Origin of the sequence: Pseudarthrobacter naphthalenicus (genome assembly GCF_029076445.1) — a bacterium.
In the GTDB taxonomy this organism is placed as follows: Bacteria; Actinomycetota; Actinomycetes; order Actinomycetales; family Micrococcaceae; genus Arthrobacter; species Arthrobacter naphthalenicus.
On record NZ_JARESG010000009.1, the window covers coordinates 114074 to 171744 of the forward strand.

Annotated in this window: 51 protein-coding genes and 2 tRNA genes (1 of these 53 cut by a window edge); 31 read left to right on the forward strand and 22 right to left on the reverse strand. The window is 65.5% G+C overall.

Translation table 11 applies throughout. The features are described from left to right. Nucleotides 1-46: 46 nt before the first annotated feature. The 4 genes from PY310_RS10955 to PY310_RS10970 all read right to left on the reverse strand — a co-directional run bounded on the left by PY310_RS10955 (nt 47) and on the right by PY310_RS10970 (nt 3333). On the reverse strand, nt 47-487 hold the full coding sequence (locus PY310_RS10955; protein ID WP_342755741.1) for a serine hydrolase: 441 nt from the start codon (nt 485-487) through the stop codon (nt 47-49). A 48-nt stretch (nt 488-535) separates the two neighbouring features. After that, the gene (locus tag PY310_RS10960) at nt 536-925 is read right to left on the reverse strand and encodes a serine hydrolase (protein WP_275214408.1); all 390 of its coding nucleotides are present in this window, start codon (nt 923-925) and stop codon (nt 536-538) included. Nucleotides 926-997: 72 nt separating this feature from the next. Beyond that, on the reverse strand, nt 998-1825 hold the full coding sequence (locus tag PY310_RS10965; protein WP_275214409.1) for an alpha/beta fold hydrolase: 828 nt from the start codon (nt 1823-1825) through the stop codon (nt 998-1000). Between the two features lie 128 nt (nt 1826-1953). After that, nucleotides 1954-3333, reverse strand: a complete 1380-nt coding sequence (locus PY310_RS10970) for an amino acid permease (RefSeq protein WP_275214410.1) — start codon at nt 3331-3333, stop codon at nt 1954-1956. A gap of 191 nt (nt 3334-3524) precedes the next feature. Here PY310_RS10970 and PY310_RS10975 point away from each other — a divergent pair, with 191 nt between their 5' ends. The 5 genes from PY310_RS10975 to PY310_RS10995 are packed head-to-tail and all read left to right on the forward strand — an operon-like array spanning nt 3525 to nt 9480. Next, on the forward strand, nt 3525-4235 hold the full coding sequence (locus PY310_RS10975) for an NUDIX hydrolase (protein WP_275214411.1): 711 nt from the start codon (nt 3525-3527) through the stop codon (nt 4233-4235). After that, complete coding sequence (gene nadA / locus PY310_RS10980; protein ID WP_275214412.1) at nt 4232-5575, forward strand: quinolinate synthase NadA; 1344 nt, start codon at nt 4232-4234, stop codon at nt 5573-5575. Before PY310_RS10975 ends, nadA begins: the two co-directional genes overlap by 4 nt. Nucleotides 5576-5610: 35 nt before the next feature. Then, a complete protein-coding gene (locus tag PY310_RS10985) occupies nt 5611-7446 on the forward strand; it encodes an L-aspartate oxidase (RefSeq protein ID WP_275214413.1) in 1836 nt (611 codons plus the stop codon). Then, nucleotides 7443-8315 carry a carboxylating nicotinate-nucleotide diphosphorylase gene (nadC, locus tag PY310_RS10990; RefSeq protein WP_275214414.1) on the forward strand — a complete coding sequence of 291 codons (873 nt, stop codon included), beginning with the start codon at nt 7443-7445 and terminating at the stop codon, nt 8313-8315. The genes PY310_RS10985 and nadC overlap by 4 nt, the downstream gene beginning before the upstream one ends. Before the next feature lie 7 nt (nt 8316-8322). Continuing rightward, nucleotides 8323-9480: a cysteine desulfurase family protein gene (locus tag PY310_RS10995; protein ID WP_275214415.1), complete on the forward strand. Its 1158-nt coding sequence runs from the start codon at nt 8323-8325 to the stop codon at nt 9478-9480. An 87-nt stretch (nt 9481-9567) separates the two neighbouring features. On the opposite strand, the gene PY310_RS11000 is transcribed toward PY310_RS10995, so the two are convergent. The 3 genes from PY310_RS11000 to PY310_RS11010 form a co-directional block, all read right to left on the reverse strand. After that, nucleotides 9568-10059, reverse strand: a complete 492-nt coding sequence (locus PY310_RS11000) for a GtrA family protein (RefSeq protein WP_275214416.1) — start codon at nt 10057-10059, stop codon at nt 9568-9570. A gap of 17 nt (nt 10060-10076) precedes the next feature. Continuing rightward, a complete protein-coding gene (locus PY310_RS11005) occupies nt 10077-10925 on the reverse strand; it encodes a fumarylacetoacetate hydrolase family protein (RefSeq protein ID WP_275214417.1) in 849 nt (282 codons plus the stop codon). A 105-nt stretch (nt 10926-11030) separates the two neighbouring features. After that, nucleotides 11031-11693, reverse strand: a complete 663-nt coding sequence (locus tag PY310_RS11010; protein ID WP_275214418.1) for a DUF1684 domain-containing protein — start codon at nt 11691-11693, stop codon at nt 11031-11033. A 96-nt stretch (nt 11694-11789) separates the two neighbouring features. Here PY310_RS11010 and PY310_RS11015 point away from each other — a divergent pair, with 96 nt between their 5' ends. Together PY310_RS11015 and PY310_RS11020 are read left to right on the forward strand one after the other, a co-directional pair. After that, nucleotides 11790-12617, forward strand: a complete 828-nt coding sequence (locus PY310_RS11015) for a hypothetical protein (protein ID WP_275214419.1) — start codon at nt 11790-11792, stop codon at nt 12615-12617. 70 nt (nt 12618-12687) lie between these two features. Then, a complete protein-coding gene (locus PY310_RS11020; RefSeq protein ID WP_275214420.1) occupies nt 12688-13494 on the forward strand; it encodes a transglutaminase-like domain-containing protein in 807 nt (268 codons plus the stop codon). A gap of 22 nt (nt 13495-13516) precedes the next feature. Here the strand turns inward: PY310_RS11020 and PY310_RS11025 are convergent, their stop codons facing one another. From PY310_RS11025 to bcp, 8 genes are all read right to left on the reverse strand, one after another. Further along, nucleotides 13517-13987 carry a MarR family winged helix-turn-helix transcriptional regulator gene (locus tag PY310_RS11025; protein ID WP_275214421.1) on the reverse strand — a complete coding sequence of 157 codons (471 nt, stop codon included), beginning with the start codon at nt 13985-13987 and terminating at the stop codon, nt 13517-13519. Beyond that, the gene (locus tag PY310_RS11030; protein WP_275214422.1) at nt 13987-15096 is read right to left on the reverse strand and encodes an LLM class flavin-dependent oxidoreductase; all 1110 of its coding nucleotides are present in this window, start codon (nt 15094-15096) and stop codon (nt 13987-13989) included. Before PY310_RS11030 ends, PY310_RS11025 begins: the two co-directional genes overlap by 1 nt. Before the next feature lie 112 nt (nt 15097-15208). Then, nucleotides 15209-18430, reverse strand: coding sequence for an efflux RND transporter permease subunit (locus tag PY310_RS11035; protein ID WP_275214423.1), 3222 nt, complete (start codon nt 18428-18430; stop codon nt 15209-15211). A gap of 65 nt (nt 18431-18495) precedes the next feature. After that, nucleotides 18496-19998 carry a malate:quinone oxidoreductase gene (locus PY310_RS11040; protein ID WP_275214424.1) on the reverse strand — a complete coding sequence of 501 codons (1503 nt, stop codon included), beginning with the start codon at nt 19996-19998 and terminating at the stop codon, nt 18496-18498. Between the two features lie 79 nt (nt 19999-20077). Continuing rightward, the gene (locus PY310_RS11045) at nt 20078-21751 is read right to left on the reverse strand and encodes an ABC transporter substrate-binding protein (protein ID WP_419095472.1); all 1674 of its coding nucleotides are present in this window, start codon (nt 21749-21751) and stop codon (nt 20078-20080) included. A gap of 187 nt (nt 21752-21938) precedes the next feature. Further along, nucleotides 21939-22631, reverse strand: coding sequence for a fasciclin domain-containing protein (locus PY310_RS11050; RefSeq protein ID WP_275214425.1), 693 nt, complete (start codon nt 22629-22631; stop codon nt 21939-21941). 242 nt (nt 22632-22873) lie between these two features. Beyond that, nucleotides 22874-22955: transfer RNA gene (locus PY310_RS11055), tRNA-Leu, on the reverse strand. Nucleotides 22956-23103: 148 nt separating this feature from the next. Continuing rightward, nucleotides 23104-23577, reverse strand: a complete 474-nt coding sequence (bcp, locus tag PY310_RS11060) for a thioredoxin-dependent thiol peroxidase (protein WP_275214426.1) — start codon at nt 23575-23577, stop codon at nt 23104-23106. A gap of 95 nt (nt 23578-23672) precedes the next feature. Here bcp and PY310_RS11065 point away from each other — a divergent pair, with 95 nt between their 5' ends. The 3 genes from PY310_RS11065 (at nt 23673) to PY310_RS11075 (ending at nt 25059) form a co-directional block, all read left to right on the forward strand. Continuing rightward, on the forward strand, nt 23673-24128 hold the full coding sequence (locus tag PY310_RS11065; RefSeq protein WP_275214469.1) for a MarR family winged helix-turn-helix transcriptional regulator: 456 nt from the start codon (nt 23673-23675) through the stop codon (nt 24126-24128). Between the two features lie 103 nt (nt 24129-24231). Beyond that, nucleotides 24232-24561, forward strand: coding sequence for a HipA N-terminal domain-containing protein (locus PY310_RS11070; RefSeq protein ID WP_275214427.1), 330 nt, complete (start codon nt 24232-24234; stop codon nt 24559-24561). An 18-nt stretch (nt 24562-24579) separates the two neighbouring features. Beyond that, nucleotides 24580-25059, forward strand: a complete 480-nt coding sequence (locus PY310_RS11075) for a HipA domain-containing protein (protein WP_275214470.1) — start codon at nt 24580-24582, stop codon at nt 25057-25059. Here PY310_RS11075 and PY310_RS11080 read toward each other — a convergent pair. The 3 genes from PY310_RS11080 to PY310_RS11090 form a co-directional block, all read right to left on the reverse strand. Beyond that, nucleotides 25022-25097, reverse strand: a tRNA-Lys gene (locus PY310_RS11080). The two genes, PY310_RS11075 and PY310_RS11080, sit on opposite strands and share 38 nt — an antisense overlap. Before the next feature lie 115 nt (nt 25098-25212). After that, nucleotides 25213-26307, reverse strand: coding sequence for a PQQ-dependent sugar dehydrogenase (locus PY310_RS11085; RefSeq protein ID WP_419095473.1), 1095 nt, complete (start codon nt 26305-26307; stop codon nt 25213-25215). A gap of 55 nt (nt 26308-26362) precedes the next feature. After that, nucleotides 26363-27574 (reverse strand): sunset domain-containing protein, encoded by a 1212-nt coding sequence (locus PY310_RS11090; protein ID WP_275214429.1) that lies wholly within the window; start codon nt 27572-27574, stop codon nt 26363-26365. Between the two features lie 278 nt (nt 27575-27852). Here PY310_RS11090 and ilvD point away from each other — a divergent pair, with 278 nt between their 5' ends. From ilvD to PY310_RS11150, 12 genes are all read left to right on the forward strand, one after another. Continuing rightward, complete coding sequence (gene ilvD, locus PY310_RS11095; RefSeq protein WP_275214430.1) at nt 27853-29574, forward strand: dihydroxy-acid dehydratase; 1722 nt, start codon at nt 27853-27855, stop codon at nt 29572-29574. 378 nt (nt 29575-29952) lie between these two features. Next, nucleotides 29953-31860 carry an acetolactate synthase large subunit gene (locus tag PY310_RS11100; protein WP_275214431.1) on the forward strand — a complete coding sequence of 636 codons (1908 nt, stop codon included), beginning with the start codon at nt 29953-29955 and terminating at the stop codon, nt 31858-31860. Between the two features lie 2 nt (nt 31861-31862). Continuing rightward, nucleotides 31863-32375, forward strand: a complete 513-nt coding sequence (ilvN, locus tag PY310_RS11105; RefSeq protein ID WP_275214432.1) for an acetolactate synthase small subunit — start codon at nt 31863-31865, stop codon at nt 32373-32375. A gap of 105 nt (nt 32376-32480) precedes the next feature. Further along, complete coding sequence (gene ilvC, locus PY310_RS11110; RefSeq protein WP_320535902.1) at nt 32481-33506, forward strand: ketol-acid reductoisomerase; 1026 nt, start codon at nt 32481-32483, stop codon at nt 33504-33506. 125 nt (nt 33507-33631) lie between these two features. Beyond that, nucleotides 33632-35221: a phosphoglycerate dehydrogenase gene (gene serA, locus PY310_RS11115; RefSeq protein ID WP_275214434.1), complete on the forward strand. Its 1590-nt coding sequence runs from the start codon at nt 33632-33634 to the stop codon at nt 35219-35221. A gap of 203 nt (nt 35222-35424) precedes the next feature. Beyond that, entirely contained in the window at nt 35425-38220 is a 2796-nt protein-coding gene (locus tag PY310_RS11120) for an ABC transporter permease (RefSeq protein ID WP_275214435.1), read from the forward strand. Beyond that, on the forward strand, nt 38217-38972 hold the full coding sequence (locus PY310_RS11125; protein ID WP_275214436.1) for an ABC transporter ATP-binding protein: 756 nt from the start codon (nt 38217-38219) through the stop codon (nt 38970-38972). Before PY310_RS11120 ends, PY310_RS11125 begins: the two co-directional genes overlap by 4 nt. 33 nt (nt 38973-39005) lie before the next feature. Then, nucleotides 39006-40565, forward strand: coding sequence for a methionine--tRNA ligase (gene metG, locus PY310_RS11130; protein ID WP_275214437.1), 1560 nt, complete (start codon nt 39006-39008; stop codon nt 40563-40565). Nucleotides 40566-40828: 263 nt separating this feature from the next. Further along, nucleotides 40829-41683 carry a hypothetical protein gene (locus PY310_RS11135; RefSeq protein ID WP_275214438.1) on the forward strand — a complete coding sequence of 285 codons (855 nt, stop codon included), beginning with the start codon at nt 40829-40831 and terminating at the stop codon, nt 41681-41683. 18 nt (nt 41684-41701) lie between these two features. Continuing rightward, on the forward strand, nt 41702-42598 hold the full coding sequence (locus PY310_RS11140) for a class F sortase (RefSeq protein WP_342755742.1): 897 nt from the start codon (nt 41702-41704) through the stop codon (nt 42596-42598). A gap of 76 nt (nt 42599-42674) precedes the next feature. Then, complete coding sequence (locus tag PY310_RS11145) at nt 42675-43724, forward strand: 3-isopropylmalate dehydrogenase (protein WP_275214439.1); 1050 nt, start codon at nt 42675-42677, stop codon at nt 43722-43724. Between the two features lie 111 nt (nt 43725-43835). Further along, on the forward strand, nt 43836-44948 hold the full coding sequence (locus tag PY310_RS11150) for a branched-chain amino acid aminotransferase (protein WP_275214440.1): 1113 nt from the start codon (nt 43836-43838) through the stop codon (nt 44946-44948). Nucleotides 44949-45062: 114 nt separating this feature from the next. Here PY310_RS11150 and PY310_RS11155 read toward each other — a convergent pair whose 3' ends face one another. Continuing rightward, nucleotides 45063-45662: a hypothetical protein gene (locus PY310_RS11155; RefSeq protein ID WP_275214441.1), complete on the reverse strand. Its 600-nt coding sequence runs from the start codon at nt 45660-45662 to the stop codon at nt 45063-45065. Between PY310_RS11155 and PY310_RS11160 the strand changes: the two genes are divergently transcribed. From PY310_RS11160 to PY310_RS11200, 9 genes are all read left to right on the forward strand, one after another. Further along, nucleotides 45661-45816 (forward strand): hypothetical protein, encoded by a 156-nt coding sequence (locus PY310_RS11160; RefSeq protein ID WP_275214442.1) that lies wholly within the window; start codon nt 45661-45663, stop codon nt 45814-45816. The genes PY310_RS11155 and PY310_RS11160 overlap by 2 nt on opposite strands. Further along, nucleotides 45813-46607, forward strand: coding sequence for an MBL fold metallo-hydrolase (locus PY310_RS11165; RefSeq protein ID WP_275214443.1), 795 nt, complete (start codon nt 45813-45815; stop codon nt 46605-46607). The genes PY310_RS11160 and PY310_RS11165 overlap by 4 nt, the downstream gene beginning before the upstream one ends. Nucleotides 46608-46662: 55 nt before the next feature. Beyond that, nucleotides 46663-47439 carry a fumarylacetoacetate hydrolase family protein gene (locus tag PY310_RS11170; RefSeq protein ID WP_275214444.1) on the forward strand — a complete coding sequence of 259 codons (777 nt, stop codon included), beginning with the start codon at nt 46663-46665 and terminating at the stop codon, nt 47437-47439. Nucleotides 47440-47456: 17 nt separating this feature from the next. After that, on the forward strand, nt 47457-47717 hold the full coding sequence (locus PY310_RS11175) for a hypothetical protein (protein ID WP_275214445.1): 261 nt from the start codon (nt 47457-47459) through the stop codon (nt 47715-47717). A gap of 13 nt (nt 47718-47730) precedes the next feature. Then, nucleotides 47731-49245, forward strand: a complete 1515-nt coding sequence (gene gltX, locus PY310_RS11180; RefSeq protein WP_275214446.1) for a glutamate--tRNA ligase — start codon at nt 47731-47733, stop codon at nt 49243-49245. Nucleotides 49246-49250: 5 nt separating this feature from the next. Further along, nucleotides 49251-49982 carry an HAD family hydrolase gene (locus PY310_RS11185; protein WP_275214447.1) on the forward strand — a complete coding sequence of 244 codons (732 nt, stop codon included), beginning with the start codon at nt 49251-49253 and terminating at the stop codon, nt 49980-49982. Nucleotides 49983-50802: 820 nt separating this feature from the next. Continuing rightward, nucleotides 50803-51846, forward strand: coding sequence for a glycosyltransferase family protein (locus PY310_RS11190; RefSeq protein WP_275214448.1), 1044 nt, complete (start codon nt 50803-50805; stop codon nt 51844-51846). Beyond that, nucleotides 51843-54494, forward strand: a complete 2652-nt coding sequence (locus PY310_RS11195) for a rhamnan synthesis F family protein (RefSeq protein WP_275214449.1) — start codon at nt 51843-51845, stop codon at nt 54492-54494. The genes PY310_RS11190 and PY310_RS11195 overlap by 4 nt, the downstream gene beginning before the upstream one ends. 149 nt (nt 54495-54643) lie before the next feature. Further along, nucleotides 54644-55912, forward strand: a complete 1269-nt coding sequence (locus PY310_RS11200) for a DapH/DapD/GlmU-related protein (protein WP_275214450.1) — start codon at nt 54644-54646, stop codon at nt 55910-55912. Nucleotides 55913-55942: 30 nt separating this feature from the next. Here PY310_RS11200 and PY310_RS11205 read toward each other — a convergent pair whose 3' ends face one another. The 3 genes in view from PY310_RS11205 to kdsA are tightly spaced (each overlapping or abutting the next) and all read right to left on the reverse strand, a layout consistent with a single transcriptional unit that may run on beyond the window. Further along, nucleotides 55943-56917 carry a KpsF/GutQ family sugar-phosphate isomerase gene (locus PY310_RS11205; RefSeq protein ID WP_275214451.1) on the reverse strand — a complete coding sequence of 325 codons (975 nt, stop codon included), beginning with the start codon at nt 56915-56917 and terminating at the stop codon, nt 55943-55945. Then, nucleotides 56904-57434 (reverse strand): KdsC family phosphatase, encoded by a 531-nt coding sequence (locus PY310_RS11210; RefSeq protein ID WP_275214452.1) that lies wholly within the window; start codon nt 57432-57434, stop codon nt 56904-56906. Before PY310_RS11210 ends, PY310_RS11205 begins: the two co-directional genes overlap by 14 nt. After that, nucleotides 57431-57671 carry the final stretch of a 3-deoxy-8-phosphooctulonate synthase gene (gene kdsA, locus PY310_RS11215; RefSeq protein ID WP_275214453.1) on the reverse strand. It continues 611 nt past the right edge of the window, so 241 of the gene's 852 nt are visible here — the last part of the coding sequence; its start codon lies off the right edge, out of view; it ends in the stop codon at nt 57431-57433. The genes PY310_RS11210 and kdsA overlap by 4 nt, the downstream gene beginning before the upstream one ends.

A 57671-nucleotide genomic window follows, 5' to 3' on the forward strand; every position in this document is an offset into this window, starting at 1 on the left:
CCTTCTGCGGCCGCGGCGGGAACGGCTGTCCCGCGTTGGTCCGGACTCAGAAGAGGGCGGCGGTCACGGCCGTGGTGATGTCGTGGATCAGTGCCGTCCGCTGTGGAACGTCATCCAAGCCCCCGCCTTTGGTGTAAACCACCAGCACGAAGCTCGCTGCGGATGTCGAGAGGATGGCGGCATCATGAAGTTCGCCGTCGAGGAGCCCGTACTTATGGAACACGGTCACACCGGACGGGACGGCTGCCGGAATGAGGTCCTCAACGTTGGTGTCCTGCATGTAGGACAACAGCTGTTCCGTGTGTTCGGCGTTCAGGAGCCGGCCTTCGGAGAGTTCCGCCAGAAGGTGGGCCATGTCCGAGGTGGAGAGCGTGTTTACTTCAGGGTCGTACGCGATATCGAGGGAGGCCGCATAGGCTGAAAGCCCGGCCAGCCCCACGGCCTGCATGAGCAGGCTCCAGGAATCATTATTGCTGTCCTGGATCATGGACCGGAGCTGGAATCCCGAGGTGTAGGCGCCCAGTTCATCGTCAAGCTAGGCCGAGCCATCCTCGACCAGACGGTAGTACGCCGCAGCGGTCAGGACCTTGGCCGTACTCGCTGCCTCGAACGGTTCCTCCACGCCGTACTGATGCAGCTGGCCGCCAGCGGTATCCATCAGCGCCACCCCAACCTGGTACTGGCTGTTGGCGGCGATGATGGTTTCGATGGCGCTGCCGAGGCTGGCGTCAATGACGCCGGCACCTGCCCCGGCATCAGCTCCGACCGAAGCCCGCATTGCCCGGCCCGGCGACGGCACCGCATGTGCCAGGGTGTAGACGCCGGCGATCAGGGCAACGGCGAGGAACGCGGCGACGGCCAGGAGCAGGGAGCGGCGCCTGGCAGCCGGGGCGCCGCGGGGGCGCAGCTTGTGTGGATCGTGCATGTGCCGATCCAAACAGGGCAACCTATGCGGGAGCTAAGAAACACCTGTCAGGCGGTCATACCCCAAGAACGTTCAGACCCCCAGGAAGGAGATGGCTCCCTGTTTGAAGACCCGGCTGGTAATGGCGTTGGTGTGGTTCCGGCCGGGCAGCACCAGCTGTTCGGTCATGGCGCCCGCCCGGAGGCCGAGTTCGGCAAGCTGGGCCATGGTGGCGGCCCGCTCGTCCTTGTCGCCGGCCACCAGGAGCATGGGCATGTGGGGCACGGCTTCGGCCGGGTCGAAGGGTTCAGCCTTGATGGCCTCCACCAGGGAAAGTAACGCGAAAATGTTGTTGCTGGGCAGGAGCATGGCCATCTTCAGCAGCCCGGCCGTGGATTCGTCCGCGATGGGCGTGCCGTCGGCCAGGTAGCGCTGCGCCGCAATCAGGTCGAACGAGGCCAGGGGATCGGCGATGTTCGGTCCGCCCAGGACCATCCGATGAACCAGTTCCGGCTGCGTGGCGCCAAATTCCCAGGCCAGCCGCGAGCCCAGCGAATAGCCCACGACGTCAACCCCGCTGGCGGGGTCACCTTCGTGCACGGGCCGCACACCGGCGTCGAACACTATCTGCAGCAGGTCCGCGCGGATCCGGCTCGGCGAGTAGGAATCCAGGTCCTCCGGGGCGCCGCTGCGGCCGTGGCCCGGCAGATCCACGGTAATCACGCGCCGGCCGGCGTCCCGGAAGGCCGCGATCCAGCCGGTGTCCTCCCAGTTCAGCTTGCTGGAGGAAGAAAACCCGTGGAGCAGCAGGACGGGCCGGAGCCCGGCATCGGCGTCCGGATCATGCACCTCAACGTAAAGCTGGGGGTCGGTGCCCTCCACGGTGTGCGAATGCATTTCGCCGGTGTGCCTGCCGCTCATAATGTCAGTCCTCGTCAAATACGGCGCTCAGGCTGACCCGGCGCTTCGGTGCGTCATCCTCGCACCACTTTACCTGCCTGCGGAACGTGCTCTTCAACAGCGGATTTCCGCGTCAGCGCCCGCCCAACCTACTCGGGCCGGCGGGCGCGGGCGGCAACCCGGGCACCCACCCAGCAGGCGGCGGCGAGGCAGGTGACCAGGGCGAAGGTGCTCAGCAGTTGGATCCGGCTGCTTTCGGCGCTGAACCCGACGGCGAAGATCACCGCGAGCAATACCAGACCAAGCACTGTCAGGCCCGGGAAGCCCTTCATGCGCAGGGGCAGCCGGGTCCCGTCCCGGTCGGCCCGGCGCCGCAGAATCAGCTGTGAGACCAGGGCCGTGCCCCAGACCACCAGGCAGGTGGATCCGACAAGCTGGAAGAGGGCCGGCAGGATCCGGTCCGGGATCAGCAACTCCAGGACTGTGGCGAAGAAGCCGAAGGCCACCGACACGCCCACCGCAATCACCGGCACGCTGGTGCCGTTGAGGCGGGCCAGGAAGCCGGGCGCCTCGCCGCGCTCCGCAAGCGAGTACACCATGCGGGAGGCGCCGTAGAGGTTCGCGTTCAGTGCGGAGAGAAGCGCGACGACGGCCACCAGGGTGATTGCCGTGCCCGCGCCGGGGATCCGGGCGGCGTCCAGCACGCCCGCGAAGGGGGATGCCAGCCCGCTTGAGGTGACCGGAAGGACGGCGGCAATAACAAAGACGGAGCCGATGTAGAAGATGAGGATGCGCCACAGGACGGTCCGCACCGCCCGGCCCACACTGTGCTCCGGATCTTCGGTTTCCGCGGCCGCGACGGCCACGATTTCGGTTCCGCCGAAGGCGAAGATCACGACGAACAGCGCCGTCGCGATGCCGCCCAGCCCGGCAGGGGCAAAGTCGGAGGTGATGTTTGCCAGTCCCGGTGACGCGACGTCGGGGAGGATGCCCAGCAGGAGCGCTGCCCCGACGGCGAGGAACAGGACGATGGCGAGCACTTTGAGGATGGCGAACCAGAACTCGAATTCGCCGAAGTTCCGGACTCCCGTGAGGTTGATGGCGGTGAAGACCACCATAAAGATCAGCGCCAGGGCCCAGACCGGGATGACAGGCCAGACGGTAAAGAGCAGCCCTGCCGCACCGAGGGCCTCGGCGGCGATGACCACCACCAGCTGGAGCCACCACAGCCAGCCGACGGTGGCGCCTGCCGTTTTGCCCAGGGCCTTTTCGGCGTAGACGGAAAACGCCCCGCTGCTGGGGTTTGCCGCCGCCATCTCGCCCAGGGCCCACATGACCAGGATGATCAGGGTTCCAGCCACCAGATAGGACACCAGCACGGCGGGTCCGGCCGCATGGACGCCGGCCCCGGATCCCAGGAACAGCCCTGCGCCGATGGCGCTGCCGAGGCCCATCATGGTGAGCTGCCGGGGTTTCATCGAGTGACCGAGGTGGGATACCGGCCGCGCTGCTGTGGACTTCGATGTCATGCGTGTAAACCTTCTTGGGGATAGGGGTCCCCTCAAAAAGGGACCTCTTGAACTTACCCCCTTGGCCCGCGGTCCGGCGAAACATTTGGAATCAGCGGAAAGTGGTCGTAAAATCAGTTCTAGTCAAAATGACTTTAACTCGATCACGGGCCGCCGGCCCGGTGCGCGCAGGAGACGGAGGGTGAGCCGGTATGTACCTGAGTTCGGCCAACGTCTCCGAACGTGCCACGGCGGCCCCGCTGCTTGCCATCTCCACCGTCATCTTCGCCCTGCGCCCGAGCGAGTCCTCGGGCCGGCCCACGCTGTGGATTCCGCTGGTCCGCCGGATCCGTGAGCCGTACAAGGGTCTGTGGGCCCTCCCCGGCGGACCCCTGGCGCACAACGAATCGCTCCAGGATGCGGCGTCGCGGAACCTGCAGGAGACCACTGGCCTGGCCCCGAGCTACGTGGAGCAGCTCTACGCATTCGGCGGCCTGCACCGCTCGCCTTCTCAGCGCGTGGTGTCGATCGTCTACTGGGCGTTGGTGCAGCCCACCGAAGCCGCCCTCGCCGACGAATCGGAGAACGTGAAGTGGTTCCGCGCGGACAAGGTAGGCGAGCTCGCGTTCGACCACAACGCCATTGTGGACTACGCGCTCCGGCGGCTGCGGAACAAGCTGGCCTACGGCTCGGTGGCCTACCACTTCCTGGGCGAATACTTCACCCTTGCCCAGGTTCGCGAAGTTTACGAAGCCGTCCTCGACACCCGGCTGGACCCGGCGAATTTCCGCCGCCAGCTCAAATCCACGCCGGAGATCGAAGAGACCGGCGAATACCTCCAGGGCGGCAAACACCGGCCGCCACGCCTCTACCGCTTCACCGGCCGCCCCGGCCTCGACCCCGATAACAGGAGCACACCATGAGCAGCGTCAACACAGCCATCCAGCTGATCACGCGCGAGCAGGCCGACGCCGCAGCAGGTGCCGCCCGCCGCACCGCCGCAGGCATAGGCACAGGTACAGCCACGGCTACCTGCAGCCCTGCCTTGGCCAAGGGCCCATGGGAATACGACCTTGCCGAGGCGCTCGCCGGTGCTCCGGCCTACGGCCCCGGTGCGTCCAGCGCGGACGTTGCCCCCGCCGCAGCCCCCCGGCAGGGCCAACTGCCGGAGGAGTACAAACTGGCCAGTGACGCCGAGCTTGACGTCCGTATTCGCGCCGCCAAGGAAAAGCTCGGCGACCGTGCAGTGGTCCTGGGCCACTTCTACCAGCGCGACGAGGTCATCCAATACGCAGACTTCGTGGGTGACTCCTTCCAGCTCGCGAACGCCGCGCTCACCAGGCCCGACGCGGAGGCCATCATCTTCTGCGGCGTGCACTTCATGGCCGAGACTGCGGACATCCTTTCCACGCCGGAGCAGGCCGTCATCCTCCCCAACCTCGCCGCCGGGTGTTCCATGGCGGACATGGCGGACACGGACTCCGTGGAGGAGTGCTGGGAACAGCTGGAGGAGATCTTCGGTACCGAGGCCGACGCCGAGGGGCGGGTTCCGGTCATTCCGGTCACCTACATGAATTCCTCCGCAGCCCTGAAGGCTTTCTGCGGCCGCAACGGCGGGATCGTCTGCACCTCCTCCAACGCGAAGCTGGTTTTGGAATGGGCCTTCGAACGGGGTCAGCGGGTCCTGTTCTTCCCTGACCAGCACCTGGGCCGCAACACGGCCAAGGCCATGGGCGTGCCGCTGGAGCAGATGCCCATGTGGAACCCGCGCAAGGAACTCGGCGGCAACGACGAACAGGCCCTGCTGAACTCCCGCGTCATCCTGTGGCACGGCTTCTGCTCGGTCCACAAGCGCTTCAACGTGGGCCAGATCGAGAAGGCACGCGCAGAGTTCCCGGGCGTGAACGTGATTGTGCACCCCGAGTGCCCCATGGAGGTGGTGGACGCCGCCGATTCGGCCGGTTCCACCGACTTCATTAAGAAGGCCATCGCCGCGGCCACCGAACCCACCACGTTCGCGATCGGCACGGAGATCAACATGGTCAACCGCCTCGCCGCCGAATATCCGCAGCACACCATTTTCTGCCTGGACCCCGTGATCTGCCCCTGCTCCACGATGTACCGGATCCACCCGGGCTACCTCGCCTGGGTGCTGGAGGAGTTCGTGGAAGGGCGAATCGTCAACCGCATCACCGTTGACGATGCCGTCCAGGACAACGCCAAAATTGCGCTCGAGCGTATGCTCGCCGCCCGCCCCCTGTAGTCCGCCGCATCACCGGAAACCGAATCGAGCCTGCCATGACAGCAGAGAAACAGACCCCGCGGCCGCGCCCCCGGCGGCTGATCGTCGTGGGGAGCGGCATCGCCGGACTGTACGCCGCGCTGCTTGCCGCAGAGGCCGGCGCGGACGTGGTGCTCCTGACCAAGGCGGCGCTCGCGGACAGCAACACCTTTTACGCCCAGGGCGGCATCTCCGCCGTCCTGGACGAGCCGGCGCCCGGGGATACCGTGGCCGCGCACATCGCGGACACGCTCAAGGCCGGGTCCGGCCACTGCAATGAAGCGGCCGTCCGCGTACTCTGCACCGAGGCCCGCTTCGACATTGCCGGGCTGCAGCGTTTCGGCGTGCGTTTTGACCTGGACGACGACGGCGACCCCGCGCTGGGCCTCGAAGCGGCCCATTCCGCGCCGCGCATCCTGCACGCCGGCGGTGACGCCACCGGGGCGCGCGTGGCCCGGGCGCTGATCCGCTCCGTCCTGGCGGCCGGGACCGCGGGGAGAATCCAGGTCATCGGGGGCGCGCAGGTGACGTCGCTGCTGCAGGGGGCGGGCCGTATGCGGGGAGCCAACTTCCTCCATGACGGGAAGGAACTGGCAGTCCATGGCGACGCCGTCCTCCTGGCCACCGGCGGAGCGGGCCGGCTGTTCGCCCAGACCACCAATCCCGCCGTGGCCACCGCCGACGGACTGGCGCTTGCCTGGCGTGCCGGGGCCGCCGTGGCGGACCTCGAGTTCTTTCAGTTCCACCCCACATGCATGGTCCCGCCCGCCGTCGGCGGAACGGACAGCCACGGAGCAGGAACCACCAGCGACCCCCTCCTGATCTCCGAAGCCGTCCGCGGCGAAGGCGCCATCCTGGTCGACGCCAACGGCGAACGGTTTATGCCCGCGTACCACCCCGACGCCGAACTCGCCCCGCGGGACGTAGTCTCCCGCAGCATCGCCCTGCACCTCGCCGCACTCGGCGACCCCAACGGCCACGTGTTCCTCGACGCGTGCGCCATCGAGGCCCGGCGCGGCGAAGGCTTCCTCGCGAGGCGCTTTCCCACCCTCAGTGCCCGGACGCGCGAGGCCGGCATCGACTGGACCCGCGAGCCCGTGCCCGTGGCACCGGCCGCCCACTACTGGATGGGTGGAGTGGTCACCGACCTCCACGGCCGGACCTCGGTACCCGGGCTGCTGGCTGCGGGCGAAGTTGCCTGCACCGGGGTTCAGGGCGCTAATAGGTTGGCCAGCAACTCTTTGCTTGAGGGACTTGTCTTTGGGCGCCGGGCGGTTGAGGGGTTCCTCAGTAACCTACCGCCGCGGGACACCGATGCTCCGCGTGCTGTCCCGGCCGCGGGCGGCCTCCCCTTGACGCACGCTTCCGCACCGCTGTCCGGCGACGTTGCGGGGGAAGCCCAGACAACAACGGCGCCTCCGAAACTTCCGGAACTGCCGGTGGTGTTCAATGATGCGTCAGCGTCCGGTCCTTGGCTGTTTGAGACTGTTCCGGCACCTGGGCCGGTTGAGACGTCGTTTGCGGCCGGGGAGTTTTCTCGTGGGGACCTTCGGCGGCTGATGACTGCCCATGCCGGGGTGATCCGGGACGGGGCGTTGTTGCGGGAGGCGTCGGCTGTGCTGGGGGCCTGGGCTGCCGATGTTGTTCCTTTGCAGGCACCCGACTCGCTCGATGCCCGGGAGCATGAGGATGCCAATCTTTTGTTGGCCGCCCAGCTGTTGGTGCACGCGGCGCGGGAGCGGCGGGGGTCCCTCGGCGCACACTACCGCCGGGACAGCGGGACATCAGAGGCCGCCGTCGAACCTTTTGACCAGCGTTACACCATGAGCCGGAAAGCGAGCCTCGTCCAATGACCAGCCTGACCCTCCCCGCAGCACCCGTCCGGGACATCCTGGAACGGGCGTTTGCCGAGGACGCGCCCAGTGGCGACATCACCTCCCAGCTGCTGATCCCGGCCGAGGCCCGCGCCACCGCCGTGCTCAACGCCCGGGTCCCCGGCGTGTTCAGCGGCGGAACCGTGTTCCGCGACGCCATGCAGCTGGTTGACCCGGACACGGACGTGGAGCTGCTGCTCGCGGACGGTGAAGCGTTCGACGCCGGCACGCACCTGGCGCGCGTCACCGGCCGCGCCCGCTCCGTCCTCCTCGCCGAACGCGTCGCGCTCAACCTGGTCCAGCGCATGAGCGCCATCGCCACCATGACGGCCGAGTTCGTGGAACGTGTGGGCGGAACCAAGGCGCGGATCACGGACACCCGCAAGACCACCCCCGGACTGCGCGTCCTGGAACGGTATGCCGTGCGCTGCGGCGGGGGAGCGAACCACCGCTACAGCCTCTCCGACGCAGTCCTCGCCAAGGACAACCACCTCGCTGTCATGACCGGGGGAGACCCTGCCAAGCTGACCGGCCTGCTGGCCGCGGCCAAAGCCCAGCTGGGGCACACCACGCACTTTGAGGTGGAGGTGGACAGCGCCGAGCAGATCGAACCGGTGCTGGCCGCCGGGGTGGACACCATCATGCTGGACAACTTCACCATCGATGAACTCCGGGCCGGAGTGAAGCAGGTGGACGGGAGAGCCATCGTGGAGGCCAGCGGCAACGTGAACCTGGGAACCGTCGCGGAGATAGCCGCCGCGGGTGTGGACGTCATCTCCATCGGCGGCCTGACCCACAGCGTCGCCGCCCTGGACCTCGGCCTGGACGTCGAACTTAGGGCCGGCTGACCCGGCCATGATCTTCCTCGACGCCGCCGCCACCACACCCGTCCGCCGTGAGGTACTGGACGCGATGTGGCCGTACCTGAGCGGCGAGTTCGGGAACCCTTCAAGCCACCACACCCTGGGCGAGGCCGCGGCCACGGCGCTCGCGGACGCCCGCGCTGCGGTGGCCAGGGTGCTCGGCTGCCGCCCCGGCGAGGTCACCTTCACCTCCGGCGGCACGGAAGCGGACAACCTGGCCGTCAAGGGGATCGCACTCGCCCGGCAGGCTGCGGATTCCACGCTCAACCGGGTGGCGATCAGCGCCGTCGAACATCCCGCCGTGGAGGAGTCGGCGCGGTACCTGGAACGGTTCCACGGCTTCACCGTGGACGTGGTTCCGGTGGACGGCACCGGGCTGGTGACGCCCCGGGCGCTCGCAGCCGTGCTCCGGCCGGAGACTGCGCTGGTCAGCATCATGTATGCCAACAACGAGGTAGGTACCGTCCAGCCGGTTGCGGAACTGGCTGACCTGGCGCGCGCCCAGGGCATTCCCTTCCACACCGACGCCGTCCAGGCCGCTGGCTGGCTGCCCTTGGATGTCAAGGCGCTCGGTGTGGACGCCCTCAGCATTTCCGGCCACAAACTGGGGGCCCCGAAGGGCTGCGGCGTCCTGTACGTCCGCGGCCGGACCCGGATCGAGCCGCTGCTCCACGGCGGCGGCCAGGAACGCGGCCGGCGGTCCGGGACGGAGAACGTGGCCGGTGCCGTTGGCCTGGCCACAGCGCTGACCCTGGCACAGTCCGCCCAGCGGCAAACCGCACAGCACGTGGCAGCGCTGCGGGACGTTTTCATCCGGGATGTCCTCAGCTCCGTTCCCGGAGCTGTCCTCACCGGGCACCCCACGGAGCGGTTGCCGTCGGTGGCCTCGTTCTGTTTCCCTGGGACCAGCGGCGAATCGGTGCTGCTGGAACTGGAGCGGCAGGGCGTGGTGTGTTCCAGCGGCTCAGCGTGTGCGGCGGGTTCGGATGCGCCTTCACCGGTCCTGATCGCAATGGGCTACGAGCCGGAGGTGGCGCAGACGGCGGTGCGGTTCAGCTTCACGGCCTCGGTGACCGCCGAGGAACTGGCAGCCGCCGCCGACGCCGTGGGTGCCGCCGTCGGAAGCGTCCGGACCCTCGGCCGCCGTTAATCTCCCGCCTTCCCAACTAGGTAGCGCTATCTGACGTTTTGGGCCCTCAAAACGACAGATAGCGCTACCTAGTTGGGAGAGGGAGGGTCAGATGTGGCGGGCGCGGCGGAAGATCCAGTGCCGCAGCAGGGTGAACCGCACGGCCGTGGCAACAAAGCCGGACAGGGTGGTGGTCCAGAGTTCGTCGCCGACCGTGGCCCCCGGATGCACCGCATGCAGGACCCCCAGGCTTCCTCCGGTGATGACCAGCGCGATGGCAATGAGGATCAGCCCGTTCAGGTGGTCCTGCGCCCGCTTCCGGCTGGACGTGATCTTAAAAGTCAGGCGGCGGTTCAGAGCCGTGTTCATGACCGATGTCACGATCAGTGCGGCCGCGTTGGCGAGCTGGGGGTCAATCCACTGCCGCAACAGCGCATAAAGCGCCAGCGAGGATGCAGTGCAGATGACGCCCACACCGGTGAAGCGGATGAGCTGCCGCACGGCCGGGAACCTGAAGATTCCGGGATAGTGCCTGGTGGCCGGCGCCCGGCGGGTGGGCTGCTGCGTCAGCTGGGCGACAGGCGCAGCAGGGGATTCCATGGGTCAAGCCTGACACATCAGGCCCGTGCTTCCTCCCAGGACGCAGCTTTGACGGGGTTGGCGAGTTCGCCGATGCCCTCCACCCGGCACACCACGGTGTCGCCCGGCTGGATCCGCGCACATTCCGCGGGGAAGCCGGTGAGGACCAGATCTCCTGCATGCAGGGTCATGAACGAGCTGAGGTAGACCAGGATTTCGTCCACGTTCCAGCCGAGGTCGGCACTGCTGGCGGGCTTGAGTTCCGTGCCGTTGTGGACAATGCCGATGGCGAGGTCCGTGTCGTCGAGTCCGGTGACAATCCACGGGCCAACGGGGGTGAAAGTGTCCTGGCTCTTGGCGCTGATCCACAGTTCGTCCGACTTCTGCAGGTCCCGAGCGGAGACATCGTTGCCTATGGTGAAGCCCAGGACGGCGCTTCGGGCGGTTTCCAGCGTCAGCCCGCGAACGGTTCGGCCCATGACCACGGTCAGTTCGGCCTCCGGGTCCACGTAACCGACGGCGGAGCCCAGTTCAATGGCCTCGCCAGGACCGATGACGCTGGTGGCGGCCTTGTGGAAGGCCTGTGGCGGAAGGTCACGCCCGGCCTGGCCCGTGTTGTGCGCCATGCCCAGCACGTTGGCAGGGACGGACGGCGCCAGGAAGGTGAAGGAGTCCTGGTCCACTGCAGTGCCGGTATCCCAGCCGGGCCGCGCCGGGCTGCCGGCGTTTGCCGGGGATGCCGGGAAGGGGGATTCCACCACGGTCCAGGACCGGCCCGCCGGCGAATCGAAATCGCGGGCATCGTTGGCCACAAAGAAATGTTCCCCGGCTGTGGCGGGGGAGAGCGGGCGGACGCGGGCAAGGCGGCGGAAGGTGCTGGAAGTCATGCAGACATCCTACGTCCTCTGTGAAACGTCCGACGGCGGCCCTACCCGCGGGTGCGCGGCTCTCCGGCAGGCGGCTGTCCGGCAGGCAACTGCCCGGCCGGCGGTTCAGTACAGTTCGCCCACCGGGATCTCCACGGCAAGGCGGTTGGACGGGCCGGGCAGCGGGCAGGCCCAGGCATCGTTGTACGCGCATGACGGGTTATAGGCGAAGTTGAAGTCCAGGACGAACTCTGCGCCGGGCCCGGAACCATGCACGCCATGGAAGGCGCCCTTGATGGTATCCAGCAGGTATCTTCCGGCGCCGTAGGTGCCGCCGGGCTGGCCGGCAGTGGCGTCCCGGAACGGCACGAAGATGCCGCCGCCGTACCCGTGCAGCTTCCACACTCCGAGCTGGCCCAGCTCGGGAAGGTCAAAGGTGCCCAGCCGGATAAACCGGATCACACCGTCGGTGGTGGTCTCGGCGGTCATCTCCCGCCCGGCCCCTTCCGGAGTCAGCGGCACATAGAAGCGGTACACAGGATCGTAATCGGCCGTCTTCAGGCCGGAAAACTGTTCCTTGGCCTCAGGTGTGAGGGCGGACGCCGGGTGCGTCCCGAACATGCGGTCGCGTTCATGGCGCCACAGCGAATGGGCCTCGGCGGGGTCATCGGCGGCGATTCTGCGCACGGTCTCGTACAGGGCGAACGTCCGGAGCCGCCAATCCGCTATGTCGAGGGCAGAGATCTCCGCCTGGCCCGCTTCATCTGTGCCGTAATGCTCATCCCTCATGCTCCCCACCCTAGCCCTTTGGCTGGGGGGAGGGGCCGACGGCGACACGAGGTTCCTGTTCTCCGGTCCTCTTTTACCTGCCGATAGGCTGGCGGGATGAGGAGCAGGGCGACATTCTGGGGATTTCGGGCGGCGGCGTTACTGATGGCCGGGACCCTGGCTGCCGGATGCAGTGCCCCCGGCGGCGGCAGCAGCCCGGCGTGGACGGCGGAGCCGGGCACGTCCTCCGGGTCCGCCCCGGGCCGCACGGGCACTCAGGGCAGTACGGGAACGCAGGGCACTCCATCGGCGTCGAAGCCGGTCGCCGGGAGCGGTTCGGCTGCCGCGACGCCCGGCCCGGCCGCCACGGCAAGCGCGTGGAAGACCTTTACCGACCCCGGCCGGACCGTCAGTTTTGACCTGCCCGAGGAATGGATCGCCCAGTCCGTCACCCCCGAGGACGGGACCCTTCCCGGCGCGCTGAAAATCGAGGTGAAAAAACAGGACGGCACCTTCATGGCGGCCCTGCGGACCGGACTGCCGCCGTCGGAGGTTTTGTGCCCGGACAGCGGGAAGAAACCCTATGTGGTCATCAGCAGCGTGCCGGTGGCACTGCCCGGCCTTGCCGGCGAAGGCACCATCGCGCCGCACGCCGTGTACCGCGTGATTCAGGGCTACCGGTACTTCGGCTCGTACGGCATCACGAACATCGTGGGCGGGGCGGATGGTCAGGCCTGCGAACTGCGCAACGTGGTCCGCGGCCCGGCGGGCAAAGGGGACTATTCGTTCGGTGACGTGATAGCCCTGAAAGCCTTTGCGCCCGATGAAAAGGTGGCTCCCGCCAAGGCCTTTGACACCCTTGACCAGGCCGCCAAGTACGTCAATGAGGGGACGGACTTCGCGAACGTGCAGCGGATGCTAATGTCTCTGGAGATCAAAAACTAGCCCCGCCGCCGGCGCCATCACCGCCGGGCCGGAGCGGCTGTTCTGCACCTACCTCATACCCCGGAGATACATGGAACGCACCGTTGCCGCACGCATGGTTTTTAAGACCGTGGCTGACACCAAGGTGGCTTTGGCCATTGCCGTAGCCAGGAACCCCGGCTACACCTCGTTTGACGAATCCCTCACGGTCACGGCCGGCGGGTCTGCGGTCCCGTTCCACGAACTGGCCGACTATCACGGCGGACGCCTGCACTACATGGAGTTTGCTGACCCGGCCGAAGTGACGGTTGACTACTCGGCGACGGTGGTGGGCAGGGCGGAGCCGGAGGAGTCAACCCTGGCGGAGCTCATCCGGTATGTCCGGCCGAGCCGCTATGCGGAGTCCGACCGGCTCCTGCCCACCGCCTACGCGGAATTCGGTGGCCTGCACGGGGAGGAACTGCTTCAGTCCGTCCGGAACTGGGTCTACGGGGAGTTGAGGTACATCAGTGGTTCGTCCCGGGGGACGGACGGCGCCGTGGAAACGCTCCTGCACCGCCGGGGGGTGTGCCGCGACTTCGCGCACCTGGCGATCGCGCTGCTCCGTTCGAAGGACATCCCGGCACGGCTCGCGGCCGTGTACGCGCCAGGCCTGGCGCCGATGGATTTTCATGCCGTGGCAGAGGGCCACATCAATGGCGCCTGGCATGTCATCGACCCCACGGGGCTGGCCCCGCGGGAGTCGATGCTGCGGATCACGGCAGGCCGCGACTCCTCGGACACGGCATTCCTGTCCACTGTGGGCGGCCGGCTGACCCTGAACGAGCTCCGCGTCACCGCGGTGGTCAACGGCCAGCTGCCCGTTGAGGATCCGGCCAGGCTGCTGGTCCTGGGCTAACGCGTTCCCCAACCGCGGCGGCTCACTTGACGGGTTTGGCTGCCACGGATTGGCGGAGCTTGTCCGTCAGCCGCTGAAGCTCTTTCTGCTCCGCCGCCGTCAGGGCGGGTCCCACCAGGTCGGAGATGTCCCGCACGTGTTCGCGGCCGATCTCCTTCTGCAGGGCCGCCCCCTCCTCCGTGAGCTTGAGCAGCACGCCCCGGCCGTCGTCGGGTGCGGGCATCCGGTCCACAAGGCCGCGCTTTTCCAGCCGCTCCACCAGCCTGCTGAGGCTTGACTGGCTCAGCAGGACGTGGTGGTTAAGCTCGTTGAGGCGGAGCCACCCGGAGGGGCACCGGGAGAGCGTGAACAGGACGTCGTACTCGTTGATGGCCACATCGCGGAACGCTTTTCCGGCCTGGAGCCGGCGCATCACCGCAACCTGTGCCCGGAACAGGGATTCCCAGGTTTCCGCGGCAAGGCGGCTCGGAGCTTCTTTCCCTTCGGCAGCCATCACGCCTCCGATGGTGCTGTTTCGCTGGCCCGGGATGCCATGAGTGCAGCAACGCGGCCGGCGTGGGTGGGCGGTTCCGGAACGTGGGCCGGCGTCTTCTCGGCGTATTCCTTGCGCAGCACCGGCAGGACTTCCTCGCCGAACAGGTCCAGCTGCTCCAGCACGGTCTTCAGCGGCAGGCCTGCGTGGTCGATCAGGAAGAGCTGGCGCTGGTAGTCGCCGAAGTACTCGCGGAACGACAGGGTCTTTTCGATGACCTCCTGCGGGCTGCCCACGGTGAGGGGGGTCTGTGAGGTGAAGTCTTCCATCGAGGGGCCGTGGCCGTAGACGGGGGCGTTGTCGAAGTAGGGGCGGAATTCCTTGACGGCGTCCTGGGAGTTCTTGCGCATGAAGAACTGGCCGCCGAGGCCCACGATTGCCTGATCGGCCTTGCCGTGGCCGTAGTGCTCGTAGCGCTCACGGTAGAGGCCGATCAGCTGCTGGTAGTGCTCCTTGGGCCAGAAGATGTTGTTCGCGAAGAAGCCGTCGCCGTAATAGGCGGCCACTTCGGCGATCTGCGGCGTGCGGATGGAGCCGTGCCAGACGAAAGGCGCGACGCCGTCGAGGGGACGCGGGGTGGAGGTGAAGTTCTGCAGCGGGGTGCGGAACTTACCGGACCAGTTGACGGTGTCCTCATCCCAGAGCCGGCGCAGCAGGCTGTAGTTCTCGATGGCCAGTTCCACGCCGTCCTGGATGTTCTTGCCAAACCACGGGTAGACGGGGGCGGTGTTGCCGCGGCCCAGCACCAGGTCCACGCGGCCGTCGGCCAGGTGCTGCAGCATGGCAAAGTCTTCGGCGATCTTGACCGGATCGTTGGTGGTGATCAGCGTGGTGGCCGTCGAAAGGGTGATCCGCTCAGTCTGCGCGGCGATGTACGCCAGTGTGGTGGTGGGCGAGGAGGAGAAGAACGGGCGGTTGTGGTGCTCGCCGATGGCGTAGACATCCATGCCGATTTCTTCGACCTTCTTGGCGATCGCCACGGACGCCTTGATGCGGTCGTTCTCCGTGGGCGTCCGGCCGGTTGTGGGGTCAGTGGTGATGTCACTGACGCTGAATACGCCGATTTGCATGATTGGCCTTCCGTTCCTGGACTTCTCTGGGGTTGCTTCCACTATACCCTGATTTTCATGCGTTTGCATGTATCGACAGGTATAACGCAGCACGGAACGGAATATTCCCTTTTTATTCGGGGTTCCCCGCGGCGGCGCGGCGGCCGCTGACCTTGGGGGTCATGCCGGTGGTCCAGTCGCTGAATTCCGCATCGACGTCGTCCGGCGCCGCAAACTCAGGGCGCTCCTGCATGGCGCGCAGCAGTGTTTTGCGTTCCCGCCGGCCCTCCACAAGACGGTACAGAACCGGCACCAGGACCAGTGTTAGTGCAGTGGAGGAGACCAGCCCGCCAATGACCACCACCGCCAGGGGCTGGGAGATGAAACCGCCGCCCCCGGTGAGTCCCAGGGCCATGGGCGTCAACGCGAACACGGTGGCGAGGGCGGTCATCAGGATGGGGCGGAGGCGCTGCCGCGCGCCGTGCGTGATGGCGTCCGCCACCGTCATTCCGGGCAGGCCGTTCCGTGGCTTCCGGTACTGGTTGATGAGGTCGATGAGCACGATCGCATTAGTGACGACGATTCCCACCAGCATTAGCATGCCGATCAGCGAGGGCAGGCCCAGCGGGACTCCGGTGGCCAGCAGCAGCGCAACGGCGCCGGTGGCGGCAAAGGGAACCGAGACCAGCAGGATCAGCGGCTGGACCAGGGACTTGAAGGTGGCCACCATGATGACGTACACGATGGCGATGGCCGCGAGCAGCGCCAGGCCCAGCTGCCGGAACGATTCGGCCTGCTGCGTGGTGGCGCCGCCGAGCTCTGCCGTCACACCGGCGGGCAGGCTGACCGCCGCGAGGCGCTTCTGCACCTCCGCGTTCACCGCGCCAAGGTTGGAGCCCGACGGCGTGACGGAGACTTTCGCGGTCCGCTGGCCGTTGCTTGAGGTGATGGAGACGGGCACGTCCACCTGCTCAACGCTGGCGATGCTGCCCAGCGTCACGGGGCCGGCTGCCGCCGGCAAGGGGATGCTGCGCACCGCGTCGATGCTGGTGAACCGGGTGCCCTTGCCGATCTGGACTGGGAAGTCGTTGGTGTCGATCCGTACCGTGCCGGCCGGGACAGGGCTGATGGTGGCGGCCAGGACGCCGGCCACCTGCTGCTCGTTGAGGCCCGCGGCCACCGTTTTGGCGCGGTCCACCTTGACCTGGACCACCGGTTGGCTGGCTGCCAGGTTGGTGCTCACTTCGCTGGTCTCCGGGACACCGTTCATGGCTTCCACCACGGCGTCGCTGGCGGTGCGGAGGTCCGCGGAGGTAGCGGCCTTGATGGTGATGTCCACCGTGGAGGATGTGCCGAAGCCACCTTGCTGGGAGCCGACAGTGACTTTTCCGGCTCCGGCCACGTCGGCCAGTTTGGTGCGTACCGTGGCCTGGAGCTTTGCCTGGTTCACTTTCTCGTCGGTCACCACGGTGAACGTGGAGTTGGAGGAGCCGGAGGAGGTGAGCGCGGCGAAGCCCGCCTGGGCATTGCCGGATGTGACCTGGACGTTCTTGACGCCATCGATGCCGCGAAGGACTTCCTCAACCCTTACCGCAGCGGAGCTGGTTTCGGCCAGGCTTGTTCCCGCCGGCATCACCTGCCGGACGGTCATGCTGTTCTGGCCGGAATCGCCGAGGAGGTTGGTGGCCAGGAGCGGGGTCATCGCCCCCGTCCCGCCGAGCACCAGGAGGGCCGCCACGAGAGTCCACACGGGATGTTTCTGGGTCTTGCCCAGAATTGGCAGGTATGCGCGCTGGAGCGGGCTCTTCTCTTCCGACTCGTGTGCCTTGGCCCGGGCCGCGGCCGCAGCCTCACGGGCGGCAGCGGACCCGGGCGCGGCAACAGCCGGGCTCTTCAGGAACCAGTAGGCCAGGACCGGGACGATCGTCAGCGAGACCAGCAGCGATGCCAGCAGCGCCATGGTGACTGTCAGCGCGAAGGGCCGGAACAGTTCGCCGGCGAGTTCGCCCACAAAAGCGATCGGCAGGAAGACGGCCACGGTGGTCAGGGTGGAGGCGGTAATGGCGCCGGCCACTTCGCGGATCGCGGTGAGGATCGCGGCCACTTTCTCCTCGCCGTAGCTGAGGTGGCGCTTGATGTTCTCGATCACCACGATGGAGTCATCCACCACCCGGCCGATCGCGATGGTGAGGCCGCCCAAAGTCAGAATATTCAGCGAATAGCCCGTCGCCGAGAGGCCGATGAAGGTCACCAGAAGCGACAGGGGAATGGATACCGCTGTCACCAGGGTGGAGCGTGTGGACATCAGGAACACCAGGATGACGGCCACCGCGAAGCCCAGCCCGAGCAGGCCTTCGGTGGTGAGGTCCTTGATGGACTTTTCGATGAACGGGGCCTGGTCGAAGACGGGGGTGAACTTGGCGTTGGATCCCAGTTCAGCCTCAAGCCCGGCCAGCGAATCGTTCACGGCGTGGGAGATCCCCACGGTGTCGCCTTCAGGCTTCTTGGTGACCGAAACCGCGAGGGTTTCCTGGCCGTTGGTGCGGGTAATGGACGTGCGCTCATTGTCCTTGAGGCTGACGTCCGCGACCGTGCCGATGGTGGCGCCGTTCTTGGCACCGCCGAGGGGCAGCGCCTTGATGGCGTCCAGGGAGTCCACCGGGCTGCCGATCTGGAGGGACAGGGTTTTGCCCTGTTCCTCGATGGTGCCGGCCGGGATCAGCGATCCGTTGTTGCTCAGCGCGTTTCGGATTGATTCGATGGTGGCGCCGCTGGCCGCCATCGCCTCGGGCCGCGGCAGGACCTCGATGTGCTGGGTGGCGCCGCCCGTCACGTCGGCACCCCGGACGCCGTCGATTTTCTGCAGCCTGGGAACGGAGAGCCGCTGGAGATCGGAGTTCAGCTCGCTCAGCGGCTTGTCCGAGGACACGGCCAGGAACACGATGGGGAAGTCGCTGATGCTGCCCGCGAAAGCCTGCGGCTGCACGTCCGCCGGCAGGGAACGCTTGGCGTTGGAAATGGCACGGTCGATCTGGTTCCGGGCCCGGTCAAGATTTGTCCCGTACGTGAAGACCAAAGTGATCTGGGATGAGCCGTTGCGCGAGGTGGAGGAGGTTGACTCCAGACCCTCCACACCGTTCAAAGCGGTCTCCAGCGGCGCGCTGACCTGCTTGTCCACCACTTCCGGGGACGCGCCGGGCATGGGCGTCAGAACCGTGATCTGCGGAAACTCGATGGAAGGGATGAGTTCCTGTTTCAGCGATGACATGGTGATCACGCCGAACACCGATGCGAACACGGTGATCAGCGCGATCAGTGCCCGGTTTGCCAGGGAAAGTTGTGCCAGCCGGAACATCGCTTGGTCTCCTGTGGGATTGACGAACTGCTGGAACCGGACCTGCCCGCCAGGCCGGCGATGCGTCAGGGGTGCGCGGGAACGCTTTCCAACTGCAGAGCCTTCGCTGTTGCCGCTTCGAGCTCGGCTGCCAGGTCCGGGTGCTCGTCAAGCTGCACGCCGTAGCCGGGCATCATGTCCTTCAGCTTGCCCTGCCAGCCCTTGAAGCTCTTCGGGAAGGCTTTCTGCAGCAGTTCGATCATGATGGGCACCGCAGTGGACGCTCCGGGGGACGCACCCAGGAGCGCTCCGATCGAGCCATCGCGGCCGGCGATCACTTCAGTGCCGAACTGCAGCACGCCGCCCTTCTTCGGATCCTTCTTGATGATCTGTACACGCTGGCCGGCGGTGATCAGTTCCCAGTCGCCGTCCTTGGCCTCGGGGTAGTACTCGCGCAGCGCCTCCACCTTGTCGCCATGGCGCTTGGCCACCTCTTTAATGAGGTACGCCGTGAGGTCCATGTTGTCCTTGGCCACGGCAAGCATCGGAATGATGTTGCTGGGGCGGATGGACAGCGGCAGGTCCAGGTAGGAGCCGTTCTTCAGGAAGTTCGTGGAGAAGCCGGCGTACGGGCCGAACAGGAGTGAACGCTTGCCGTTGACGTAGCGTGTGTCCAGGTGCGGTACGGACATGGGCGGGGCGCCCACGGAGGCCTGGCCGTAAACCTTGGCGCTGTGCTGGGCGGCGAGCTTCTCGTCGGTGCAGCGGAAAAACTGGCCGGACACGGGAAATCCGCCGTACCCCTTGCTCTCCGGAATTCCGGAGGCCTGCAGCAGGTGCAGTGCGCCGCCGCCCGCGCCGACGAACACAAACTTGGCATGGATCTTCCCATGCTCGCCGGAAGCGGGGTATTTCAGCGCAAGGTCCCAGCCGCCGTCGGACGCTTTGGTAATGCCGGTGACCTCGTGGCCGTAGTTGACCTCGACGCCGTTGTTGCCCAGGTAGGTGGTCAGCTCGCGGGTCAGCGCGCCGAAGTCCACGTCCGTGCCCTCAGCGGCCCGGGTGGCGGCGATCTGCTGCTTGGGGTCGCGGCCCTTGACGATCAGCGGAGCCCATTTGGCGATCTGGGCGTGGTCCTCGGAATACTCCATGCTCCGGAACAGCGTGTGGGGCTTGAGCGCCTCGTACCGGGTCTTGAGGAACTTGGTGTTGTTCTCGCCGATCACAAAACTCATGTGCGGGACCGTGTTGATGAAGCCCTTGGGAGAGCCGATCAGCCGTTCCTGCACCAAGTGGGACCAGAACTGGCGGGAGAGCTGGAACTGTTCGTTGATCAGCAGCGCCTTGGCGGGATTCACCGAGCCGTCCTTGGCCGCGGGGGAGTAGTTAAGCTCGCACAGTGCGGCGTGGCCGGTCCCGGCGTTGTTCCAGGGGTCGGAGCTTTCCAGGCCCGGCTGGTCCAGACGCTCAAACAGGGAGATGGTCCAGTTCGGCTCGAGCTGCTTGATGAACGCCCCGAGGGTGGCGCTCATGATGCCGCCGCCAATCAGTACGACGTCGGCATGTTGGGTCTTTGATATGAAGGTCACAATCAGTCTCCGATAGCAGCGGCTCTGGCTGTCACAGAATATCCCTGCCCGGCCCGCATACTGAAATTGGGCCCGGCCGTCAAGGCTTTAGCTGCACCTTCGTGAAAACTTCACTTAGTACGGGCGATGCCGGGTAGCTGCTGACGCGGTCCGAGAGGGCCAGGGCGGAAATGGGGAAGGCGATGGGAACGGCCGGGACGGTGGCCGCGATTTGGGCATTGATGGTGTGATATTGCTCGTCCCGCTCCTTGCCGGCGGGCAGCCCTCGGGCCCGGTTGATCTTGGAGAAGACCTGCGGGTCGTGGTATCCGAACTCACCGTTCTTCTCACCGAACAGGGGGCCTACGAAGTTTTCGGCGTCCGAGTAGGAGCCGTTCCAGCCGAGCAGGTGAAGCGCGTGGTCGCCCGGCGACTGGACCTTCTGGAGGTATCCGTCCGCCCAGTCCACCGGAACAGGCTTGATGTTAAACCCGACGGCGGTCAGCTGCCTGCTGAGTTCCGCGTAGATCTTCTCCGGGGTGGGAAGGTAAGGGCGGGTGGCGTTCAGCGGGTAGTAGAACCGGAGCTCTTCCCCGGCGTAGCCGGCTTCGGCGAGGTAGGCCTTTGCCTTGACGGGGTCGTGGCCCAGTTCCGGGGCTTCGTTATTGAAGCCGCTGATCTTGGGCGGGACAAACTGGGTGGCCTTGGCCGTGTTGTCGATAAAGAACTTGCGGATCAGCGTGTCTTTGTCGATCGCCAGTTCAACCGCCTGGCGGATCTTCAGGTTTTGCAGGATCGGGACTTCCTGGTTCATGCCCAGGTACATCACCGAGAACGGGTCGCGCTGGACAATCTGCATGCCCCGTTTGACGAGCTGATCAAAGTTCCCCACCGTGACGGCGTCGTACCCGTCAATTTTGCCGTCCAGCAGGGCCTGAAGCCGGGTCTGCGGGTGGTCGTAGGTCACAAAATTGATGGTGGCGATCTGCCCGCGCTCACCCCAGTAGCCCTTGTGGCTGACCAGGCGGACGCTGGTGTCGTCCCAGGCTGCCAGGCTGTACGGCCCCGTCCCAACGGGATTGGTGGCGAAGGCCGAGACGGGGTTGCTGTGCCTGGTCTGGTTGAGCACGTCCGCTGTGCCTGAGGCCAGGGCTGCGGGGGAGGCGATGGCGAACGCCGGCAGCGTCAGGGCTTGGAGGAACGCCGTAAACGGCTGGGTAAGGTCGATCCGGACGGTGTCCGGGGCCTCGGCGGTGCAGCTCTTGAAAATGGAGAGGGCTGCTTCGTCCGAATGCGCCTTGAAGACGCTCTTGAACGTAATGCCCGGCGCCTTGGCACGCAGTTCCGGGGAAAAGGCGAACCAGCGGTTGAAGTTCTGGCACACAGCATCGGCATTGAACGGGGTGCCGTCCTGGAACAAAACATCCGTGCGGAGCTTGAACGTGTAGCTGCGGCCTCCGTTTGAGTCGGTCCATTCGGTGGCCAGCAACGGGGTGGGCTTGCCGGTGGTTTGGTCAACTCCCACCAGGCCCTCCAGGATCTGCCTGGTGATCCGGTAGCTTTCCACATCGCTTGAGAGCGCCGGGTCCAGTCCCAAGGGCTGGGACGCCGTGCCGAACGTGAACGTTTCGGTGGGTTCCGCAGCCGGGGCGGAGGCATCAGGCGACGTGGACGACGGCGACGGCGAGGGGGTGCCGGTACAGGCCGTCAGGCCTAACGCCATAAAAACGGCGCTGGTCTTGAGGACCGTCCGCCGCGATGTACTGCTGGGCACTCGTCTATCACCTCTGGGCTGTTTCTGGCCGGCGTCGCCAAGTGCGGGCCAGGGACACAGTCTAATTGACGTGGCTTGATGCTCCCGGGAGCCCCCTTAACGCCCGCACGGCGGCCCAATACCGCCGGCAAGGCGGCGGCCCGTTCCTCCCGGATCGGACCGCCGCCTGTTGCCGCAGTGATGCGGGCTACTTGGGCATCAGCACCGAATCAATCAGGTAGACGGTGGCGTTCTTGGTCTTGACGCCGCCGCAGATGACGTTGGCGCCGTCCACCTGGAGCGCATTCCCGCTGCCGGTCACGGTGACAGAACCGCCCTGGACCGTGGCGTGGGTGCCCGCGATCTTGTCAGGGGTGATCTGGCCCGGGACCACGTGGTAGGTCAGGATCTTGCTCAGCAGGGCGTCGTCGGTCTTGAGGGTCTCGATGGTTGCCGGGTCAATCTTGGCGAAGGCGTCATCCACCGGTGCGAAGACCGTGAACTCGCCGCCGTTGAGCGTGTCCACCAGGTTGACTTTGGGGTTGAGCTTGCCGGAGACGGCAGCCGTGAGCGTGGTCAGGATGGGGTTGTTCGAAGCGGCGACGGCTACCGGGTCAAGGGCCATGCCGGCAACTGAGCCTGCGCCGGTGGGGACCTTCTCCGCGTAGCCGGCGCAGCCCGGGCCCACCAGGTTGGCGGCCGGATCCATGGCGGCGGCGCTGGCCGACTTCGACGGTGACGGTGCCATGCTGGACGGAGCCATGCTGGACGTCGACGGGGCAGCGGACGGGGCGGTGGAGCTCGATGCCGTGGTGCTTGAGCCTCCGCAGGCGGTAAGGCTCAGCAGGGCTGCAGCTGCAACGCCTGCGACGGTGAAGGTTGTGCGCTTAAGTGACTGCATTTCGGTTCTCCTTGATATTTGGTTTCTGCCGATTTCTTGCCTGCGGCAGGCATGTCGCCTGCCGCGTGACCTGTTCCGACTGTCGGGCACCTGCCCTTGGCTGGTGTCTCACGGGGTATTCGGACGGAGTTCCGGAATGGATGGGTGGATCGGAAAAGACTTCTCTGAGCGGGGCAGCTTTTGGCGGTCATGAGCTTAAATGCAAAGTTCCCGGGCCGTGGGGCCCGGGAACTGTGTCTGTGTGCGCAAGGGGGGACTTGAACCCCCACGCCCGAAGGCACAGGAACCTAAATCCTGCGTGTCTGCCAATTTCACCACTCGCGCGTGGCAGCCGACGTTGTGTCCCGCTCCGGCCAGCGTGCTGGACCGGTAGCAAAACGCACGACGGCGGATGCCAGCTTCCATTGTAGCCTCGGCCGGGTGCCCGTTCTGTCAGTCCGGGTGCCGCGGCGTCGTGGCGGAAGGTCTCCCCCTACGCGTCGAGGTTGAGGTCGCGGCGCAGTTTGGCCACGTGCCCGGTGGCCCGCACGTTGTATTGCGCCAGTGCCACCTTGCCGTCCGGATCAACCACAATCGTGGAGCGGATCAGTCCCTCGTAGGTCCGGCCGTAGTTCTTCTTTTCACCCCATGCCCCGTAGGCCTCGGCCACAGCATGGTCCTGGTCTGACAGCAGCGGAAAACTCAGTTCTTCCTTGGCGGCAAACGCGGCGAGCTTTTCCACTGGGTCGGGGGAGACGCCCAGGACGCGGTACCCGGCCGCGGTGAAGGAGGCCAGATTGTCGCGGAAGTCGCATGCCTCTTTAGTACAGCCGGGGGTAGCGGCCGCCGGGTAGAAGTAGACGATGGTGTTTGCGCCACGGCCCGACGCCAGGCTGACGTCCTGACCCGACGAATCCTTAAGCGTGAAGTCAGGCGCCATGGCACCGGTTATGAGTCTTTCAGCCAATGTTGATCTCCTTGTTACGGGCGGGACATTCCACCCTAGTAAGCGTCCGGAATCGATGGTAACCAGGCTTAGCTATACTTGCAGGTATGCCTGACATGGATCGCTGGCCCACTGGGCGCTTATTATCCACTGCGGCGCGCCTTGTGGAGCACTCGTGGAACGAGAAGCTCGGCGCCATCGGACTGACGCATGCCGGCGTCATTGCCATTGAAGTGCTCGCAGCCCAAGGGCCCATGACGCAGGCCCAGCTTGCCCAGTTCGTCCGGGTACAGGCGCAGACCATGGGAAAGACGCTCACGCGCCTGGAGGCGCACGGCCACATTGCACGCGTGCGCAGCACTTCGGACCGGCGCAGCCAGGTTGTGTCCCTGACGGACAGCGGCCGGGAGGCGGCGGTTGCCGCCGTCGAGATGGAACGGTCAGTGCTGGCCGCGGCCACTATCGATCCTGATCTTCTTCGGCGCGAACTCCAGGCTGTTGTCCGCGAACTTGCCAGCCAGTTCTCCTCACCGGCTGCCCGCGCCCTCGTGGACGGCGCCCCGCTCGGTTAGAGCCCGCACCTCGTTTCTGAATTATCATGCGGATTTAGCGTTGCCTCCTCATAGTTGGTTACCGCGGCGGCCAACGCGGTGGGCCTGCATCTCAGGGTCACCGATGACTGAGGATTTGCGCCGCCTTAAATTTGTGCGCAGCGCCGACGTCTACAAGGCCGGCAGGCTGGCCGGCCACCTGGAGAGGACTGAGCGCGGGAGTGTTGCCTTCTCCTACGCCACCGACTACCTCGTTTCGAGCGGCCCTCCCGTCAGCACCACCCTGCCCCTCGCCGCCGAGCCTGTGGAAACGGGCAGCGGGGCGCTGCCTGCCTTCTTCTCAGGGCTCCTGCCCGGGGGGCACCGGCTCACCGTGCTGAAGAACGCTGTGAAGACCAGCCTGGGCGACGAGCTCAGCCTGCTGCTGGCGGTCGGTGCACAGCGTCGTCACTGACCGGAACGGGCCGCCGGGATTGCTGGTGGAACGGTTCGACCGGCCCGCGCGGGGCAAGCGGAGTGGTCACCGGCATCAAAATACGCCGTGAGCTCTGTGGAAGTAGTGCTGGCGTTGGCCGGCTTATGCAAGGCCAGGGCCGTGGCCAGCAGGAATCTCTACCTGCAGTTCCTCTTCGCCTGGCTGACAGGAAACGGTGACCTGCACGCCAAGAACGCGGCGGTACTCGAGGGTCGGCGCGGCGGCTGGGTGGTGGCCCCCATGTATGCCCTTCACCGGGTCACCCTTGAGCCGCGCTATCCGGGAGCTGCGGCACCGCCGGGCACAGATGAGCGTCCAGCAGGAGCTCAGTTTCAGACCAGCGTTCGAGCGGGGACCAGTGTGTGGTTTCGGCGGGAGGAACTTTCGGGCAAAGCGAAACCCCGCCTTCTGGCTTGTGGCCATGAAGACGGGGTTTCCGTGGTGCACCCCCCGGGACTTGAACCCGGAACCCATTGATTAAGAGTCAATTGCTCTGCCAATTGAGCTAGAGGTGCATCTCTTTGCGGTGATCTCCATGGCTTTTTCTTTCCCGGTTGATCTCCGCAACGACATGAAACTCTACACGAACTTCCGGTGCATGTGAAATCGACGGAGCGCAGTGAGGGGCTGTCAGGCCGGCGGCGCCAGAATCAGTACAAAATCAGGGTTTTGGTTGTTGCTGAGCAGCCAAAATCCGCCCTCGGGGGTCCGGATGACATCCCGGATCCGGCCATACTCCCCTGTGAAATGGGACACAGGGGCGCCCGCATCCTCACCGCTCAGGGCAACGGTCCACAGCCGCTGTCCGCGGAGGGCCCCCAGGTATGCGGTGGAGCCGGCGATTTCCAGCCCGCTGGGTGAAGAATCCGCCGTCGAAGGCCAGACGACCTTGGCATCCAGGTACTCCTTGCGATGCGGCGCACCGGTCACGGCCGGCCACCCGTAATTCCCGCCAGGCAGGATGAGGTTCAGCTCGTCATTGACGTCGGGGCCGAATTCGCTGGCCCACAGCCGCCCTTCGCTGTCCCAGGCCAGTCCCTGGACGTTCCGGTGCCCGAGGCTGTAGACCGCGTTGCCGAACGGGTTGCCGGGGGCGGGCTTGCCGTCCGTGGTGATCCTGAGGATCTTGCCGCCGAGCGCGTTGGGGTCCTGGGGCTGCTCCCGGCGCTGCGAATCACCGGTGCCAACATACAAGTACCCGTCGGGGCCGAACCGGATTCTGCCGCCGTTGTGGGTTGTGGCTTTGGGGATGCCGGTGAAAACAATCTCCGGATCACCAAAGGCCAACGACCCGCCGGGTTTTTCTGTCAGTTTGGTCCTGGCGATCCGGTTGTCCTGAGGCGAGGTGTAGTAGAGGTACAGGTAGCCGTCGGCGGCAAAGGCGGGGGAGAGGGCAAGGCCGAGGAGTCCACCTTCGCCGGCAGGGCTGACTCCCGGGACCCGGCCGATGGTGGTGGCGTGGTCGTCCTTCACGGCCTTGAGCAGCGCAGTTTCACGCTCAGAAATGACGGCCGTGCCGTTCGGCAGGAATACGGCGGCCCAGGGAATGTCGAGCTGCAGGTCGAGGCGTTTGAGGACCGCCGGAGCGGCAGCAGCGCCCGTGGCATGGCCGCCCTGGCCGCCCGCCGACGCAGGGGCCGTGCCGGTGGGCTCACTGCCGCCTGTCGGGGTGCCGTTTCCGTTCCCGGTGCATCCGGACAGCAGCAGTGCGGCGCACAGCGCCATCGCGCCGGAACGGAACCCGGCGGTCCGGGCTGTCCGCCCCCGTCCTGCGGCGTGGTCAGAGGCGCGTCCGCCGGGGCGGCCGGAACCCCGCAGCCTCTGCATGGGCCTCGGACTCGAACCAGACATCTGCCGTGGTCTGCTCATAGTCGGGGTGCCCTTCCTCGTAATAGACCATCGCGCGGGCGTCACCCTTGACCGCGTAGTCTGCAGGTCCCCTGCCGTCAGGGCCCGGCGAGGCGGAGCCGGCGCCGTAGGGCTGCTCCGCCGCGAGGTGGCCGATTGGTTCGGCGGCAGGTTCGGCGGCAAGTTCCGCGGCGGGCTCGTGGCCCGCAGGAGATGCCCTGTGCGTTCCGGGTTCGTTGCCCGGCGCCGCCTGCCCGGGCACGGTGGCTGAATCATGGCCCGCGGGGCCGGCCGGCAGATCGCTCGTCAGCTCGTCCGCCGCCGCAGTCTCGGCTCCCGGAAGCGTGGGGGCATGCGGGTCTGTGTACTCCGAGTGGTGGACGTAGTGGGTGCCTTCGGTTGTTTCCGGGGCTAACTCCGGCGAGGCAGCCGGTTCGGCAGGCACCGGTTCAGTCCGCGGTGAGGCTGCGGAGCCGGCGGCTGCAGCGGCAGCGGCAGCACCGCCGGCAGCGCCTCCACTCAGGCCGGTCGCCGCCGGGTGGGCCGAGCCGCCGGTTTCTGACCACTGCGTTTCCCACTCATCCTCGGCCTGGCGGCCTGTGGCTCCCGCCCCGGCGGCGGCAGCCTCGGGGGCGATTGGCCCGCCCTGCCTGGAAGGCTCTTGGCCGGCTGCTGAATCTTCAGCCTCGCGGTGTTCCGCGGCGACCGGCATATCTGCCTCAGCCGCGGAGGCCCCGCGCTCCGGGGTTTCTGCTGCCAGGGAGTCCTTTGCAGTGCTGGCCTCGCGCCCTCCACCAACGTTTCTTTCGCCGGCGGAGTCCGATGCCACGGCGGATGTCCCGGCGGGCTGGTGGCCGGAAGTATCGGACGGCACCAGGTCCTCCTCGGCCGTGGTGGGCGGCGTGGGTTCCGCAGGGGCGCCAAAACCTGCGGCACCGGGAAGGCCGGTGGTGCCGGCAGCTTCCGCTGAGGCCGCAGCGCTTCCGCCGGACAGGGCGCCCTCTGCCCGCCGGGCCGGCATGCCGCCCTGAGCCGCGCCGCCCTGAGCCGTGCCGCCCTTATCCGAAGAGTTGCTTCGGTTCAGCAGCCACCACACAATGCCGACAATCAGCACAATCACAATGATCCAGAAGACAATATCCACAGCTGGGCCTTTCAGTCCGGATGGCATGGTTGCCGTTTCTTGACGGTACGTCGGTGCGAACAGGACTGTCTAGGTCGCTGCGAGGAGAGGGCGCCGGTTCAGCGACGGCCCACGTCCCCCGGCCGTTCCCCTCTGCCTCCCGCCGGGAACACGGAGGCACGCGCGAGTCTCAATATTTGAGACTCCTGTCCACAGTATGGTCGAAATATTCATGGAATCGGCCCAAAACGGGGGATTTTGGTCTTCCGCATTGGCGCGGGAGTCATAGACTTTGAGCCATGAGCGCCGACGCCCCAGCAACAACTAAGAACAAGCCCGACATCAAACCCCGCAGCCGGGTGGTCACCGACGGCATCCACGCTGCCCCGGCGCGTGGCATGTTCCGTGCCGTAGGCATGGGCGATGATGATTTCGCGAAGCCCCAGATCGGCGTTGCCAGTTCATGGAACGAGATCACCCCCTGCAACCTCTCCCTTAACCGCCTCGCGCAGGGCGCCAAGGAAGGCGTCCATGCCGGCGGCGGGTTCCCCATGCAGTTCGGCACCATCTCCGTCTCCGACGGCATCTCCATGGGCCACGAAGGCATGCATTTCTCCCTGGTCTCACGCGAAGTCATCGCCGACTCCGTTGAGACCGTTATGCAGGCAGAGCGGATCGACGGTTCGGTCCTGCTGGCCGGCTGCGACAAGTCCCTGCCCGGCATGCTGATGGCGGCCGCCCGCCTGGACCTGGCCAGCGTCTTCCTCTACGCCGGCTCCATCATGCCCGGCTGGGTCAAGCTCGAGGACGGCTCCGAAAAGGAAGTCACCCTCATTGATGCCTTCGAAGCAGTGGGCGCGTGCGCCGCTGGCAAGATGAGCATGGAGGACCTCACCCGCATCGAAAAGGCCATCTGCCCGGGTGAAGGCGCCTGCGGCGGCATGTACACGGCCAACACCATGGCCTGCATCGGTGAGGCCCTCGGCATGTCCCTGCCCGGCTCCGCCGCTCCGCCCTCGGCAGACCGCCGTCGTGATGAATTTGCACGAAAGTCCGGCGAGGCGGTTGTTAACCTGCTCCGCCTGGGCATCACGGCCCGTGACATCCTGACCAAGGAGGCGTTCGAGAACGCCATTGCCGTCACCATGGCCTTTGGCGGCTCCACCAACGCGGTCCTGCACCTGCTCGCGATTGCCCGTGAGGCCGAGGTTGAGCTGACCCTTGAGGACTTCAACCGCATCGGCGACAAGATCCCCCACCTGGGCGACCTGAAGCCGTTCGGCCGCTACGTGATGACCGACGTCGACAAGATCGGCGGCGTGCCCGTCATCATGCGCGCACTGCTCGACGCCGGGCTGCTGCACGGCGACTGCCTCACCGTCACCGGCAAGACCGTGGCCGAAAACCTGGCAGCCATTAACCCGCCGGACCTCGACGGCAAGATCCTGCGCGCCATGGACAACCCGATCCACAAGACCGGCGGCATCACCATCCTGCACGGTTCCATGGCGCCCGAAGGCGCCGTGGTCAAGAGCGCCGGCTTCGACGCCGACGTTTTCGAAGGCACCGCCCGCGTGTTCGAACGTGAGCAGGGCGCGCTGGACGCGTTGGACAACGGCAAGATCCAGGCCGGCGACGTCGTCGTCATCCGCTACGAAGGCCCCAAGGGCGGTCCGGGCATGCGCGAAATGCTCGCCATTACCGGCGCCATCAAGGGCGCCGGGCTGGGCAAGGACGTCCTGCTGCTGACCGACGGCCGCTTCTCCGGCGGCACCACCGGCCTCTGCATCGGGCACGTCGCGCCGGAAGCAGCCGACGGCGGCCCCATCGCCTTTGTCAAGGACGGTGACCGCATCCGCGTGGACATCGCAGCACGGTCGTTCGACCTCCTGGTGGACGAGGCGGAACTCGAGGCCCGCAGGGTGGGCTGGGAGCCGCTCCCGGCCCGGTATACCAAGGGTGTGCTCGCCAAGTACGCCAAGCTCGTGCACAGCGCCTCCACCGGCGCCTACTGCGGCTAGCACTTTCCGCTGGCCCGCCCCTGGCTGCGGGGTGGGCCCAACTAGGTAGCAGCAAGTGTCGTTTTGGGCACTCAAAACGACATCTGCTGCTACCTGGTTGGGGGACGTGGCCAATTGGTGGACAATGAAGTCCATATGGTGAGATGTGTACCACCCCCGTTGACATGCATCTCACTCAGAGGGAAAACTGACTGCATGATCGCAACCGTTACCGTCGGCACCGCTTTGGGTGTATCCGTCGTCCTTACCAAGCGCGTGGCAGCATAGCCCGACTGGTAACGTACCGTCACGCGCAACCCCTCGAAGAGCCACCAGGCTGAGGGGTTTTTTTATTTTCCGCAGTTCCGAGAAAAACAATGATCCACAAGGAAGAGTCCGATGAGCAAAGGATCGCCGATCAGCCCCTCGCTGATGGCTACCAAGTCCGCTGGAGCCCCCAAGGCTCCGGAACGTGCCGACAAAACGGCTGACCACGCCGCCGTCGTCACCGACCTTGCTGCTGTCTCTCCTGTCCTTGGGCCGAACAACGTTGTACCCCCAACGGTGATGACCGGCTCAGAAGCTATTGTCCGTTCGCTCGAAGAACTCGGCGTGGACGATATTTTTGGTTTGCCCGGTGGCGCGATCCTGCCTACCTATGACCCCTTGATGGCCTCCAGCATGAATCACGTTCTGGTCCGTCACGAACAGGGAGCCGGCCACGCCGCGCAAGGCTACGCCATGGTCACCGGGCGGGTGGGGGTTTGCATTGCCACCTCCGGCCCCGGTGCCACCAACCTCGTTACCGCCATCATGGATGCCCACATGGACTCCGTACCGCTGGTGGCCATCACCGGCCAGGTGTCCAGCGGTGTGATCGGCACCGACGCCTTCCAGGAAGCCGACATTGTTGGCATCACCATGCCGATCACGAAGCACTCGTTCCTGGTGACCGACCCCAACGACATCCCGCACGTCATGGCCGAAGCCTTCCACCTGGCCTCCACCGGACGTCCCGGTCCGGTGCTGGTGGACGTGGCCAAGGATGCCCAGCAGGGCCAGATGACATTCTCCTGGCCGCCGAAGATTGACCTCCCGGGCTACCGGCCGGTCACCCGCGGGCACAACAAGCAGGTCCGCGAAGCGGCCAAGCTGATTGCTGCTGCCAGCAAGCCGGTCCTGTACGTGGGCGGCGGAGTGGTCAAGGCCCACGCGTCAGCAGAACTCCGCGCCCTGGCCGAACTGACAGGCGCTCCGGTTGTCACCACGCTGATGGCCCGCGGCGTCTTCCCGGACTCCCATCCGCAGCACGTGGGCATGCCGGGCATGCACGGCGCGGTGTCCGCCGTGACAGCCCTGCAGCAGTCGGACCTCCTCATCACCCTCGGGGCACGGTTTGATGACCGCGTGACCGGCGTGCTGAAGACGTTCGCGCCCCATGCCAAGGTGATCCACGCCGACATCGATCCCGCGGAGATCTCGAAGAACCGCGCGGCCGATGTTCCGATTGTGGGTTCGGTCAAGGAAATCATCCCCGAACTCACCGAAGCCCTCCGTTCCCAGTTCGAAGCGGCAGGAACCCCTGACCTCACCACCTGGTGGGCTTTCCTTAACAACCTCAAGGAAACCTACCCGCTGGGCTGGACCGAACCGGATGACGGACTTACGGCCCCCCAGCGCGTCATCGAACGCATCGGCGCGCTGACCGGCCCGGAAGGCATTTACGTCGCCGGTGTGGGCCAGCACCAGATGTGGGCGGCCCAGTTCATTAAGTACGAGCGCCCGCACGCCTGGCTGAACTCCGGCGGCGCAGGCACCATGGGTTACGCCGTACCGGCTGCCATGGGCGCCAAGGTGGGGGAGCCGGACCGGGTGGTCTGGGCGATCGACGGCGACGGCTGCTTCCAGATGACCAACCAGGAACTGGCCACCTGTGCCATCAACAAGATCCCCATCAAGGTTGCCATCATCAACAACTCCTCACTGGGCATGGTCCGTCAGTGGCAGACGCTCTTCTACGAGGGCCGCTACTCGAACACGGACCTCAACACCGGCCATGAGACAGCCCGGATCCCCGACTTCGTCAAGCTGGCGGACGCCTACGGCTGCGCTTCATTCCGCTGTGAACGGGACGAGGATATCGATGCAACCATTCAGAAGGCACTGGAGATCAATGACCGTCCCGTGGTCATCGACTTTGTGGTGAGCCCCGATTCGATGGTGTGGCCGATGGTCCCCTCCGGAGTGAGTAACGACCAGATCCAGGTTGCCCGCAATATGACCCCGGAATGGGAAGAGGAGGACTGAGCATGACCCGCCATACACTGTCTGTTCTGGTTGAAGACAAGCCCGGTGTCCTGACGCGCGTCGCGAGCCTGTTCGCCCGCCGCGCCTTTAACATCAACTCCCTGGCCGTGGGCCCGACGGAAGTCCAGGGCATGTCCCGGATGACCGTCGTCGTCGACGCCGATGGTGACCTGATTGAACAGGTCACCAAGCAGCTCAATAAACTGGTCAACGTGATCAAGATCGTTGAGCTCACCCCCGAATCTTCCGTACAGCGTGACCACATCCTGGTCAAGGTACGTGCGGATGCCGCAACTCGTCTGCAGGTGACCCAGGCTGCAGACCTGTTCCGTGCTTCAGTGGTTGACGTCTCCACCGACTCCGTGGTCATTGAAGCAACAGGCCACCCCGAAAAACTCACGGCGCTGCTTTCAGTGCTTGAGCCTTTCGGCATCCGCGAAATTGTACAGTCCGGCACCCTGGCCGTTGGACGGGGATCCCGCTCCATGAGTGACAGGGCCTTGCGCAGCGCATAGCAATGGCAAGCAGGTGGAGCCCGCTCCGCTTGCCGCGCAAAGCCCGTGCATTACCGCACCACAGACTATTTACACCAGAGAAACCACTCAAAAGGAGTTACGCAAGTGACTGAAATGTTTTACGACGACGACGCCGACCTGTCCATCATCCAGGGCCGCAAAGTCGCCATCGTCGGCTATGGCTCACAGGGCCACGCCCACGCGCTGAACCTGCGCGACTCGGGCGTTGAGGTTGTCATCGCCCTCAAGGAAGGCTCCTCCTCGATCGCGAAGGCACAGGATGCCGGCTTCACGGTCAAGACCGTGGCCGACGCCGCCGAGTGGGCCGACGTCATCATGATCCTGGCTCCGGACCAGCACCAGCGTGCCATCTTCAACGACTCCATCAAGGACAAGCTGACCCCCGGCAAGGCCCTGGCCTTCGCCCACGGCTTCAACATCCGCTTCGGTTACATCAAGGCCCCTGAAGGCGTTGACGTCATCCTGATCGCACCGAAGGCGCCCGGACACACTGTCCGCCGCGAATTCGAAGCCGGCCGCGGCATCCCGGACATCATCGCCGTCGAGCAGGACGCCACCGGATCCGCTTGGGACCTGGCCAAGTCCTACGCCAAGGCCATCGGCGGAACCCGCGCCGGTGTCATCAAGACCACCTTCACCGAAGAGACCGAAACCGACCTCTTCGGCGAGCAGTCCGTCCTCTGCGGCGGCGTGTCCCAGCTGGTCCAGTACGGCTTCGAAACGCTGACCGAAGCCGGCTACCAGCCGCAGATCGCCTACTTCGAGGTGCTTCACGAGCTCAAGCTCATCGTCGACCTCATGTGGGAAGGCGGCATCGCCAAGCAGCGCTGGAGCGTTTCCGACACGGCCGAGTACGGCGACTACGTCTCCGGCCCGCGCGTCATCACCCCCGAGGTGAAGGAGAACATGAAGGCTGTCCTCGCGGACATCCAGAGCGGTGCTTTCGCCAAGCGTTTCATCGAGGACCAGGACAACGGCGGCGTCGAGTTCAAGGCACTGCGCGCCAAGGCTGAGCAGCACCCCATCGAGGAAGTCGGCCGCGAGCTGCGCTCCCTCTTCGCCTGGCAGCAGCAGGACGCTGACTACGTAGAAGGCTCGGCAGCCCGCTAAGGCTGCTCTGCCGGCACCCCGCAGGGTTGCCATCGTGAGGCCGGGTCCACTTAACAATGTGGGCCCGGCCTTTCCGTCCGCCTAGACTTGTTCCATCCCAAGGACTGCAACGCAGAGGATCACCCGTGTCAAAACCCGTAGTACTGCTCGCCGAAGAACTATCGCCCGCCACCGTCGAGGCCCTGGGCCCGGACTTCGAGATCCGCCAGACAGACGGCTCGGACCGCTCCCAGCTGCTTTCCGCCATCGTGGATGTGGACGCGATCCTGGTCCGTTCCGCTACCCAGGTGGATGCCGAAGCCATTGCCGCGGCCAAGAACCTCAAGGTCATTGCCCGCGCAGGCGTAGGCCTGGACAACGTGGACATCAAAGCCGCCACCCAGGCCGGCGTGATGGTGGTCAACGCGCCCACCTCGAACATTGTTTCCGCCGCAGAACTGACCGTGGGCCACATCCTGAGCCTTGCCCGCCACATTCCGCAGGCCAGCGCCGCCCTCAAGGAGGGCGAGTGGAAGCGGTCCAAGTACACCGGAATTGAGCTGTACGAGAAGAAAATCGGCATCATTGGGCTCGGCCGGATCGGTGCCCTCGTGGCGGCCCGCCTGAAGGGCTTTGACACCAAGATCCTCGCCTATGATCCCTACATCACCTCCGCCCGTGCCGCCCAGCTGGGCGTGCAGCTGGTCACCCTGGATGAGCTCCTGGCACAGTCGGACTTCATCACCATCCACATGCCCAAAACACCCGAAACGGTGGGCATGCTGGGGGGTGAGGCGTTCAAGAAGATGAAGAAGACCGCCTACGTTATCAACGTCGCCCGCGGCGGACTGGTGGACGAGGAAGCGCTCCACGCTGCCCTGAAGGACGGCGAGATCGCGGGCGCCGGCGTCGACGTTTTCGTCAAGGAACCCAGCACCGACCTGCCGTTCTTCGAAATGGACAACGTGGTGGTCACGCCTCACCTGGGTGCCTCCACCGACGAAGCCCAGGAGAAGGCCGGCGTCTCGGTGGCCAAGTCCGTGCGGCTGGCCCTGGCCGGCGAACTGGTGCCCGACGCCGTGAACGTGGCCGGCGGCGTCATCGCCCCGGACGTCCGGCCCGGCATCCCGCTGATCGAAAAGCTCGGCCGCATCTTCACCGCGCTCACCCACGCCTCACTGACCCAGTTCGACGTGGAGGTGGCGGGCGAAATCTCCTCCCTCGACGTCAAGGTCCTGGAACTTGCCGCCCTGAAGGGCATCTTCGCGGATGTCGTGACCGAGCAGGTGTCCTACGTCAACGCGCCCGTCATCGCCGAGCAGCGGGGCATCAATGTCCGGCTGATCACCACCCCGGACACGGAGTCCTACCGCAACGTCCTGACCCTTCGCGGAGCCCTCAGCGACGGCACCCAGATTTCCGTCGCCGGCACGCTGACCGGTCCCAAGCAGGTCCAGAAACTGGTTGGCATCAACGGGTACGACATCGAGATCCCCATCAGTGAGCACCTTGTGGTGGTCTCCTACTCCGACCGCCCCGGCGTGATCGGAACCATCGGCCACATCCTGGGCATGAACAACATCAACATCGCCGGCATGCAGGTGGCCCGGCAGGACGAAGGCGGCCAGGTTCTCGCCCTGCTGACCATCGACTCGTCCGTCCCGCAGCAGGTGCTGGATGCCATCAAGGCCGGCATCGGCGCCGAAATGGTCCGCGAAGTCGATCTCGAAGACTAAGAGCATCACGAAGGTGAACAACGCGTGACCGGAGCTTAGCCCGGCCACGTATGATTGGCCGGTCTGCTTACAATGGCTAGGTCCTCTTTCAGGACAGCGCCGGCAGACCGGCCAATACTTTTTGCACACCCGGCAGAGAATCCATGATGTCCGCCGCCCGCGGACTGTGGTGTGCGCACGCAATCCAGGTTTCAGGGAGCCCAATGAACGCCGTCCAGAGGTTCATCAGAAGCAAAGTGCTGCTGCTGACCGCGGCCATCTTGATCGCAGCCATGTGCTTGTCGGTCCTCGTCCAAGGCCAGTCGCAGGCCGCGTTGAAGAGGACGGTGGATGAAAACTCCCGCGGACTCTACGACGTTCTCGTGCAGGCCAAAGCCGGGTCATCCTCACTGATGCAGCCGGAGATCGCCAACGGCGGCGGAGGCGTCAGCTTCGACCAGCTGGCGCAGATCCGCAAGCTCGCCGGGACGTCAGTGGCCGCGCCGATCAGCCTGGTCTCACGCGTCACCCAAAACCTGGAAGCTCCCCGGCTCGATGCCATGGACTTCCTCGGCTACAACGCCGGACTGGCCGGCACGGCCACCGCAGACCAGGCGGCCGGCGCCACCGATCCGGCCAAATGGCCCGCAGCTGAATCCGTGCTGGGCGACACCCCCAAGAAGTACCGGCTCACGGCCAGCGCGGTGAGCTCCGACGGCGTCTCCGAACAGGTCCTGTTCAAGTCCTCGGCCGAAGGCTCACTGGGCAAGGCAAAGCTCGTCGAAGAGAAAACCGTCGGCGGCACCAGCGTCCGTATCGCACCCCCCGCGGGCGAGACGGGCATCAAGTTCGCCGCCCCTGCCGGCGGTTCCGAACACAACCTCTTTAACCTGTCGGTGTCGCTGCCGCTCTCACCTGAGGTGACCGAGTCCGTCGTCGCCGTCGACCCCGTCGCGGAACGCGCACTGCTGGGCTCCGCCGGCGACTTCCTGGCACCCCTGGAGAAGGCCCCGCCCGCTGACGCCCGCAACGCCGGAGCGATCGGCCGGCACTTCGAAAGCCTCTTCACCAACGGCATCAGCATGAAAGAGCTCGAAGAGGGCCCCGACTTCCTGGGCGTCAAGCTCAAGTACTGGGCGCCGCTTATGACCCAATACCAGCAGGCCAAGCGCACCGGGCAGCTCACCGCCGATTCCCAGGGCATCCCGCTGATTGTGCGCTCCGGAACCTCCCTTGACCTGAAGTACAACGTCAAGATCGAGGAGATCGACGCTGCCGGCAAGGTAGTCAAGGACGTGGGCACCGCAACACGTTCGCTGGACAAGGATTACCTGCCGTTCGTTTCCAAGGACCCGTTCGCCCTGTCCTGGCCCGGCTCCACCGACCATTCATCGCTGCTGGGCGCCCAGGGCAACTTCAACCAGGGCCTCTACACCCCGGCCACGTGGAGTACCGATTTTGCCGCCGCGCCGAAATACACCGATGGCGAGAAGGCTGCCAACGGGGCCGTCGGCAAAACCGCCACGCCGGGGGACTGGGTCACGGTGAACCGCCTGCCGGAGAAGAGCGCCAGCGGTGCGCCGGTGGACCAGACCCAGCGTGAACCCGTGGACGAACGCTCCTACCGGGAGAACCTTGCCACCGGTCAGAAACTCGCGGCTCCGCTGGCCATGGTTTACGGGACGTTCGACCCCGCCGCTGTTGCGGCCGCCGCCGGTGACGTCAACAGGCTGCCCCTGGGCGGCTACGATCCGACCCCCCTTACCCTCACCAAGGACGCCAGCGGAAAGGCTGTGACTGCGGCTGACCTCAAGCCTTCGCTGAGCGCCACCGGCCTCGCCAGCCAGTCCGCCGGTGCCATCACGGACTACTACGGCCTCGCTGCCGCCCGCGGCTACAAGGACAACGCCGCCGTGATCGACGCCGTCCGCGTGCGGGCCAAGGCTCCCGGCAGCTGGAAAGAAGCCCAGCCCGAGGTGGAAAAGCTCGCCGGTGAAATCCGCGACATGGGCCTGGACGCCACCGTGGTGGCCGGCTCGGCCCGCGAGGACGCCAGCATCTTTGTGCCCGGCTACTCCAAGGACGACGCCGGCAAGGAGTCCGCGCTGGGCACCGTCAAGCAGTCCTGGGTCCGGCAGAACGCCGCGGACGCCGTCTCCGGCTCACTGACCGGCACCAACGTCACCCTGCTGTTCCTGACCCTTTGCGGTGCAGCGCTCCTGACGGGTGCCTCCACGGTCAGCTACATCCGGAAACGCAAACGCGAGGCAGGGACCCTGCGCGCCATGGGTTGGACCCAGCGACGGATCCGCACCTGGGTCCTGGAGGAATTCGGCGTCGGCGCGGCACTGCTCGCTCTCGCCGGCATCGTCCTGAGCCTGCTGAGCTGGAGCCTGACCACGGCAGTGGTGTCCGCGGCCGTCCTGGCCCTCTACGCGGCCGCCGCCTTCTTCGCGGCACAGCAGCTGCGCCACCGCGACGAGGTGGACCAGGAACCGCAGCACGACGAGCGGCTGATCCCGGTGGATTCCCCGCTGACCTTCGCCAACCGCCAACTCAGCACCAACAAGTTCAACACCTTGTCCCTTGCGGTGGCCGTCGGCGTGTTTGGCGCCGCGGTGGGTGGCCTGGTGGCCCTGCTGATCGACATTCCCCGCGCCGCCGGGGCGAGTGCCCTCAGCGGCCTGGCTGCCGCCAGCGTGGCGCTGCCCAGCATGCTGCTGGCCCTTGCCGGTGTTGCGGTGGGCCTGATCCTGACCCTGGTGACCGGAAGGTTTGAGCTCAACGCCAAACGCCAGTACCTGGGGATCCTCGAGGCCATGGGCTGGAACCCGGACATGCTTCGGCAGGTCCGCCTCTTCGAAAACGCGCTGGTGGGAACCGTGGCCCTGCCGCTGGGTGTCCTCGGCGCACTGGGCATCGGGCTCCTACTTGCCCCGTATGCCGCGCTGTGGGCCGGTGTCGCCGGGCTTGTGGCTGTACTTTGCTGGATACCGATTGCAACGAAAGTGGTCCAATGACAAACGAGACGAATGTTCACCGGAGCCGGAGGTCCGGCGCTGCTGACACGCCCCTGCAGACCCGTGCCAACACCATCGTCAAGGCCGCGGACCACGAGACCCCGCTCCAACTGAGCGATATCACCATCCGCTATGGCGGCGGCAAGGGCGGTGCGGAAGCCGTCAGCGTCGTGGAGGGCTTCGACCTCACCCTGCACGCCGGTGAGATGCACTGTGTGGCCGGCCGAAGCGGCTCGGGCAAGACCAGCATCCTGACCGTTGGTGCCGGACTGACACTGCCGACGTCGGGACGCGTCTTCTGGGAAGGCGATTCGCTCGAAAGCATGGGCGACGACGAAATCGCGGACCGCCGTCGGGCCCTCATCGGTTACGTGGACCAGGGCGGCGCCCTGATTGACGGCATGAGCGCGCTCGAAAACGTCCTGCTGCCCGCAGTGCCCGACGGCGAGGTGGACCAGCGCCGCGACATGGCCAAGGACCTCCTGGACCTGGTTGGCCTTGGCCGCCGGATGCGTCACCGGCCGGCGCAGCTGTCCGGCGGTGAACGCCAGCGCGTGGCCATTGCACGGGCCCTCATCCTGGGCACCCGCGTGCTGGTGGTGGATGAGCCCACCGCCAGCCTCGACAGGGCGTCCGCCAACCGCATCATCAGCATCCTCAAGGACACCACCTCGGACGGCATCGCGGTCCTGGTCGCTTCGCACGACCACGAACTGGTCCGCCTGAGCGATACGCTGACTGAACTCATCTAGCCTGCCCCTCCGCACCGAAAGTACCGTCCGCACGTGACTGCTTCAGAGAAATCCCCGTTCTACATCACCACGGCCATCACGTACCCGAACGGCGTGCCCCACATCGGGCACGCCTACGAGTACATTGCCACCGACGCCATGGCACGCTTCAAGCGGCTGGACGGGCATGAGGTGATGTTCCTGACGGGTACCGACGAGCACGGCATGAAGATTGCGCAGGCGGCCGAGAAGGAAGGCATCACGCCCAAGGAACTCGTGGACCGCAACGCCGAGGTATACAAAGCTGCGCACGCCGCCCTGGGCATCACGTACAGCCGCTTCATCCGGACCACGGACGCCGACCACTACGCGGCATCGCAGGCCATCTGGAAGAAGATGGAAGCCAACGGGGACATCTACCTGTCCAAGTACGAGGGCTGGTATTCGGTGCGGGACGAAGCGTTCTACGTGGAAGATGACACCGTGGTGAAGGACGACGGCGTGCGCTACTCGAAGGAGACGGACACCGAAGTTACGTGGACGGCTGAGGAGAGCTACTTCTTCCGGCTATCCGCCTACCAGGACAAACTTCTTGCCCTCTACGAGGCCCAGCCTGAATTCGGCGCGCCGCAGTCCCGCTTCAACGAAGTCATCAGTTTCGTCCGCCGCGGTCTCGAAGACCTCTCCATCAGCCGCACCACCTTTGACTGGGGCGTCCCGGTGCCCGGCAACGACAAGCACGTGATGTACGTCTGGGTCGATGCACTCACCAACTACCTGACCGGCGTCGGCTACCCCGATGTCGAGTCGGAGTCGTTCCGCAAGTTCTGGCCGGCGGACGTGCACATCATTGGCAAGGACATTTCCCGGTTCCATGCCATCTACTGGCCCGCGTTCCTGATGAGCGCAGGGATCGAGCTGCCCAAGCGGGTCATGATCCATGGCTTCCTCCACAACAACGGCGTGAAGATGTCCAAGTCCCTGGGCAATGTGGTGGCGCCCGCGGACTTTGTGGCCCAGTACGGCCTGGACCAGGTGCGCTTCTTCTTCCTCCGCGAGGTCCCGTTCGGTGCCGACGGCAGCTACAACCACGAGGCCATTGTGGGACGGATGAACTCGGACCTGGCCAACAACTTCGGCAACCTCGCGCAGCGTTCGCTGTCCATGGTGGCGAAGAACTGCGAGGGCAAGGTGCCGGTGCCGGGAGCGTTCTCCGCTGAAGACAGTGCGATCCTCGCGCAGGCCAACGGACTTCTCGAAACCGCCAGGGCAGCCTTCGAAAAGCAGGAGTTCAGCCGCGCTTTGGAGGCCATCTGGGCCGTCCTGGGGGACACGAACGCCTACTTCGCGGAGCAGGCCCCCTGGGTGCTGCGGAAGACCGACGTCGGCCGCATGAACACCGTCCTGTACGTCACCCTGGAAGTGCTGCGGATTGTGTCCATCCTGGCGCAGCCGGTGATGCCGAACGCCATGGATGCGCTGCTGAACACCCTCGGCCAGCCTGAGGGTGAAGCGCGCCAGTTCGCGGCACTGTCCACGCCGATCGCCGCGGGAACGGCGCTGCCCGCGCCTTCGCCGGTGTTCCCCAAATATGAGGAACCCGCCGAAGCGTAGTCCGTTTCCGGGCCCTCCGGACTGCTGCCCGACCTGAGTAGTGTTTGCGCCAAAGCAGTAGGCAGGGCCCCGGAATGCGGGTAACGAGTACTGGAGACACCCCCAAAGCCGCTGCATAGCCTTGTCGAGTTAGCAAACTGATGATTCGCATCTGGGAGAACCGTCGCTCTGGTGCAATCTGTTTGCCTTTTTCACCCCCGCATCGGAGCGCCGTTTTTCCCTCCGTCTGATCAGTTTGGACCAGACAATGTATGGAGACGGAAATGAAACGGATCCTTGCCGCCTTAGGTGTCACCGGACTCGCATTACTCGGTGCCACCGCTCCGGCTGTAGCAACTGACAACGCAAACACTGACCACAAGATCACTATCTGCCATGCAACCGGTTCGGACAGCAATCCCTACGTTGCCGTGACGATCGATCTGCATGCGCTCGAAACCCACATGAACCAGCACGACGGTGACATCATTCCGGCCAATGACGGAAAGGTGCTTCCGGGAGGCCGGAACATGGACAAGGCCGGCATCCTCAAGGCCGGCTGCAAGGTCCCCGCAGACCACGGAAACGGCAACGGCAACGGGGACAACGACCACAATTACAAGGTCACGATCTGCCACGCCACCGGGTCGGAAAGCAATCCGTATGTGAAGATCACGGTCGCGTTAGAGGCCCTGAAGGGCCACTACCAGCATGGTGACGACATCATTCCGGCTGGTAGCAAGTGGAAGGGCATGAACTGGGACGAGGAAGGACAGGACACCTACGGAAACGGCTGCGTTCCGTGCACGTGTCAGGAGGAAAAGCCGCCTGTAGTGACTCCGGAGAAGCCGCCGGTCGTGACTCCGGAGAAGCCCCCGGTTGTCACCCCGGAGACGCCGCCGGTTGTTACCCCCGTGGTGCCGCCGGTAGTCACCCCGCAGGTTCCCACCGGCGCCGTTGCGCCGCCCGCTCCCGTGGTGAGGGCCAACAACGCCGGCTTTAACGTCCAGACAGCGGTCGCACCCTCCGGCCCGGTTCTTGCCCCCTGGATGGCTGGCGTGATTGTGATGCTGCTCGCCGCGGGCGGAGTGGCTGCACGCAAGGTGCTGCTGACCGGTGGCGTCTCCCGGGACCGTTAGGTTGGCTTCCCGTATCTGATGCCCGCAAGGGCATTCGTTAACACCGTGGCAGGCGCCGTGGCCGAGAGGGCACGGCGCCTGCCGCCAGTCAGGCAGATTCCACCGACGTTCGAGGAAACCATGGACAGCGACCGCCAGCCGCTCCCGGAAGATCCGACAGGCTCCACTGGTCCGGCGGACATGAGTGGTCCGCCACAGCGCGGCCGCCACGCCCGGCCCAGAATTTTCACCGCCCGAAGCATCCTCTTCGTGATCCTCTGCGGGTTCCTCGCTTACGCCGTCGTTGCGTTCCTTACCCCGGCGGGCGGGCCGGTAACTGCGCCCGAGACCGTGACCCGGCCGGCCGCGACTGCGCCTCCGTCGTTGGCCGCCCCCACCCCCGCACCCACCCCCACACCGGCCGCCAGCCCGGCACCGGCAGCGGCTGCCATCCCGGCACCGGCAGCTCCTGCCGGCCCCGCCGCCTCACCGCCCCAGCGGCTGGTCTACGCTGCCGCGAACATCGATGTGGTGATCCACCCGCTGGAACCAAGCGGCCAGGACCAGGCCAACCAGACCATCGTGCCGCCGCCCACAATGGACGGTTACTGGCTCACTCCGTATGGAGTGCCCGGCGAGGGCTCAGCGAATACCACCTACGTGGCAGGGCACAGCTGGGTGGACCGGGACGCACCCTTCAACCACCTGAGTGCCAAAGCTGCCGTGGGTGACCAATTCACCGTGACCACGGCCACCGGCGAGCTGGCCTACCGCGTGGATTCTGTCGCCACGTACAGCAAGTCCGGACTTAAGGACAGCCCCATCTGGCAGGTTCAGCCCAACCGGATGGTGCTGATTTCCTGCTACACGGAGGATCCCTGGGGCACCAACGTCGTCGTCGTAGCCTCGCCGGATCCGAATGTGCCGCCCCGCTGACGCCCGCTCCACAGACTCCATCTCAGTAAATGAGACTGATTGTCCGGCATGCGGATTGACTTAATATTCTTGGAGTATGAGCGCATCGATTAATCTCGCAGTAATTCCTGGTGACGGCATTGGCCCCGAGGTCATCGCTGAGGCGCTGAAGGTCCTCGAGAAGGCCGTAGCCGCCGAGGGTGTGGACCTCCAGCAGACCCACTACAAGCTCGGTGCCGAGCACTGGCTGGCCACCGGCGAGACCCTCCCGGATGAGGTCCTCGCAGACCTGCGTACCCGGGACGCCATCCTCTTCGGTGCGGTGGGCGCAGCCCCCGGCGATACCAGGATTCCGTCGGGCATTATCGAGCGCGAGATGCTCCTGAAGCTCCGTTTCAGCCTGGACCACTACGTCAACCTGCGTCCCTCACGCCTGTACGGAACGGTGGGCAGCCCCCTCGCCAACCCGGGCGTCATCGATTTCATCGTGGTCCGCGAAGGCACCGAAGGGCCTTACGTTGGCAACGGCGGCACCCTGCGCGCGGGCACGCCGCACGAGGTCGCCACCGAAGTTTCCCTGAACACGGCACACGGCGTGGAGCGCGTGGTCCGCGACGCGTTCCGCCGCGCCGGCGCCCGGGAACGCAAGCATGTCACCCTGGTGCACAAACACAATGTGCTGGTCTACGCGGGCCACCTGTGGAAGCGCACCTTCGAAGCTGTGGCGCAGGAATTCCCCGAGGTCACCCATGACTATCTGCACGTCGATGCGGCCACCATCTTCATGGTCACCGACCCGTCCCGCTTTGACGTCATCGTTACGGACAACCTCTTCGGCGACATCCTGACCGACCTGGCCGCAGCCATCACCGGCGGCATCGGGCTGGCTGCCTCGGGCAACATCAACATGGACCGCACCGCCCCGTCCATGTTCGAACCGGTCCATGGGTCAGCGCCGGACATCGCGGGCCAGCAGAAGGCCGATCCCACCGCGGCCATCCTGTCGGCGGCGCTCCTGCTGGACCACCTTGGCTACGCCGCGGCGGCGCGGAAGATTGAAGCGGCAGTGATCGCCGACGTCGAAAATCGCGACGGCGGCGCACGCAGCACCAGCGCCGTGGGTGACGCCATCGCCGCAGCGCTTTAGGCAGGCACCGGGGGTGCTGCCAACGGGCGTAAGCTTGTTTCGAATCACCAAATGCTGCCCCTGCGGTTCAGTGCAGAACCACGTTCACGGGCGGCCGATCGTGGAGGAACCATGACTCAGACTGCCCATGGCGTCGAATTTAGCCAGCAGCTTTCGGCAACCCCGACGTCTGCTGAAGAGCGTGCAGCCATCCTGGCGAACCCGGGATTCGGCAACTACTTCACCGACCACACCGCCGTGGTGGATTACTCGGTTGATGAAGAAGGCGCCGGAGGCTGGCACAACCCGCGCATTGAGGCGTACGGCCCCATTTCCCTGGATCCGTCGGCAGCGGTGCTTCACTACGGCCAGGAGATTTTCGAGGGCCTGAAGGCCTACCGCCACGCCGACGGTTCCGTCTGGACGTTCCGGCCCGAGGCCAACGCGGCACGCCTGAACAAATCAGCCCGCCGGCTGGCGCTCCCGGAACTCCCGGTTGAGTATTTCCTGGGCGCCATCCGCGAACTTGTTGCTGTTGACAAGGACTGGGTTCCGGCCGGGGACGGCGAGGCGCTCTACCTGCGCCCGTTCATGATTGCCACCGAGGCGTTCCTTGGCGTGCGGGCCGCCCGGGAGGTTTCCTTCCGCGTCATCGCCTCGCCCGCGGGCAACTACTTCGGCGGCGAACTCAAGCCGGTGTCCATCTGGATCTCCCGCGAATACGCCCGTGCCGGCCGCGGCGGTACCGGCGCTGCGAAGTGCGGCGGCAACTACGCCGCGTCCCTGATCGCCCAGCAGGAAGCGGAAGCCAACGGCTGCAAGCAGGTGCTGTTCCTGGACCACTTCAATGACGACGCCGTGGAAGAGCTCGGCGGCATGAACGTGTTCTTCGTCATGAAGGACGGCTCCCTGGCCACGCCCGCCCTCACCGGAACCATCCTCGAGGGCGTCACCCGCTCCTCGGTGATTCAGGTGGCCAAGGACATGGGCCGCGAAGTCAGCGAACGCAAGATCACCCTGTCCGAGTGGCGCGACGGCGTGGCATCCGGCGAGATCGCGGAGGTCTTCGCGTGCGGCACCGCCGCCGTGATTACTCCCATCGGGGTCCTGAAGGATGCCACGGAGTTCATCGGCTCGGAGGACGCGAAGGCGGGGGAGACCACCATGGCCATCCGTGAGCAGCTCCTCGGTATCCAGACCGGAACCGTGCCGGACCGGCATGGCTGGCTGACGCGCCTCGCCTAAGCGGCCCTCAGGCGGAAACAACGACGGCGGTTGGCCGGCACGGTGGAAAGCTTCACATAGTGCCAGCCAACCGCCGTCGCCCGTTAATGAAGCCCGATGTCAGGTATCCGCGCCTCAGCGGCGGGCAGCCTTCCGGGCAGCGTTCTTGAGGGCCTTGCGGGAGACGGGCTTCAGGGCCTTGCGCGCGGCTTCCTCGGTGAGTGCCCGGTTCCGCCGGGCGTCAATGATGTCGTTCCACAGCGTGGTGGCAAAAACGCCGCCGTCCTGGGCGTAGACGTCGTAGGGGTAGCCGGCGAAGACCGGGGGTGTGGTGCTGCCGTTGGGCAGATCCGTCCCGTTTTCCTGCGCGACGGCGTCGGCCACGGCCCAGGTCCGGGTCAGATGGAGCGTGAGGTTCTCCTCCACGAACGTGTTGGCGTCGCTGGCGGCGGCAGCGCGCTCCAGGAGCATGGCCAGATCGCCGGCAAGGAACGCGGTGGCCCATTTTTCCACCGGCGCCGAACCTGACCGGAAATCCGCCGCGACCACGTCCACGGCCTGGTTCCAATCCGTGGTGTCGCGGAACTTCTTCCACGTGGGGAACCAGACGATGCTGCCGGTGGCGTGGTTATGGATGTGCTGGAGCCCGCTGTTCTTCTCCGTTGCGGCATGGTCATGGCCGGCGGCGTCTGCCTCGGCGAGGAGGTCTGCAAGGGTGGTGGATGTGGCGCTCATGGAGAGTGGTACCGGCTTCCTGCTGGAGTTCGTGGGGTCGTCACTGGTGGTCAACCCCGCGCGTGCCGTGTTCTATTCCGGCAACGCCGCACTGGCAGCGCAGCTGTCCAGCCGGATGTCCGTGCAGCCGGCGGATGCAAGGATAGAAGAGTGACTTCAGCTTCCAGCCCCGTCCTGCAGCGCAGCTCGGCCCTCTCGCAGTTCATCCTGGCGCCCAACCCCGGACCGATGAGCCTGGACGGCACCAACTCCTACGTGATCTCGGCGCCCGATGCCGGGGCTTCGGTGGTGGTGGACCCGGGGCCAGCGGACGAAGGGCACCTCAGGCGGCTGGCGGCTGTGGGCGGCGTTGAACTGATCCTGGTAACGCACCGCCACGCAGACCACACTGCGGGGTCCGTGCGGCTGCGGGAACTCACCGGCGCCCCGGTGCGGGCTGCGGATCCCCGGTACTGCCACGGCGGCGAGCCCCTGCGCGACGGTGAGATCATCGAGGCGGCCGGAATTTCCCTTCAGGTGGTGGCCACGCCGGGGCACACCTCGGATTCGGTGTGCTTTCACCTGCCCGACGACGGCGCGCACGGCTCTGTGCTGACCGGAGACACCATCCTGGGCCGGGGGACCACCGTGCTGGATTACCCGGACGGCGCACTGGGCGATTACCTTACTTCCTTGGACCGGCTGGAAGCCCTCGGCGGGGCTGCCGTCCTGCCGGCGCACGGCCCGGTGCTCCCTTCCCTGGAGGCCGTCACCGGGGCCTACCGGGCACATCGGCTCGAACGGCTCGCGCAGATCCGCGCAGCCCTCACCGGACTTGGCCCGGACGCCAGCGTGCCGGCGGTGACGGACGCGGTGTACGCCGACGTCGATCCTTCCGTCAGGCGGGCCGCCGAGATGTCGGTGGCTGCCCAGCTGGATTACCTCCGTGGACGGTCGGGCGCCTGACCGGAGCAACTGACCCGACCAAAGGGCAACAGGTCAAGACGGTAGGCTGTTCACCATGCGTATTGCCCGGTTTGTAGTCGATTCTGATCCCCTCTATGGCGTTGTTGAAGGCGAGTCCGGCAGTGAGGAGATCACTGTCATCCACGGCGACCCGTTCTTCAACGGTGTCGAGCGGACCCACGTCAAGCACAAGCTCGAGGATGTGCGGCTCCTGGCCCCCATCATCCCCCGCAGCAAGGTCATCGGCGTGGGACGCAACTTCGTCGAACACGCGGCGGAGCTGGGCAACGAAGTCCCGGCCCAGCCGCTGCTGTTCCTGAAGCCCAACACCGCCGTCGTCGGACCCAACGATCCCATTGTGCTGCCGGAGTTCTCGGAGGAAGTTTCCTTCGAAGCCGAGCTGTGCGTGGTCATCGGCCGGATCTGCAAGGACGTCCCGGAAGAGCGCGTCGACGACGTCATCTTCGGCTACACCTGCGGCAACGACCTCACGGCGCGCGACGTGCAGAAGACGGACCTGCAGTGGGCCCGGGCCAAGGGTTTTGACACCTCGGCGCCGCTGGGCCCGTGGATCGAAACCGAACTGGACACCGAGGACCTGCAGATCCAGGGCCGCCTGAACGGCGAGCTGCGCCAGGACGGCAGCACCAGCCAGATGATCCACGGCGTCCGGGAGCTCGTCTCCATCGTCTCGCGGGCCTTTACCCTGCTGCCCGGCGACGTCATCATGACCGGCACCCCGGCGGGCGTTGGACTTGTCCAGGCCGGCGACCGGTATGAGGTCGAGATCGAAGGCATCGGGCGCCTGTCCAACCCGGTGGTCCGCCGCTAAAACCAGGTCCCGGACGTATGCGAAGGGTCCCTTCCAGCCCCGCGGCGTGGGCTACCACGCGGCCGCGCCAGTCCAAGACGGGCGCTGTCCGGTCCTTTCTGCTCCTTGCTGCCGGTTCCATCGGAACCTTCTTGATGGCCGCGCGTGCCGTGCATTGGCTGGGCGGGCCCGTTTGGCTGGGGCTGGTGTTCGCAGGGGCAGGCATTGTGCTGGCGGGTTACTTCCTGACGCGGTTCATGCTGGCCAGCCGGGCCAGGAGACTGCGCGGCAAGCGGTAAAGTTGAAGCCACTATGACTACTGCTTCTGCGTCGACTGCTGCCTCCGTCCCGTCCGTCACTGCCGATACCCCGGTGCGCGTCCGGTTTTGCCCCTCGCCTACCGGGACTCCGCACGTGGGGCTGATCCGGACGGCATTGTTCAACTGGGCCCACGCCAAGCACACCAAGGGCACGTTTGTGTTCCGGATCGAGGATACGGACCCGGCACGTGACTCGGAGGAGAGCTACCAGCAGCTGTTGGAGGCCCTGAAGTGGCTGGGAATCTCCTGGGAAGAGGGCGTGGAGGTGGGCGGCCCGCATGAGCCGTACCGGCAGTCGCAGCGGCTGGACCTCTACAAGGACGTTGTCGCGAAGCTCCTTGAGGCCGGTTACGCCTACGAATGCTATTCCTCCCCGGAAGAAGTCGAAGCGCGCCACCGCGCCGCCGGCCGCGACCCCAAGCTCGGCTACGACAACTTCGACCGTGAACTCACCGAGGAGCAGTTGGCAGCGTTCAAGGCCGAGGGCCGCAAACCCGTGCTGCGAGTCCGCATGCCTGACGAGGACGTAGTGTTCACGGACCTGGTCCGCGGCGACATCACGTTCAAAGCCGGCAGCATCCCGGATTACGTCATTGTCCGGGCCGACGGGTCACCGCTGTACACCCTGGTCAACCCGGTCGACGACGCCCTGATGGGCATCACCCACGTCTTGCGCGGCGAAGACCTGCTGTCCTCCACGCCGCGCCAGGTGGTGCTGATCCGGTACCTCATCGAAATCGGCGTCGCCAGCTACCTGCCGCTGTTCGGCCACCTCCCGTACGTCATGGGGGAGGGGAACAAGAAGCTCTCCAAGCGTGACCCGCAGTCCAACCTGTTCCTGCTGCGCGATCGGGGCTTCATCCCGGAGGGCCTGCTGAACTACCTCTCGCTGCTGGGCTGGAGCCTCTCCGCGGACGAGGACATCTTCACGGTGGATCAGCTGATCGAAAACTTTGATGTCAAGGATGTGCTGGCAAACCCGGCGCGTTTTGATATCAAAAAGGCGGAGGCCATCAACGGCACGCACATCCGCATGCTCAACCCGGAGGACTTCCGCGGCAGGCTTGTGCCGTACCTGCGCGCCGCCGGTTTTGTCGGGGAGCAGCTCACGGCACGCCAGGAGGAGATCCTCACGGAAGCCGCACCCCTGATCCAGGAACGCGTCACGCTGCTGGGCGAAGCACCTGAGATGCTGGGGTTCCTGTTCAAGGCCGATGATGCCATCGACGTCGCCGATGACGCCCGCAAGGGCCTGCCGGCCAACCTGACCGAGGTTCTGGACGCCGCCCTGGCGGCCCTCGAACCCGTAGCGGAGTGGACCCCGGAGAACATCCAGGGGGCCCTGAAGCAGGCGCTGGTGGAGGACCTGGGAATCAAGCCCCGGCTGGCGTTTGGGCCGGTGCGCACTGCCGTCTCCGGGCGCCGGATTTCACCGCCCCTGTTTGAGTCCATGGTGATCCTGGGCAAGGATTCGTCCCTGGCCCGGCTCCGCACGTTCCGCGGCTGACGGTCATGACAGACACGGCTGTTGGCAGCTCCCTGACCACCCGCTTCGGGACCATCCGGGGTGTCCTCTTCGACATCGACGACACCCTGGTTGACCTGGAGTATGCCATGACCACCGCCCTGCGCGAGGTCAGCGAACATCTGCTGCCCGGTCTGGACCAGTCCGGGTGGGATCGTTTTGGCAGGATCTTCACGCACGAAACCACGCATTACTACGACCGCTACCTGGCAGGGGAGCTGACGTTCAACGACCAGCGGCTGCTGCGGGGCCGGGCCGCCTTGGGCCACTTCGGGGTGGAACTTTCCGACGGCGAGGAGTCGCACCGCTGGCTGAGCGCCTACAGTGAGCTGCAGCCCGCGCTGGTCCGGGCTTTTGAGGACGTGCTTCCGCTCCTTGACGTGCTGGATGCTGCCGGCATCCCCTACGGTGCCGTAAGCAACAACGTGCACGACTACCAGCGGGCAAAGCTGGACAGCGCGGGGCTGGAACGCGTGGGCCGTCTGGTTGGCACCGATACCGTCGGTGCGGCCAAGCCCGAGCCTGCGATCTACCTCGAAGGCGTCCGGCTCCTGGGGACCTCCGCGCAGGAGACCCTCTACGTGGGCGACAACAGGCTGCTGGACGCTGAAGGGTCGACGGCGGCGGGGCTGGTGGGCGTGTGGCTCAACAGGGCGGGGGAGACCGTGCCCTCTTTTGAGGGTCGCGAGGTCACCTCGCTCTCTCAGCTGCTGGACTAAGCCGAGACCTACTTTAACAATGAGGAGGCCCGTCAGGTTTAGCTGACGGGCCTCCTCATTGGTCATCTCCAGGAGTCCGCAGCCAGCCGGCTACAGCACTCCCGCTGTGGCCACCGAGGTTTTGGCAGCCGTGGTGTAACCGGTTTTGGTTCCGGACGGTGGCAGTGAGGGTCTTGCCGATGTGCGCAGCCGCAGGCGTGAACGTTCTGGCGGTAGCGCCAGTAATGAGTATGCCGTTCGCTTTCCATTGGTTTTCGTTCACCAGGTTCGCGCTCGCAGCCGTGCTTGCGCTCCCGAGCCAACGAGACGAGCACGTGATTCACTAAGCCGAGAGAGTAATAGGTGCCAAGTCCAATTCCTGGGTGTGGGCCTTGTATCCCCGCATTTGTTTTTACTCCAGTGCTGCGGGTCGCCGGCTCTGGCCGACATGTCGATTGTCGTATATAGGTCCTTGCATACTCGGCCCCCTAGTTCTGCTTGAAATCCTGCTGGGGACTCGGGATGAGCGCCTCCACGAGAATCCATGCTATCTGAACCCCGACAAAAGTCGGTGCCGCCAACGATGGAACCTGAGCTGGGCCACTGCTTGTTTGAAAAGCAGAATCATACCTATCCGCGGTTCAGAAGGCTTGCCATGCGATCAAGGCCTCCAACAAACCCAAGGCGATTCGTACGCTAAGCTGAGGCGCTGCTGAATACGACTTTGAGGGGGATGCGTGCTAATAGCTGATGGGAACGTGTGCGTCGATCGCGCCACGGCCGAGGATAATTCCGATACCTGTGACGCGGGGCGCCGAGACGGCAACTGGAGCCTCGCGGGATGACGTCGATCTGTTTTGTCTCCGAAACTGGCCGGAGCGAGCGGCCCATTAACGACCCATCGGTGCGGTACCGGTGCTACCACCCTGCAGAGGTGCTGGCTGGCCAGGGCAACTTCGTTTCCGTGTACTCGGCCGCGCAATTCTACAAAGACCCGAATTTTGATTACGACGTTTACGTCTTTCACCGGCCCAACAAGGCCCGCGTGAACTTCTTGCCGGTCCTCCGTCGTCTGCGCAGTTACGGCAAGTCCCTCATCGCTGACTACGACGACCTCATTTTCGGAGACGAGGAGATCGCCCTTCAGTCCTCGGCAGCGAAGAACGGCACGCTGACACACGAGCGGGCCATCGCGGCATTCGCGAGCAACCTCTCGGGCCTGCGCGAATTCGACAAGGTGACCGCCTCGACAACGCCGCTCGCGCATCGCGTCATGGAGTGGAACCCGGACGCTGACGTTAACGTCGTGCCGAACATCATCCCGCCGTCGGTACTGTCCATCCACGAGGAGCTCGGGACGCACCTCGTGCCGCGCCCGCATACGGCGATCGGTTACTTCGCGGGAACCAAAAGCCACGACCGGGACTTTCCGGTCGTGGCCGAGGCGTTGCATCGGGTGCTCATGGAGAATCCCGAGTTCACGCTGATGATCATCGGGCCGGTTGCGGTCCCGCCTGCACTCGCTGCGCTGCCCAATGTCAGCACGGCACCCGTGGTGAACTTCCTGCGCCTGCCGGGGCTAATGACGCTGTGCAGTACGGTGATCGCCCCGTTGGAGATGAGTGACTTCAACGCATGCAAGTCGCGCGTGAAGTTCCTCGAGGCAGCACTGTCGGGCTGCCGCCTGCTCGCCAGCCCGATCCCGGACATGCAGGCCATCGAATCAGAGAGTCTGGGGCTCATGGAGACGCTCGACGATTGGTACGAGGCCCTGTCTGCTCCCGTGAAGTCTGTAGACTTCAAGTCGCAGGCGGCCGAGAACTTCGAGTTGCTGCGCAGCACCTCCCACGTGGACGGTTTGACGAAATTTTGGAGTGAAGCATGAGGGTTCTGATCTACGTCGAGCCGCACCCGATCCGGAATAGCCAGACGATATTCAAGGATGTGGCCCGGCACTTCCTTCCGCTGCTCGCGGGGTCCACGGCGGATTTCGACGTCCGCATGTATGCGACGCGTGCCCTGCTGGGCGCCATCGGGGATGAGGGCCTGGCCGGAGTGGAGAATCGCCTCATCCGGGCGAGTCCCGCTGAGGAAGCCCTGTTCGCCAGGCATCGCTGCGACTGGGAGACCGAGGGCATCCCGGCGTGGTTGAGCCTGATGGCCGGTGGCGATGTCGCCGAGGACTACGTCGGCGTACTGCGCCGCGTCTGGAGTGAATTCCCGTACGACATCATCGTCCACTGGGGTGAGAACGGCGCCGTGACCAAGTTTATCGAGGAGCGCCCCGTGACGCGCATCGCGATGGAGCTCGGGTGCACCCGCGCACCGTTCCTTGAGACTGTTTTTATGGATCCGTTCGGCACCAACGGCAGCGCGATTGTCCCCCGGCTGTCGGTGGACGACCTGCGCGGGATCGTCGGCGATAACCCCATGTCGGCCGCCGAGGCGCTCTACGGCTACTCGGCGAACTTGGAGGCCCTGCCTTATGAACAGCAGTTCCTTCCCCTCGCCGGCGGGGACTGGTCGACACGGATCCTGGGCGCCACCCAGAAGATCGCGTTCCTCCCGCTCCAGCTCCACGACGATGCCAACCTCTTGCGCTTCTCCAAGTACGAGACAGTCGAAGAGGTCGTGCTCGACGTCGTGCCGAAGCTCGCCGCGGCCGGTTACCTGACAGTCATCAAGACTCATCCGAGTGCCAAGCACCGGCACAATTCTCAGGCCGCCTTTTCCCTCGCCCGGGCCGCCCTGCGGCCCTGGGCAGACGACGTCGTGTGGCTGGACGCCACCAAGGGGGTGTACAACAATGCCCAGCTGGCCGCGTTGGCCGATCTCGTGGTGACGGTCAACAGCTCAGTGGGGTTCGAGTCGCTCTACTACGACAAGGTCGTTTCGGTGCTGGGCGACGCTGTGTACAAGCCGGCGGGCCTGTTCCCCGACCTCGAGGAGGCGATCTCCGGCTCCTTCGACCTGGCGGCCTATCGGCACGGGATCGGTCTTCTGCGCCGCTTCATGTTCGGCGGTTACATGGTCAGTGACACCGTTCGCGGCGACTTCCCCGCGTTCCAGAGCATCGCTGTCACCATCGACGCGGCGCGCCGTGGCGACGACGGCGACGCTGTCGCCATCGCGAAGCGCATGTACCAGACGTTCAGCCTGGCCCGGGAACACCAGGCCCGCGCGCGAATGGTGAGTGGCGGCTCCGTCCCTGGATCAAGCGAGTTTGGAGTCCCCGTCTTGCCGGCGGCGCGCCCCCACGCGATCGAGTCGAGGTCGGCCGAATTCTCGCGCACAGAGTTCACCGGCCCGGCCCGCAGACTCCTCGCCCTGATTGGTGCAGCCGACGGCGACAGCTTCCGCAACGCACTGCGGACGGCATTCGCCGATCCCGAGACCGCGGAGAAGTACGGCCGCGCCGCGGGAATAGTTGACGAGACGTTTTATCTCACCACACACAGTGATGTGGCCAAAGCGGCGATGGATCCTGTCCGTCACTGGGCGCGCTACGGTCTCCGCGAAGGACGCAAGCCGCGGCGTGGACTGAACATCGGCTCGGTTGAGCAGTTGGTCGATGAGTTGGTCTCCGCCGCTGAGCCGCTGTTCGCTGGCATCCCGGACTTTCTCGACTTCCCCCTAAACCCTGACGCCGAAGCTCGCCGTCAGACCAGCCTCGCCGCGATCCGGGGTGGCCTAGGCACTCGAGGCCACAAGGTGGCCGTCGTCGCGCATATGTATTACTGCGACCTCGTGCCGGAGCTCCTAGTATCCCTGGCGAACATACCGGAGGGTTTCGACCTCGTGGTGACGATGCCTGACTGGGGCAACCGTCAGATCGCGGAGTCGGTGCGCGCGGTCTACCCGAACGCGCTGCTCTACCCGGTGGTTAACCGCGGCCGCGACATCGGACCGTTCCTCGACGTGCTACCCGCAGTTCTCGAGCATGACTACGATGCGATCCTGCACCTGCAGACCAAAGCCGGCTACTTCCACGCCGGCCGCCTGCGCCGCGATCTCGGTGAGCTGTGGCGCGGCGAGGCGTTAGACGCTCTGCTCGGCAGCCCCGAGCGCGTGGCGGCGATTCTCGACGCCTTCCGCACGGACCCGGCTGTCCACGAGGTCGGACCGCAGCCGCATTACGTCTCCCTCGCAAAGTACCCTTACCACGACAGGGGAGAACTGGGCAAGTCTCTCCTCGGGGCTACCCCCGCGGAAGGGTTCTTCGCTGGGACGATGTTCTGGGCCCGGCCGAACGTTTTGCGCCCGCTCGTCGAACAGGGTGCCCTCACCCTGACGAGCTTCGCTGAGGAGACCGGCGCGAACGACGGTGCTTTGGCCCACCTGGTGGAACGGCTGTTCGGCCACGCTGCGCTGGCCGACGGGGGAGTGATCATCGGTGCACCCGTCGACCCGGCAGAGCCCCTCGTCACTGACCTCCAGCCCCTCGCGGTGACGATCCATGAGCATATGGAAGCCGCCCTGGCGGCGAAGCTGGCGGCGCGCAAGGCGCGCGCGCGAGGGGCATTGGCGTGGTGACTGACGGGGACGGAGAGCGGGCGACATACATTGATCGCACCGCCGTGTGCGCTGGCGCAGTAGAACACCCCGTACGCTTGCAGCCACGAGCGGAGCTACACGCTGGCTCCTCGCTCGGTCGCTTCGGGTTCCTCAACGTGGGGACGGTCGTGTACGGCGGCGTCGAGGTCGGTCGTTACTTCAGCTGCGGGCGCGGTGCTGAGATCGGTGTTGCTCCGCATCCGTTGACTGGGCTTTCGACACACGGTTTCACAGTCAACAATGCGTGGTTTCCCGGCATTATGGGATATGGCCAAGCAGATGGCAGCGCTCCGCGGATTCCCTCGAAAGGGACGACGCGAATCGGCCACGATGTTTGGATCGGAGCCCAAGCCGTTGTCATGCCGGGCGTCACGATCAACACCGGTGCCGTAGTCGCCGCGAACGCTGTGGTGACGAAGGACGTCGCACCCTACGAGATCGTAGGAGGGGTGCCTGCCAAGCACATCGGGTATCGCTTCGACGAAGACATTCGTCAGCGATTGCTAGCCTCCGAATGGTGGAACCTCGATCATGATCTGATTCAACGGCTTCCGTATCGAAATGCGGTGCAAGCATTGGCGGCGTTGGAAGAAATGAGCGGTCGCTCTCAGCTGACGAATGAACGTAATCATGAGGCGAATTGGTCCGCCTCACCCCAGCTAGGATCGGTCACCGGATCAAGAGCGAGGGCCTGCTACGACGCGGCCCCGTTCTTGAGCCTGAAGCACACCACGTACTTCTCCGTCTACGACCATCTGTTCTCTCGCTTCATAGGCAAGGCCCCTGTGATCGTCGAGGTGGGGGTCCTCAACGGAGGCTCGCTGTACATGTGGCGTGAGTTCTTCGGTTCAGATGCCCGAATCATCGGTGTCGACCTCAACCCGGAGGCTGTTTGGCTGCGCGAGGACGGCTTCGAAATCCACATCGGCGACCAGACCGACCCGCAGTTCTGGGAGGACTTCTTCCGCCAGGTCGGTGACGTCGACATCCTCCTGGACGATGGCGGGCACACGTATCCTCAGCAGATCGTCACCGCGGCGTCCGCGCTGGACCACATCCGGAACGACGGGCTGTTGATTGTCGAGGATACGCACACGTCGTACATGACGGAGTTCGGGGGCCCGAGCGACACCTCCTTCGTGAGCTGGGCCGTCAATCTGGTCCACGGCGTCAACCACCGCTTCTCCGCGTTCGTCGAGGACGAGGACCCGGAGTTGCGGGTGTGGTCAGTACAGTTCTTCGAGTCGATTGTCGCGTTCCACGTCGACCGCACCCTCGCGACCGTCGTGTCCCAATCCACGATGAACGACGGAGCCGGGCGCGACGCGAAGGATTTCCGCTACCGCTCCGACCGCACGATGACCGACGACGAGTTGAGGGGCTACTTCAGGCACTGACTACATCGAGACCCGTTCGGACGGGACGAGTTAGCCACGAGGAGCGGGCTGGTTGGTCACCACTCCCAGCACGTCCTCGCCTGATACGACGAGCAGCGACGAGACCCGGTGGCTGTCCATCAGCGCGAGGGCGTCATTCATGCGTGTGGTCGGCGCTACGGACAAGGGCCCCACGGTCATGATGTCTGCTGCAATGAGGGAAAACACGTCGTCGTGGGCTTGCACGGCGCGGCGAATGTCGCCGTCGGTGATGATCGCTGTGCCGTCGGGCGTGGCCACGAGTGCGATGCCGAGCTGGCTCCTCGACATCTTGCGGACCACCTCAAGGATGCCTTCGGACGGTTCCGTCCACGGGAGTTTCTTGGTGATCATCACGTCGTTCACACGCTCGAGCAGACGCCGCCCGAGCGCTCCCCCGGGGTGCAGGCGGGCGAAGTTTTCAGGTGCGAAGCCGCGCGCTTCCATGAGTGCAACCGCGAGCGCGTCACCCATCGCGAGAGCTGCCGTCGTGGAAGATGTCGGCGCGAGGTTGAGCGAGCATGCCTCCTCGGCAACGGAGACATCCAGGTGGAATGTCGCGTGACTCGCGAGGGTCGAGGCGGGGTTCCCCGTCATCGCGAGGATCCGATTGCCGTTGTCGAGCAGGAAAGGCAGCAGAGCGACAAGCTCTTGGGTTTCGCCGGAATTGCTGATCCCAAGGAAGTAGTCCGTATTCGTGGCCATCCCGAGGTCGCCATGGAGCGCTTCTGCCGGGTGCATGAAGAAACTCGGTGTGCCCGTGCTCGCGAGGGTAGAGGAGATCTTGCGGCCGATAATGCCCGACTTTCCCATTCCGCACACGATCACGCGTCCAGCGGACATGAGGATGTCCTCGACTGCTGCGTCGAAATCAGCGCCAACACGTTCGATGAGGTCGGCGACGCCCTGAGCCTCTGCGAGGAGTACTCTGCGGCCGGCTTCCGCGTGCTTTCGCGGTGTGCTGACTGTGGCGTCACTGAACGACATGGCTGCTCGTCATCGTCTCTACTAGGGGTCTGTACATGTCCTCGAGGCTCAGCCCGCGTGCTGCGAGCACATGCTCCGCAGCTTCGCGGGCCACGCCATGCCCGCCGGGGCGATTGAGCACGACGTCGGCGACGGCGAGCACGACGGGGTGTGCATCGCTTGGGGCGTAGAACCGGCCCACGATACCCGCGAGCGGTAGGTCGACGACGTCGTCGCCGACGTACGCGACCTCTTCGCTGGAGATCCCTTGCTCCGCAGTAATGGCCATGAGGGCCTCGGACTTGCCCAGGGTGCCGGTTACCGCGACGTCGAAGCCGAGCTGCTTGACCCGCGCGTCGAGCGGCGCGCTTGCCTTGCCCGACAGCACGCCGCAGCGGATCCCATGCGCATGCAGGAGCCCGACGGCAAGCCCGTCCTGGACATTGAAGCCCTTGATCGCCTCCCTGCCGGAGCCGTCCATCCAGATCGTTCCGTCAGTGAGCACACCGTCGACATCGAACAGGACAAGCTCGATCACGCGATGTCTAGCGCGGGGAACGACTTAACAAGGTCGTCGATCGCCTTGACCTGCCCGAGGAACCCTTCGAGCGAGCTCAGCGGCAACGCGCTCGGGCCGTCGCACCGTGCGTTGTCCGGGTCTGCGTGCGCCTCGACGAACAACCCGGCGAGGCCGAGCGCCATGCCGGCGCGGGCGAGCTCGGCTACCTGACGTCGTCGTCCCCCCGAGGCGGCGTCACCGGCCTCGCGGCGCTGA

Bases quoted from the DNA above. Each gene is read 5' to 3' on its own strand.
- PY310_RS10955 (WP_342755741.1), bottom strand. From the start codon at position 487: ATGATCCAGGACAGCAATAATGATTCCTGGAGCCTGCTCATGCAGGCC.
- PY310_RS10960 (WP_275214408.1), bottom strand. From the start codon at position 925: ATGCACGATCCACACAAGCTGCGCCCCCGCGGCGCCCCGGCTGCCAGG.
- PY310_RS10965 (WP_275214409.1), bottom strand. From the start codon at position 1,825: ATGAGCGGCAGGCACACCGGCGAAATGCATTCGCACACCGTGGAGGGC.
- PY310_RS10970 (WP_275214410.1), bottom strand. From the start codon at position 3,333: ATGACATCGAAGTCCACAGCAGCGCGGCCGGTATCCCACCTCGGTCAC.
- PY310_RS10975 (WP_275214411.1), top strand. From the start codon at position 3,525: ATGTACCTGAGTTCGGCCAACGTCTCCGAACGTGCCACGGCGGCCCCG.
- nadA (WP_275214412.1), top strand. From the start codon at position 4,232: ATGAGCAGCGTCAACACAGCCATCCAGCTGATCACGCGCGAGCAGGCC.
- PY310_RS10985 (WP_275214413.1), top strand. From the start codon at position 5,611: ATGACAGCAGAGAAACAGACCCCGCGGCCGCGCCCCCGGCGGCTGATC.
- nadC (WP_275214414.1), top strand. From the start codon at position 7,443: ATGACCAGCCTGACCCTCCCCGCAGCACCCGTCCGGGACATCCTGGAA.
- PY310_RS10995 (WP_275214415.1), top strand. From the start codon at position 8,323: ATGATCTTCCTCGACGCCGCCGCCACCACACCCGTCCGCCGTGAGGTA.
- PY310_RS11000 (WP_275214416.1), bottom strand. From the start codon at position 10,059: ATGGAATCCCCTGCTGCGCCTGTCGCCCAGCTGACGCAGCAGCCCACC.
- PY310_RS11005 (WP_275214417.1), bottom strand. From the start codon at position 10,925: ATGACTTCCAGCACCTTCCGCCGCCTTGCCCGCGTCCGCCCGCTCTCC.
- PY310_RS11010 (WP_275214418.1), bottom strand. From the start codon at position 11,693: ATGAGGGATGAGCATTACGGCACAGATGAAGCGGGCCAGGCGGAGATC.
- PY310_RS11015 (WP_275214419.1), top strand. From the start codon at position 11,790: ATGAGGAGCAGGGCGACATTCTGGGGATTTCGGGCGGCGGCGTTACTG.
- PY310_RS11020 (WP_275214420.1), top strand. From the start codon at position 12,688: ATGGAACGCACCGTTGCCGCACGCATGGTTTTTAAGACCGTGGCTGAC.
- PY310_RS11025 (WP_275214421.1), bottom strand. From the start codon at position 13,987: ATGGCTGCCGAAGGGAAAGAAGCTCCGAGCCGCCTTGCCGCGGAAACC.
- PY310_RS11030 (WP_275214422.1), bottom strand. From the start codon at position 15,096: ATGCAAATCGGCGTATTCAGCGTCAGTGACATCACCACTGACCCCACA.
- PY310_RS11035 (WP_275214423.1), bottom strand. From the start codon at position 18,430: ATGTTCCGGCTGGCACAACTTTCCCTGGCAAACCGGGCACTGATCGCG.
- PY310_RS11050 (WP_275214425.1), bottom strand. From the start codon at position 22,631: ATGCAGTCACTTAAGCGCACAACCTTCACCGTCGCAGGCGTTGCAGCT.
- PY310_RS11065 (WP_275214469.1), top strand. From the start codon at position 23,673: ATGGATCGCTGGCCCACTGGGCGCTTATTATCCACTGCGGCGCGCCTT.
- PY310_RS11070 (WP_275214427.1), top strand. From the start codon at position 24,232: ATGACTGAGGATTTGCGCCGCCTTAAATTTGTGCGCAGCGCCGACGTC.
- PY310_RS11085 (WP_419095473.1), bottom strand. From the start codon at position 26,307: ATGGCGCTGTGCGCCGCACTGCTGCTGTCCGGATGCACCGGGAACGGA.
- ilvD (WP_275214430.1), top strand. From the start codon at position 27,853: ATGAGCGCCGACGCCCCAGCAACAACTAAGAACAAGCCCGACATCAAA.
- PY310_RS11100 (WP_275214431.1), top strand. From the start codon at position 29,953: ATGAGCAAAGGATCGCCGATCAGCCCCTCGCTGATGGCTACCAAGTCC.
- ilvN (WP_275214432.1), top strand. From the start codon at position 31,863: ATGACCCGCCATACACTGTCTGTTCTGGTTGAAGACAAGCCCGGTGTC.
- PY310_RS11120 (WP_275214435.1), top strand. From the start codon at position 35,425: ATGAACGCCGTCCAGAGGTTCATCAGAAGCAAAGTGCTGCTGCTGACC.
- PY310_RS11125 (WP_275214436.1), top strand. From the start codon at position 38,217: ATGACAAACGAGACGAATGTTCACCGGAGCCGGAGGTCCGGCGCTGCT.
- PY310_RS11135 (WP_275214438.1), top strand. From the start codon at position 40,829: ATGAAACGGATCCTTGCCGCCTTAGGTGTCACCGGACTCGCATTACTC.
- PY310_RS11140 (WP_342755742.1), top strand. From the start codon at position 41,702: ATGCCCGCAAGGGCATTCGTTAACACCGTGGCAGGCGCCGTGGCCGAG.
- PY310_RS11145 (WP_275214439.1), top strand. From the start codon at position 42,675: ATGAGCGCATCGATTAATCTCGCAGTAATTCCTGGTGACGGCATTGGC.
- PY310_RS11150 (WP_275214440.1), top strand. From the start codon at position 43,836: ATGACTCAGACTGCCCATGGCGTCGAATTTAGCCAGCAGCTTTCGGCA.
- PY310_RS11160 (WP_275214442.1), top strand. From the start codon at position 45,661: ATGGAGAGTGGTACCGGCTTCCTGCTGGAGTTCGTGGGGTCGTCACTG.
- PY310_RS11155 (WP_275214441.1), bottom strand. From the start codon at position 45,662: ATGAGCGCCACATCCACCACCCTTGCAGACCTCCTCGCCGAGGCAGAC.
- PY310_RS11170 (WP_275214444.1), top strand. From the start codon at position 46,663: ATGCGTATTGCCCGGTTTGTAGTCGATTCTGATCCCCTCTATGGCGTT.
- PY310_RS11175 (WP_275214445.1), top strand. From the start codon at position 47,457: ATGCGAAGGGTCCCTTCCAGCCCCGCGGCGTGGGCTACCACGCGGCCG.
- gltX (WP_275214446.1), top strand. From the start codon at position 47,731: ATGACTACTGCTTCTGCGTCGACTGCTGCCTCCGTCCCGTCCGTCACT.
- PY310_RS11185 (WP_275214447.1), top strand. From the start codon at position 49,251: ATGACAGACACGGCTGTTGGCAGCTCCCTGACCACCCGCTTCGGGACC.
- PY310_RS11190 (WP_275214448.1), top strand. From the start codon at position 50,803: ATGACGTCGATCTGTTTTGTCTCCGAAACTGGCCGGAGCGAGCGGCCC.
- PY310_RS11195 (WP_275214449.1), top strand. From the start codon at position 51,843: ATGAGGGTTCTGATCTACGTCGAGCCGCACCCGATCCGGAATAGCCAG.
- PY310_RS11205 (WP_275214451.1), bottom strand. From the start codon at position 56,917: ATGTCGTTCAGTGACGCCACAGTCAGCACACCGCGAAAGCACGCGGAA.